The sequence below is a fragment of the Streptococcus parasuis genome, assembly GCF_021654455.1.
GTDB lineage: Bacteria > Bacillota > Bacilli > Lactobacillales > Streptococcaceae > Streptococcus > Streptococcus parasuis.
The window spans coordinates 1,787,818-1,845,488 of the sequence record NZ_AP024276.1; the positions used below are offsets into that span (position 1 = coordinate 1,787,818).

General features: G+C 39.2%; 48 protein-coding genes and 2 pseudogenes (1 of these 50 running past the window's edge). 8 read left to right on the forward strand and 42 right to left on the reverse strand.

What is annotated here, in order from left to right; translation table 11 throughout:
• The 20 genes and pseudogenes from tet(M) to L6410_RS09090 form a co-directional block, all read right to left on the reverse strand.
• Window positions 1–1,045 carry the 5' portion of a tetracycline resistance ribosomal protection protein Tet(M) gene (gene tet(M) / locus L6410_RS08990; RefSeq protein WP_105208278.1) on the reverse strand. Its footprint begins 875 nt before the window's first position, so only the first 1,045 of its 1,920 coding nucleotides appear in the window; its start codon is at window positions 1,043–1,045; its stop codon lies off the left edge, out of view.
• Window positions 1,046–1,060: 15 nt separating this feature from the next.
• Window positions 1,061–1,108, reverse strand: a pseudogene (locus L6410_RS11110) (hypothetical protein); the annotation flags it as partial.
• A 313-nt stretch (window positions 1,109–1,421) separates the two neighbouring features.
• Complete coding sequence (locus tag L6410_RS09000) at window positions 1,422–2,354, reverse strand: conjugal transfer protein (RefSeq protein WP_001224318.1); 933 nt, start codon at window positions 2,352–2,354, stop codon at window positions 1,422–1,424.
• On the reverse strand, window positions 2,351–3,352 hold the full coding sequence (locus tag L6410_RS09005) for a bifunctional lytic transglycosylase/C40 family peptidase (RefSeq protein ID WP_237395362.1): 1,002 nt from the start codon (window positions 3,350–3,352) through the stop codon (window positions 2,351–2,353). Before L6410_RS09005 ends, L6410_RS09000 begins: the two co-directional genes overlap by 4 nt.
• Window positions 3,349–5,526, reverse strand: a complete 2,178-nt coding sequence (locus L6410_RS09010; RefSeq protein ID WP_000804748.1) for a CD3337/EF1877 family mobilome membrane protein — start codon at window positions 5,524–5,526, stop codon at window positions 3,349–3,351. The genes L6410_RS09005 and L6410_RS09010 overlap by 4 nt, the downstream gene beginning before the upstream one ends.
• A gap of 2 nt (window positions 5,527–5,528) precedes the next feature.
• Entirely contained in the window at window positions 5,529–7,976 is a 2,448-nt protein-coding gene (gene tcpF, locus L6410_RS09015) for a conjugal transfer ATPase TcpF (protein WP_237395363.1), read from the reverse strand.
• On the reverse strand, window positions 7,960–8,352 hold the full coding sequence (locus L6410_RS09020) for a conjugal transfer protein (RefSeq protein ID WP_000723888.1): 393 nt from the start codon (window positions 8,350–8,352) through the stop codon (window positions 7,960–7,962). The genes tcpF and L6410_RS09020 overlap by 17 nt, the downstream gene beginning before the upstream one ends.
• 88 nt (window positions 8,353–8,440) lie before the next feature.
• On the reverse strand, window positions 8,441–8,938 hold the full coding sequence (locus L6410_RS09025; protein WP_000342539.1) for an antirestriction protein ArdA: 498 nt from the start codon (window positions 8,936–8,938) through the stop codon (window positions 8,441–8,443).
• Window positions 8,939–9,054: 116 nt separating this feature from the next.
• The gene (locus tag L6410_RS09030; protein WP_001009056.1) at window positions 9,055–9,276 is read right to left on the reverse strand and encodes a hypothetical protein; all 222 of its coding nucleotides are present in this window, start codon (window positions 9,274–9,276) and stop codon (window positions 9,055–9,057) included.
• 42 nt (window positions 9,277–9,318) lie between these two features.
• The gene (locus tag L6410_RS09035) at window positions 9,319–10,434 is read right to left on the reverse strand and encodes a replication initiation factor domain-containing protein (RefSeq protein WP_237395364.1); all 1,116 of its coding nucleotides are present in this window, start codon (window positions 10,432–10,434) and stop codon (window positions 9,319–9,321) included.
• A gap of 177 nt (window positions 10,435–10,611) precedes the next feature.
• The gene (locus L6410_RS09045; RefSeq protein ID WP_237395365.1) at window positions 10,612–11,997 is read right to left on the reverse strand and encodes an FtsK/SpoIIIE domain-containing protein; all 1,386 of its coding nucleotides are present in this window, start codon (window positions 11,995–11,997) and stop codon (window positions 10,612–10,614) included.
• A 28-nt stretch (window positions 11,998–12,025) separates the two neighbouring features.
• A complete protein-coding gene (locus tag L6410_RS09050) occupies window positions 12,026–12,412 on the reverse strand; it encodes a YdcP family protein (RefSeq protein WP_000985015.1) in 387 nt (128 codons plus the stop codon).
• Between the two features lie 15 nt (window positions 12,413–12,427).
• Window positions 12,428–12,742, reverse strand: a complete 315-nt coding sequence (locus L6410_RS09055; protein ID WP_000420682.1) for a YdcP family protein — start codon at window positions 12,740–12,742, stop codon at window positions 12,428–12,430.
• Between the two features lie 928 nt (window positions 12,743–13,670).
• A complete protein-coding gene (locus L6410_RS09060; protein ID WP_237395366.1) occupies window positions 13,671–14,939 on the reverse strand; it encodes an MATE family efflux transporter in 1,269 nt (422 codons plus the stop codon).
• A gap of 103 nt (window positions 14,940–15,042) precedes the next feature.
• Window positions 15,043–16,535, reverse strand: a pseudogene (gene thrC, locus L6410_RS09065) (threonine synthase).
• Between the two features lie 154 nt (window positions 16,536–16,689).
• The gene (locus L6410_RS09070; RefSeq protein WP_024391409.1) at window positions 16,690–17,592 is read right to left on the reverse strand and encodes an ABC transporter permease; all 903 of its coding nucleotides are present in this window, start codon (window positions 17,590–17,592) and stop codon (window positions 16,690–16,692) included.
• Window positions 17,593–17,605: 13 nt separating this feature from the next.
• The gene (opp4B, locus tag L6410_RS09075) at window positions 17,606–18,562 is read right to left on the reverse strand and encodes an oligopeptide ABC transporter permease (RefSeq protein ID WP_024391408.1); all 957 of its coding nucleotides are present in this window, start codon (window positions 18,560–18,562) and stop codon (window positions 17,606–17,608) included.
• A 1-nt stretch (window position 18,563) separates the two neighbouring features.
• Window positions 18,564–19,505: an ATP-binding cassette domain-containing protein gene (locus L6410_RS09080; protein WP_029749427.1), complete on the reverse strand. Its 942-nt coding sequence runs from the start codon at window positions 19,503–19,505 to the stop codon at window positions 18,564–18,566.
• 2 nt (window positions 19,506–19,507) lie between these two features.
• The gene (locus tag L6410_RS09085; protein ID WP_172024807.1) at window positions 19,508–20,527 is read right to left on the reverse strand and encodes an ABC transporter ATP-binding protein; all 1,020 of its coding nucleotides are present in this window, start codon (window positions 20,525–20,527) and stop codon (window positions 19,508–19,510) included.
• 258 nt (window positions 20,528–20,785) lie between these two features.
• Entirely contained in the window at window positions 20,786–22,576 is a 1,791-nt protein-coding gene (locus L6410_RS09090) for an oligopeptide ABC transporter substrate-binding protein (protein ID WP_237395367.1), read from the reverse strand.
• Window positions 22,577–22,787: 211 nt separating this feature from the next.
• Between L6410_RS09090 and pbp3 the strand changes: the two genes are divergently transcribed.
• Window positions 22,788–24,029 carry a D-alanyl-D-alanine carboxypeptidase PBP3 gene (gene pbp3 / locus L6410_RS09095; protein ID WP_237395368.1) on the forward strand — a complete coding sequence of 414 codons (1,242 nt, stop codon included), beginning with the start codon at window positions 22,788–22,790 and terminating at the stop codon, window positions 24,027–24,029.
• A gap of 367 nt (window positions 24,030–24,396) precedes the next feature.
• Here the strand turns inward: pbp3 and sufB are convergent, their stop codons facing one another.
• The 8 genes from sufB to L6410_RS09135 all read right to left on the reverse strand — a co-directional run bounded on the left by sufB (window position 24,397) and on the right by L6410_RS09135 (window position 33,011).
• Complete coding sequence (gene sufB, locus L6410_RS09100; RefSeq protein WP_237395369.1) at window positions 24,397–25,812, reverse strand: Fe-S cluster assembly protein SufB; 1,416 nt, start codon at window positions 25,810–25,812, stop codon at window positions 24,397–24,399.
• Between the two features lie 375 nt (window positions 25,813–26,187).
• Window positions 26,188–26,628, reverse strand: a complete 441-nt coding sequence (gene sufU / locus L6410_RS09105) for a Fe-S cluster assembly sulfur transfer protein SufU (protein WP_160863728.1) — start codon at window positions 26,626–26,628, stop codon at window positions 26,188–26,190.
• Entirely contained in the window at window positions 26,615–27,841 is a 1,227-nt protein-coding gene (locus tag L6410_RS09110) for a cysteine desulfurase (protein ID WP_237395370.1), read from the reverse strand. The genes sufU and L6410_RS09110 overlap by 14 nt, the downstream gene beginning before the upstream one ends.
• Before the next feature lie 4 nt (window positions 27,842–27,845).
• Complete coding sequence (gene sufD / locus L6410_RS09115; RefSeq protein ID WP_172055597.1) at window positions 27,846–29,108, reverse strand: Fe-S cluster assembly protein SufD; 1,263 nt, start codon at window positions 29,106–29,108, stop codon at window positions 27,846–27,848.
• A 16-nt stretch (window positions 29,109–29,124) separates the two neighbouring features.
• A complete protein-coding gene (gene sufC / locus L6410_RS09120) occupies window positions 29,125–29,898 on the reverse strand; it encodes a Fe-S cluster assembly ATPase SufC (RefSeq protein ID WP_002938165.1) in 774 nt (257 codons plus the stop codon).
• Between the two features lie 171 nt (window positions 29,899–30,069).
• Window positions 30,070–31,254: a glycosyltransferase family 4 protein gene (locus L6410_RS09125; protein WP_024391399.1), complete on the reverse strand. Its 1,185-nt coding sequence runs from the start codon at window positions 31,252–31,254 to the stop codon at window positions 30,070–30,072.
• A complete protein-coding gene (gene mecA, locus L6410_RS09130; RefSeq protein ID WP_024391398.1) occupies window positions 31,251–31,967 on the reverse strand; it encodes an adaptor protein MecA in 717 nt (238 codons plus the stop codon). The genes L6410_RS09125 and mecA overlap by 4 nt, the downstream gene beginning before the upstream one ends.
• A 204-nt stretch (window positions 31,968–32,171) precedes the next feature.
• Window positions 32,172–33,011 carry an undecaprenyl-diphosphate phosphatase gene (locus tag L6410_RS09135; protein WP_160863741.1) on the reverse strand — a complete coding sequence of 280 codons (840 nt, stop codon included), beginning with the start codon at window positions 33,009–33,011 and terminating at the stop codon, window positions 32,172–32,174.
• A 263-nt stretch (window positions 33,012–33,274) separates the two neighbouring features.
• On the opposite strand from L6410_RS09135, the gene L6410_RS09140 reads away from it, so the two are divergent.
• Both L6410_RS09140 and L6410_RS09145 read left to right on the forward strand, forming a co-directional pair.
• Window positions 33,275–34,837, forward strand: coding sequence for an ABC transporter substrate-binding protein/permease (locus L6410_RS09140; protein WP_237395371.1), 1,563 nt, complete (start codon window positions 33,275–33,277; stop codon window positions 34,835–34,837).
• A complete protein-coding gene (locus tag L6410_RS09145) occupies window positions 34,830–35,573 on the forward strand; it encodes an amino acid ABC transporter ATP-binding protein (protein WP_237395372.1) in 744 nt (247 codons plus the stop codon). The genes L6410_RS09140 and L6410_RS09145 overlap by 8 nt, the downstream gene beginning before the upstream one ends.
• A 213-nt stretch (window positions 35,574–35,786) precedes the next feature.
• Here L6410_RS09145 and L6410_RS09150 read toward each other — a convergent pair whose 3' ends face one another.
• From L6410_RS09150 to L6410_RS09175, 6 genes are all read right to left on the reverse strand, one after another.
• On the reverse strand, window positions 35,787–35,996 hold the full coding sequence (locus L6410_RS09150; RefSeq protein WP_024391394.1) for a capsule biosynthesis transcriptional regulator: 210 nt from the start codon (window positions 35,994–35,996) through the stop codon (window positions 35,787–35,789).
• Window positions 35,997–36,085: 89 nt separating this feature from the next.
• The gene (locus L6410_RS09155; RefSeq protein WP_172075184.1) at window positions 36,086–36,988 is read right to left on the reverse strand and encodes an SPFH domain-containing protein; all 903 of its coding nucleotides are present in this window, start codon (window positions 36,986–36,988) and stop codon (window positions 36,086–36,088) included.
• Window positions 36,989–36,997: 9 nt separating this feature from the next.
• On the reverse strand, window positions 36,998–38,248 hold the full coding sequence (gene ilvA, locus L6410_RS09160; protein ID WP_237395373.1) for a threonine ammonia-lyase IlvA: 1,251 nt from the start codon (window positions 38,246–38,248) through the stop codon (window positions 36,998–37,000).
• An 879-nt stretch (window positions 38,249–39,127) separates the two neighbouring features.
• The gene (ilvC, locus tag L6410_RS09165; protein WP_024391391.1) at window positions 39,128–40,150 is read right to left on the reverse strand and encodes a ketol-acid reductoisomerase; all 1,023 of its coding nucleotides are present in this window, start codon (window positions 40,148–40,150) and stop codon (window positions 39,128–39,130) included.
• A gap of 141 nt (window positions 40,151–40,291) precedes the next feature.
• Complete coding sequence (gene ilvN / locus L6410_RS09170; RefSeq protein WP_024391390.1) at window positions 40,292–40,768, reverse strand: acetolactate synthase small subunit; 477 nt, start codon at window positions 40,766–40,768, stop codon at window positions 40,292–40,294.
• On the reverse strand, window positions 40,761–42,464 hold the full coding sequence (locus tag L6410_RS09175; protein ID WP_024391389.1) for an acetolactate synthase large subunit: 1,704 nt from the start codon (window positions 42,462–42,464) through the stop codon (window positions 40,761–40,763). The genes ilvN and L6410_RS09175 overlap by 8 nt, the downstream gene beginning before the upstream one ends.
• 239 nt (window positions 42,465–42,703) lie before the next feature.
• Between L6410_RS09175 and L6410_RS09180 the strand changes: the two genes are divergently transcribed.
• From L6410_RS09180 to L6410_RS09200, 5 genes are all read left to right on the forward strand, one after another.
• Window positions 42,704–43,756: a bifunctional glycosyltransferase family 2/GtrA family protein gene (locus L6410_RS09180; protein ID WP_237396773.1), complete on the forward strand. Its 1,053-nt coding sequence runs from the start codon at window positions 42,704–42,706 to the stop codon at window positions 43,754–43,756.
• Entirely contained in the window at window positions 43,743–44,678 is a 936-nt protein-coding gene (locus tag L6410_RS09185; protein WP_024397003.1) for a phosphodiester glycosidase family protein, read from the forward strand. Before L6410_RS09180 ends, L6410_RS09185 begins: the two co-directional genes overlap by 14 nt.
• A complete protein-coding gene (locus tag L6410_RS09190) occupies window positions 44,659–45,069 on the forward strand; it encodes a hypothetical protein (RefSeq protein ID WP_237395374.1) in 411 nt (136 codons plus the stop codon). Before L6410_RS09185 ends, L6410_RS09190 begins: the two co-directional genes overlap by 20 nt.
• Window positions 45,070–45,237: 168 nt before the next feature.
• Entirely contained in the window at window positions 45,238–46,953 is a 1,716-nt protein-coding gene (gene ilvD / locus L6410_RS09195; protein WP_237395375.1) for a dihydroxy-acid dehydratase, read from the forward strand.
• Window positions 46,954–47,008: 55 nt separating this feature from the next.
• Window positions 47,009–47,404 carry a DUF6176 family protein gene (locus L6410_RS09200; RefSeq protein WP_172006953.1) on the forward strand — a complete coding sequence of 132 codons (396 nt, stop codon included), beginning with the start codon at window positions 47,009–47,011 and terminating at the stop codon, window positions 47,402–47,404.
• Window positions 47,405–47,422: 18 nt separating this feature from the next.
• On the opposite strand, the gene L6410_RS09205 is transcribed toward L6410_RS09200, so the two are convergent.
• The 8 genes from L6410_RS09205 to L6410_RS09240 all read right to left on the reverse strand — a co-directional run bounded on the left by L6410_RS09205 (window position 47,423) and on the right by L6410_RS09240 (window position 57,500).
• Entirely contained in the window at window positions 47,423–47,764 is a 342-nt protein-coding gene (locus L6410_RS09205; RefSeq protein ID WP_024381060.1) for a metal-sulfur cluster assembly factor, read from the reverse strand.
• Between the two features lie 90 nt (window positions 47,765–47,854).
• A complete protein-coding gene (locus L6410_RS09210) occupies window positions 47,855–48,304 on the reverse strand; it encodes a pyridoxamine 5'-phosphate oxidase family protein (RefSeq protein ID WP_172006942.1) in 450 nt (149 codons plus the stop codon).
• Window positions 48,305–48,568: 264 nt separating this feature from the next.
• A complete protein-coding gene (locus tag L6410_RS09215; RefSeq protein ID WP_237395376.1) occupies window positions 48,569–51,016 on the reverse strand; it encodes a GH39 family glycosyl hydrolase in 2,448 nt (815 codons plus the stop codon).
• Window positions 51,017–51,100: 84 nt separating this feature from the next.
• On the reverse strand, window positions 51,101–52,417 hold the full coding sequence (locus L6410_RS09220) for an MFS transporter (protein WP_237395377.1): 1,317 nt from the start codon (window positions 52,415–52,417) through the stop codon (window positions 51,101–51,103).
• Between the two features lie 25 nt (window positions 52,418–52,442).
• The gene (locus tag L6410_RS09225; protein WP_237395378.1) at window positions 52,443–53,516 is read right to left on the reverse strand and encodes a Gfo/Idh/MocA family protein; all 1,074 of its coding nucleotides are present in this window, start codon (window positions 53,514–53,516) and stop codon (window positions 52,443–52,445) included.
• Between the two features lie 58 nt (window positions 53,517–53,574).
• On the reverse strand, window positions 53,575–54,681 hold the full coding sequence (locus tag L6410_RS09230) for a Gfo/Idh/MocA family protein (protein ID WP_237395379.1): 1,107 nt from the start codon (window positions 54,679–54,681) through the stop codon (window positions 53,575–53,577).
• 19 nt (window positions 54,682–54,700) lie between these two features.
• Window positions 54,701–55,897 (reverse strand): lactonase family protein, encoded by a 1,197-nt coding sequence (locus tag L6410_RS09235; RefSeq protein ID WP_237395380.1) that lies wholly within the window; start codon window positions 55,895–55,897, stop codon window positions 54,701–54,703.
• A gap of 4 nt (window positions 55,898–55,901) precedes the next feature.
• A complete protein-coding gene (locus tag L6410_RS09240; RefSeq protein ID WP_237395381.1) occupies window positions 55,902–57,500 on the reverse strand; it encodes a C-glycoside deglycosidase beta subunit domain-containing protein in 1,599 nt (532 codons plus the stop codon).
• Window positions 57,501–57,671 lie beyond the last annotated feature (171 nt).

The following is a 57,671-nucleotide window of genomic DNA, read 5'->3' on the forward strand; positions in this document are numbered from 1 at the left end:
TTGTTTGCAGCAGAGGGAGCGGATTTTCAATTCTCTCTCTCTGTGGCAATAGCTTTGTATCTCCAAGAACACTATTTAGCTTCAAAAACTCATTTTGCAAAATAACAATTTCCCCGGAATAAGCCTTATCAATTTTACATAATTCACCATTTATTGAAGTATACATTTCTGTAATTTTTATTTTTTCCTTTTCCGATATTCTAACCGAATCCCGCAAATGCAGGATTCCGCCATAAAGGCGTACATATGCAAGACGTTGTCTTTCTTCCGAATATTCAATTTTGAAGACATTTCCGCAAAGTTCAGACTTCTTTCTGTATGTTGATGAATAAAATTTATTCGTTATCACTTCTATAAGCTGCTCAATCCCTATGTTGCTTTTTGCGCTTCCATGATAAACAGGGTACAAGGAGCAATTCTGAAATCTTATGCTTTCCTCTTGTTCGAGTTCCAATGCTTCTAATGATTTACCGGACATATATTTCTCTAAAAGGTCATCGTTTCCCTCTATTACCGTATCCCATTGTTCAGATTCGGTAAAGTTCGTCACACACATATTAGGATACAGTTCTACCTTCTGTTTGATTACAATTTCGGCAGAAAGTTTCTCTTTAATATCCTGATAAACCGTTGATAAATCAATTCCATTTTGGTCAATCTTATTGATAAAAAAGATTGTGGGAATCCCCATTTTCCTAAGTGCATGAAATAATATACGAGTTTGTGCTTGTACGCCATCTTTTGCAGAAATCAGTAGAATTGCCCCATCTAAAACTGATAATGAACGATATACTTCTGCTAAGAAATCCATATGTCCTGGCGTGTCTATGATGTTCACCTTCGTATTTTCCCACTGAAAAGAGGTTATTCCTGTCTGAATTGTAATTCCTCTCTGACGTTCTAAAAGCGTATTATCCGTCCTCGTTGTACCTTTGTCCACGCTTCCTAATTCTGTAATCGCTCCACTGTTATATAATAAGCTTTCTGTTAAGGTAGTTTTTCCCGCATCAACATGAGCTAAAACTCCAATATTAATAATTTTCATGTGATTTTCCTCCATTCAAAAGCCCAAAAGGGCATAAAAATCCCAGTGATAAATACTCTTATCACTGGGATTTTTATGCATAACCATAGGCATACAAAGCATACAGATATTCTCCGGATACTTTAGAATCACATGATAAAGGTATTCTTAAACTGGGTACAAAAAACTAAGCCCTCCTAAAAAAGGACATCCAATTATTTGTTCCCACTATCAAATTGACAGTTTATTTAAGAATACCTTGCCGCATATTTATTAACTCCTTTTAAATAGATACTTAAATAATAGCACGTAAGAGCATATTTGTAAAGGAATCTCCAATTTTTTATCAAAGAGAGTACGTGATTACAAAATAGCTGTAATAATGTACCAATATTTGTTATTCTATAATCTTCCAATTACTCCCGTTCTTTTCAAGTACCAAATCAAATTGAGATACCTGCGTTGCTTTGGTCTGCTGGTCGATATACTCCACTGTCAGCGATACCGTGACTTGATTATCCTTACGATTGTGAATAGGATTTACCAGTTCTTGAAAGATGTACTCTTTTCCGATTGGTTTTAATATCCCGTCATTCACATAGTAGGAAAGTTCACTGGCTGTCGCTGTAGGATAGAGCTTGAAGAACGTCGTTAAAAACTCATTGATTTCATTGGTTGTAATGGAATCAACCGTCCCCTCACTTTCAATGGCTTTTGGTTTATAACTTGATTTCTTAGGTATGTTGGTAATGGTCGGATTCTTAACCAGTACCATATTTCCAGAACCATCTACATAGACACTCACTATATAAGCAGAGTGGACGGTCTTTGTATTTTCTCCCTCTGTAATGAGCTGGTCTACACTGTAGGTTACATTAAACTCATTGTCGCCAGTTGGCTCTACCGTCCATATCTGAAATCCTCTTACAGAAGACGATACAGGAATATCTTTGCGTACTGTATCAACATTGAGAGCTTGAAGTTCATCTGTCAGATAGCCTTTTAGACTTTCCATTCGATTATCAATGGACTTATCGGATTGCTCCCATGAATAGTAGACTTTCGCAAAGTTCTCTACAAAATTTTCTACATGATGAGTATCAACGTATTCCTTTTCTATGATAGTTGTTTCGTGAATAGTATGAGTATCTATAGCTGTAAAGTGCTTGAATATCGCAAAGCTGAAACTAAGCCCTAAAAGTACCCACAAGGCAATCACAACCTTTTTATGAGGATTGACCTTATAGACACGAGGTTTCTTTTCCTTTGGTATCTGTTTTTCTTTATTCTGATTTTTTCTAAATTTCATCATTAAATCTTCCTTTCTCATTGTTTGATTCGTCCTGCTCCCACTAAATGCTGTTGCCAGTAGGGGCTTGTTAAGTCGGCATAACCGATTGGGTCGCCTGCATGAAACATACGGTTATTGCCAAGGTATATCCCAACATGAGTAATATAAGAGCCAGCGTTATAGGTAGAATGAAAGAAAACCAAATCGCCAGCTTGTGCTTCCGATAGTGGGATATGCTGGGTCACATCATATTGCTGTTGTGCGGTTCGTGGTAAGTTAATTCCAGCTTTTCCATACGTCCATTGTGTCAGTCCGCTACAATCAAAAGAAGTAGTCGGGGAAGCTCCACCGTAAACGTATCGCCAGCCCTCATATTTCAGTGCTTCGTCCATGATGGCTTGTACCGTATCATCATCAAACTCTGTTGTGACAAGATACTGCGTTACCAGTTGCACATAAAACATATTGCCATAGTTGTATCGCCAGCCCCCATTGATAGGTATGGCTATGGGATTGGGGTAAGACACTTTTTCGCCACCTGAATACTCTTTTGAGAAACTTTGAGCCAGTTCAAAGGTATATTTATTTCCACGATTAGCCACATACCCTAAGAAACCACCACCATAATTGTAGGACTGGATAACCGATTCTAAATCTACACTGAGCCTTTCGCTACTGGCTAATAATTCACTGAAATACTTCACACCTTGCTTAATGGATTCTTCTGTACTCAATGAATTAGGTGGAAGACCGAGGGATTCCGAGGACTGCATAACATCTTCCGCAGTACCGCCCGATTCCACCTGTATAATCGCAAGAAGTATGTTGACATATTCTTCAACGCCATATTCTTTGACATATTTTTCTACCATAGGCTTATGAGCCAGCACTTCTGCGGAAACATTCACACCTCCATAATGAATATTGGAAATTCCGCTGTCCTGTTCATCTGAAAATAAAATGGCAACAAACAGAAGCAGTGAGAAGACCATCAAGAATAATCCAGAACCACCAATCACTAAAGTTTTCAACTTCATGGTTTCTTACCGACTTTCTTAATGGTGGCGGTTTTGATTGGTGGTCTACTTCTTGTATTTTGTAGTGGTACTCTTTGAACAGTAGACGGACGTTCTTTTGTGATTGGACGTTGTGAAGTTCTATCTGCTGTAGTGGTTGAAGTTGCTGGCTTTTGAACGGTTTTTTCTTGAACGGTATTGCCTTGGCGTTCCACTTTTGGACTTGAAAAATCGGACTTAACTGCTGGACGCTCTTGTTTGGCTTGTTGAGATTCCTTATATGAAGTCTGAATATTAGACTGTTTTGAGGTCTGTTCATCATGATATTGTTCTTGTCTTGTAGTCGGTCTTTCATGAACAGAAGAAGCAGGCTGTTTTTTCTGTTTGACCTGTTCCATTTCAGAGCGACGCTTCGCAATGGTTTTTCGCCTTTGTTCCTGCTGTTCCTTGCGTCCACTGGCTCTGTCCGCTTTGGTTTGAGAAATACTACTGGTTAAATCACGGACATTCTCTTTTACTTTGGATTTTCCTTGATATACTGCATATCTTGCATTGGTCGGCAAATCTTTAACCTGTTCTTTCAAACCACTAGCAGTGTCTACCATTCTGTCTTTGGTATCAGCTACTGTACCGATGGTTTGACCGATACGTTTTCCAAGTGTTGATTTTTCCTTTCCGTCTGGTCGGGAGTGATCTGCTTGTGTCCTTGCAGAACTCCCCGAACCCGACTGTCCTTTTTTACCTGTAACAATGGCAGACCCAGCCCCTAGAGTAGTCATGGAACGTCCAAGTTTCCGCTGTAGACGGTGCATGTGAGCGTGCATAAGCATACGAGGTTTTCTCATCACACGACTTCCCACACTTTGAGAATCGTTACTCTGTAGAGAAAACATACTCATTAAATCGCCCAGCTTGAAGTAGATTCCTGCAAAGGTCACAATCTGTAGAAAAGCAATCAAAAAGAACGGATAACCAGCCGATAAGGTATAGAGCATGGTTGAAATACTAAATGCTGTCGTAATAATCAATGTGATTCCAGCTCGTGTCAAAATGGTATTAAAGAGCTTTGTTATGGCTCGTTTTGACATACCATCAAATGATGGAATCATGCTTAAAATAAAGCTCACAGGCAGAAACATAGCATAGATGATAAAAAGTACCTGCGAGAAAATCATGATTCCTGTTAATAGGAATACAAATATGGAAATCCCAATATTGAAGACAAATAGGAAGAAGACTGTACCTAAACGGTTAATGGTCTTTGTAATGGTTAGATTGGTATTGCTTCTGTCTTCAATTTCTTCCGCAACAATTTTTTCTCTGTCTTCGCCATTGTTGGAATCTGGGCTGGTGGAGAGCAGGCTTTCCACACGGTCAATACCGATACTTTCAATGTCTGAACTGTTGTATTGAAGCAGTAGCCACGGTTGCTGAACCTGTATGGAAAACAGGCTATCTCTGATTAAGTCCACGCTGTCCTTGCCTTGACTATCGGAATGGGGCATGACAATCTTCGTGCCAAGTGATAAACTGGCATTACTGATGTCTGATGAAAAGTCATTGATTTTTTTAATGTAGTCGGGAGCGTAGGCAATAAAGGAAGCCGATAGGATAAACACCAGCACAAAATTCATAATGGCATGAATTGCCTTTGTGGTTTCTCTCTTTATCAGTCCCGTATAGGCAACATAAACTCCAAGAACCAAAATCAAGAGTAAGAGGAATCCAACATAGAAACCCTCTGTTGAAAATCCGTTTGCACTCACACCAGCTAAGGTCTGCATATTCTTACCAATGGAATCTGCTGTAGCGGAAATGAAGTCTAAGGAATAGGCTTCCTGTACTAAGTAACCTGTCGCATTGGAAACATACAAACTGATTGTCCAAATAAAATTGGTAATGGCATATAGTCCATACATGACCTGTTTTCCAATCCCGTCCGACCAGTTCCACGGAAGCCAGCCCCAGCTATTATCCACATAAAAATCCAGTTGATAGTTTTCAAGTGGGTATCGGCTGTATTCATTTGCCACATTGACCGTATCATCTACCAAGCCCGCAGCTTGAACCACCGTTCCCAGCATGGCTAAAAGAAAAATGGCAATCACAAGTGTGAAAGCCACTGTCATTGCCACTTTACCTAGACGTTTCAGCGTCCAGTTTGATTTTATTCTGTTTACTATTGATGGTTTCACATTTACACCTCTTTTCGCACAGGTGGTCTGGTATCAAAGGCATGGAGCAGTTCTTCAAATACAGGGTGGAACTGTATCACACCGACACGACCATATAAATCACTGATAAGGCATTGCCCGTTTTCCAAATCACGCAATCGCTTCTGATTGTTTTCGTCCTCTGGGTCTACACCAAAAAAGGCTAAGGTCTTTTTAATCTCGTTAAGGTCAGTGGAACGAAATGCAAATTTTAAGCCGAGGTTATTTTTCAGTTTTTCATCTAAGAGGTCGTCTGTATTTTGGGTCACGAAATATACCCCAGCGTTCATAGCACGACCAGCCCGAACCAGCTTCATAGATAGTGTTTTTCCTTGTGCTACCTGTAAAAAGCTCCATGCTTCGTCTAAATCTACAATCTTGAAAATGCTTCGGTCTGTATGGATAAAGTCTAAAGCAAAGGTACTAATGACAATCAGCATAGCAACGGATAAAAGCTCCATAGTGGTATATTCCTCAAAGGAAGTTTCCTTGTCGGGAAGTACCAAGTCCGCAACCTGTATAATGTTCAGTTGTTTTTCTAAGCTGATAGACTGCTCCACATAACCATTACTGAATAATAAATGTGCAAAGTCATAGTCTGTAAAACTTTCGATATGGTCGGCTATACTGGTACTTAGTGGCGTATTCTCAACCCGTAATTCCTCAATCACTTTCATCAACCCTCGTACTTCACTATTGGTTACTGCACGAATGGCTTTTCTAAGGATTGGGAAGCGTTCCCCATCACGAGAGGAAATCCCCGTAAGGAATGTCAGAATATCAATAGCCAGTGATTCAGAATCTTTGGGATTTTTCATAATCACATAAGGGTCAAGTAAGCCTTTGTTTTTCTCATCAGAAGTCAGAGTGACGATATTGATTTCATGGGAAATCTCTGGCAAGGTTTCTTTCCATCTGCCACGTTCTGCTTTTGGGTCTACAATCACTGCTTGTGCCTCATAAAGCACCGCATAATAGACGATAAGGTTATTCGCAAAGGATTTACCACCACCCAGCGAACCAACAAAAGCCGACGCTAACGCATTGGTTACTGAACCCTTAACCCCTTGACTGGCAAGAGCAGGTTTCAGATAGACATTGCGTCCAGTATCTAAGCTGTAGCCAACATAAATCCCCTCATTTTCCCCCAGCATTTGAGTAGCACCAAAACCTAAACCAGCGAGGAAATCAGAGGTCACGTATTGAATATAATCATTCATATAACGCTTGCTGGCAGGTAAAAATTCTTCATGTAAGCCGAGCATATCCCCAAATGGTCGTACCAGTTTTACGCTTAAATCGTCATAAAAATCTTTCACTTCATTACAACGACGTTTGAGTTCGTCAAGATCATTTGCTGATACCCTTACCACATAAGACAGCTTGTACATAGATTCCTTGCTTTGGTCTAAATTGGTTTCCAGCTCATTCACACTTTCCAGAGCTTCCGCCACATTGGAGCTGGTTTCATTATCACTTTGCCAAGCGTGGTTATCCAAGTCTTTCAGTTCTTTCTTTTTATTGCGGACAGTAGATAGGGCTTTACGATTCGCTACAATTTCCACATTCATTGACGTATCAATCGGGAATGTAAATTGCTGTTGCTGGTAGTAGAAGATTTCAGAGGACGGGAAGTCCAGTTCTCCGACAATGCTGTTAATGGTAAAGTAAGCTACATAGACGGTTTCATCTTCCTGCTGGATTTTCAAATATCGCTGTTTTTCTTCCACCAAACAGCGAGTAGGCTTAATCAAGTCATAGTATTTAATCAGCGTTTCATTATCCAGCTTTTTCTTTGATAGATGGTACTCATACTCTTCATAGGCAGTGCCTGTCTGTCCGTAAAGGTGTTCAATCAGATAGCCGAAGTCGTCCTTATCTAACCTGCGGATTTTGAAACGACGAGAGATTTTATTTTCTAAGAGCTTTTCCATCTTCTGAAAACGCAGGATTTCATCATTACTCATACTAACAAAATCGCCCATCAGCTTATGGTTCACATCATAGACAAAATCAGACAAAGCATTTTTTGCTTCAACGGTAAGACTTTTCATAGAAAACTCCTGATCGTTGAGAAGCAACTTAAAGCCGATAAAGAAACGGTAGTTCACTTGATTTTCGCCAATCATGGATATTAAAGCGTCTGTCTGTTGGTCGATTTTGTCATAGGCAACCGCTTTGAGCTTGCCAGTGACTTCATTTTTGGAACGCTCTTGTGCAGAACGTATGCTGGATTCTGTACTGATTTGTAAAGCATGAATTTTGCCATCACGATTTTGTGCGATAAGCTGTCTGAAAGAATCATGCACTTGTATTTTCTGTTCTGGACTTAGAAATGAGTAATTGTAAGGAACAAGCTCATAGTAAGCATAACATTCCCCGTCTTTATTCCAGACGAGATTGTTTTCAATGTATTTAATTGGATATGCCATAAAATTCACTCCTAACTGCTGTAATGGCTTCTTGTGGCTGGTTTCTGCCAAGCGTTACTTTTTTTCCTGCATAGGTCAGCTTTGGTCGCAGTGCATAAGCAATGACAGACTTCAAAAATCCATAAGGCTTTTTACCATCAAAAGTTTTTGTAGACATAAACCATGTGAAAGCCACAGGAATCCCAAAGTATTTGAGAAATGCTCCCTCTATCATGGAAAGAGGGGGCAAGTTGCCAAGTATCATCACTGCAAAGAGTGACACGACAAACCATGTCATTTGCGTAAAGGTTATGGGAAACGGAAGTCTAAAATCATTGATAGAATACAGTACCTTTTCCACAGACCAGATACTGGTATAGCTTCGTATTTTCTTCATGTAATCAATCCTTTCATAAAAAATAGGGGTAGCTGATTGAGCCACCCCGTAAAATAGAAAATCTGCCAGTAGTAATGTACCGACAGATTTAATAGACGATTTCAAAAATCCCATGATTGGTTGAGATAAACGTTCCTGAAAGGTCTAAATCCCGACCATAGGCTTGATAATCAATATAGTTTTGAAGACTAGCTGGTACTTCGCCTAAAGCACCCGTTTCTTCAATGTAGTAGCGTGCCACGTCATACATATCATCACAATCGGAATGAATGATAATATCCTCTTGATGTTCGCTTAGTTCTTCAATGCTTGAAAAATGAGTGAGCAGAGCAGATAGCTCCGATTGTAATTCTTCGGGTAATTCCGATACCATTTCCCATAGTCGATTGAGTTCGCCAATGGAAGTGTATTCGTCAACCGTAAAGGGTAACTCGTAGTCATGAATGGCGTATTCCTCATATTCATCATTCAAGCCGATTTTCTCTTTGACTTCCTCAAAGTCAATGGGAAAGGTAAACCACGCACCGACCAATTCGCCCTCATTGTATTTGCCTAAATTCGCAATATAGACTTGCATATCGTCCATATATTCACGTCCTTTCTTTGTAGAGATTCAAAAATCCCTACCGCACTTCGTTTGGTGTACCATTCCTTTGCGGAACATAAGAAAACCACTTATATTCCACAAAAGAACGGTTTTATTTAAGCACCAATAATGCGATTGAATAGCTCTAGTAAAATGTCTTTTACTCCAGCAGCGTTGAAGACTAAGCCAACCGCAATAATCGCAATAATTAAAAAGCCAATCAGTTTGCTAAACTCACGCTTGAAGCCAAGATACAAGCCAATCACAACGATTGCTAAAAGCACCAGTGATTGAGCGTTTGATAGAAACCAGTTATAAAGGTTTTGTCCAAAATTCATAAAAATGTTCTCCTCTCTATATTCAATGAATTTGTATTTGAGTTATTTTTTTGTTGTTATCACGTCCTGTTCTTTTACTGACTGTTGCTTCAAAATCTGCTTGTGTCGGTCTGTCAGTTTCGCATGGTCGAGAATGTCTTTTACAACCTGCGTCTGGTTGATTTCATCAAGTTTAATCGCAACCTTTAAGGTCGGGGCAACTTGATGAGATAGCCAGTTCAGCGTCCTTTGGAAGGAGTAAGGCTCTGGTTTTGTGGTTAGTTTTAATCGTTCACGATTGTTCCCAATAAACCAAGCCCATTCTTCATTCAGTTTCCAATCAGAACGAGGTTTGGAATCGTCTTTATCTACAAAACGGATATACCGATTGATAATTTTAAAGGCGGTATGCTCTGGATTGTCATAGACGAGTAAATCACGGACTGCATAATAGGCACGCTCATTTTTCAATCGAATCTCAAAACGTTTTTTTACTTCTGCGTCTTCAATGGGAATATCATTTTTCTTGTACTGCTCGTAGTCCTTTTCATAGATACAGAAATAAACTTCACTTTGTAATGAACCGATATAGAGGGTGTTTCCCATACATTCCTTTTCCTCTTTGCGTACCAGTTCGCCACTGCGATAGCTTTTAAAACTGCGGAAGACGGAGATACATTCTTCCTGTTGGCACTTTTCAGTGAGTACAGGGATATTTAAAATCCCTGTCTTATCGTTAATGGCAAGGTCAAGGCGTTTCATCACACCGCCAGCCACCAGAACTCCTTTGTCCAGTTCATGGGAGCAAAGGACGAATATGTCGCCTAAAGCATAATGCTCTGAATAAGAATAGAAACCATAGTCCTCATGAAGAAAATAGGACAGTTTCAGTTGTAAGATGTTTTCGACCACCTGCTGTACGTCTGTTGTCGGAAAGCGAATTCTTACATAATCAAACAGCATTTCAAGGGGAGCGTCGGGATTGAAGCGTTCCAGAGCTTCCCAAAGGGACTGCTGTAAATCCTCTGATGGCTTGACTTTTCCTGTTTCAATATCGCTTAGATACTGCCTTGTAATACCAGTCGCAACAGCTAAACGGTTTTGAGATAGTCCATAAGCCAAGCGTTTTTCTTTTAAATGCTGTAACCAAGTTTGTTCATTCAGTAAAAATCCCTCCAATCAAAAAGGCGTATGTCAACTTTTAAAGCCCATTTGACATACGCTGAAATTTTGTAAATCCCTTGTAACCAAAGGATTTTCTAATGTTTTTTTGACTGTTTCCTGTCGATTTGTACCCCCCTGTTAGATACGGGGGGTTAAGTGCTGGCGTGGCTATTGCCACACCAGCCAGCAAGATCAGTCCACACCTGCGACTTCCGCTTCGCACGTCGCCTGCGTGGACTGTCTGCTGTTGGATAACTTTTTAATTTCCTCCAAGAAATCATATCCTTTTGGTACAAGGGGAGTATAAAACTCTGATATGACACTTGTTCCTACATCAACATAGCCACGACCTTTGATTCGCTTTAAGAAGAAATCCTTTTGTACGTCACTGCCAAACATCATGCCATAGCCCATTTCAGACATACGACCTAAAGCCACTCTGAAATTAAACTGATCACGGATTCCGTCGCCTAAATATTTTGCGTCTGGACGTTGACAAGCCAGTATTAGAAAGAAGCCAGCTTGACGACCTAACATGACAATCTGTTTCAGCTTATTCATAACTGCGGTGTTTTCTTTTGTTCCCAGCATTTCCATGAAAGCGACGTATTCATCAAAGATTAAGAAGTGTGCCGGGAGACCTAAGTAAGCATAATTTTTGCCAGTCTTATAGTTCTTCATCTGCTTCATTTCCTCACTACGTTTCATCATTTCTTCATAGAATGTTTCAATGCAAGAAAGCAAGTCTTCTTTTCTATAGTAGACATTTGCCATCACAGAACCTAAGTCCGCAAGATCAGCATTTTTCGGGTCAAGAATATACAGTTTTGAATCTGTATGAAGCAAGGCTTCAATCAGTGTCAGTATAAAGTAAGTTTTACCGCCACCTGTACCACCAGCAATCAACATATGAGGGAGCTTATCATATTCCCACCATACGTTTTTCATTAAGCGAAGTTTACCATCTTTAGCTTCTACTTCATCAATAGAAATACGACTGGCTATGGTGTCATAGATCAAAGTATATTCCACATAGGAATCCTTTAACTCTTTATCCGTCAGCTCACAGTACAAGCCACTCTCTAATTTCTTTTCCAAGTGTAAGAGTTGGTCTTGATATTTTCCCAGCGTGATTTCCACCCGTATCTGTATCAAGCCATTTTTAAGTCGATAATACATTTTAGGGAAGTAGGTTATCTTTTCCTTTGTACGACCAGCACTATCTTTAAAGAAACCCTCTGTTTTGACCTGTTCAGATTCATACCACTTGTTTTCAAGTATCATCTTTGCCAGTTTTTGACGGTGGTAAAGTTGTTTAACCGTATCATAGCGAACCCGTTTGAATACAAACGCTACCAGCAAGCAGATAAGAATTGCGACACTGAAACTGATAATTAAATAGGGAATGTCAATCTTATCTGCTTGTGATAGGTTAAAATCCTGCCAGTTGATCTGCTGGATTGTCTTCACATGAAACAGTCCGACAACCAGCAGGAAAACAGGCAGGAGTGACGCTATCGTAAAATGAAAGACTAAATCTTTACCAGATGGGCGAATCCTTTTACCACGCTGTTTCATGCGAAAAAGTCTCCTTTCTACCTAGCGACTATTTGTCTTGTGTCGGTTCTTTCTTTGCTTGTGGTTGAGCTTTGAATGAACTAGAATCCTTTGTCAGCACAATATCGTCTGCCTTGATATACCAGTCAACATCTGCTCCTTGATAGGTGGCAGTAGCAACGGTGTCCGCAATGGGATTGATAAGTTCCACCCGTGCGTTATAATCAAACTCTTTCAAAGGCACGCTGGCAGGAATACTTACTTGAATCATGCGTCCTTGTCCTTTGGATTTTAAGTCATAGGTACGTTCCTTGATTTCATCTGAAACCGACCCGTCTTCATTTTGGATTCTCACTTCACGACGTAGAGCAGAGAATTTCAATTCTCCAAAAGTCGTGTCTTTATCTAATACAATGCCATTTGCTAATCTCATCATTTTTCCTCTCTTTCTTTATTCTTTTATCATGTCGTCAGCATGTAAAAGGTAATTTGTAAAACCACGAGTGCCGATTTTGTAGCCCTCTGCGGTAATACGTGGATTGACTAACTTCACACGTTCCTCAAAGCCGAAATGTTTTTCGCCAGCTTCAGCAGGAAGCACCACCACAATATCATCTGCTCTTTGAACATCAGAATAGAGATTATAGCTTCTTGATAAGACAGTTAGCCGTCCGTTGATTCTTCGCTGAACGACTTTATCCTCGCCAGCAAATTCTAAATTGCCGAATGTTTTTTCCATGTTGGGAATCACAAATTTAAGTTCCATATTTTTACCTATCCTTTCTTTTTTATTGGCTGAATGAATGTTTGATGGTCTTAAAGAGTGGGGAACGACCTTTTGATTCTTGATTTTTTGTTTTCATAAGTTCACTTCCTTTCAAAATCGGGTAAAAAAATAGACACCTCATTTTTTGAAGTGTCTACCTATTAAATATTCAAATTTTATTGGAAGTATCTTTATATCTTCACTTTTCAAGGATAAATCGTCGTATCAAAGCTCATTCATAAGTAGTAAATTAGTAGTAAATTGAGTGGTTTTGACCTTGATAAAGTGTGATAAGTCCAGTTTTTATGCGGATAACTAGATTTTTATGCTATTTTTGATATAAAAAGAAAACCTCTCTAAACCCTTGATATGCATAGGGTTAGGGAGGTTTTTGTCGTTTCAAACTGTCAAAGATGGGATTATACCATTTTTACAAAAGAATTGAAGATACGAAAACAGCCGACCATTGCCGACTGCTTTCTAGGAGATTATATGAAAAAGAAGTTGTTTGCTATTTCTAGCTTGAAGATAGTATAGCTCTCATAACTTAAATAGAACTGAAAGATTTCTTATGCAAAACTTAAAGAATGCTCTATTGTTTTCAAACAACCTAAGACACGAAAACAGCCGACCATTGCCGACTGCTTTCTAGGAGATTATATGAAAAAGAAGTTGTTTGCTATTTCTAGCTTGAAGATAGTATAGCCCCCATAACTTAAACAGAACTGAAAGATTTCTTATGCAAAACTTAAAGAATGCTCGATTATCTTCAAACAACCTAAGACACGAAAACAGCCGACCATCGTCGACTGCTTTCTAGGAGATTATATGAAAAAGAATTTGTTTGCTATTTCTAGCTTGAAGATACTATAGCTCTCAAAACTTAAACAGAACTAAAAGATTTCTTATGCAAACCTTAAAAAGCAAATCATCCTGTGGAGTATCGGAAGCGAACATATAACAAACTTGCTCGAAAGGCATTATCTACTATCGTTGCAAGCCAAATACTAGGCAAGCCCAATTGATAATTTTTTATTAGAAAATATGCTAGACCTATTCGCACCACCCACATGCCTATACCAGTCGCATAAAAAGGTAGTCGAGCATTGCCCATACCTTGCCAAAGTCCTGTAAAGACAAGAGCTGCTGCTGTAAAAGGTACCCCAAGGACAGAATAGAGCAAGACTGTCTGACTAGCTTGTGCCACTTGAACATCCATCGTGAAAAGACTAATTAGAAAAGGTCCTGCTAAGTAACTAATGCCTCCTATCACGAACATAAAAATCAGCGAGAGTCCAAGACCAATTCGATAAATCCGTTGAACAGCTAACGAATCTTGCCTACTCTTTGCAGTCATAATAAGCGTTGCTACTGAGATTCCTAAGGTGGGCATATAGTTAAATTGAGTAATGGTTTCTCCAATTGCATTTCCAGCAACAACAGCCGTTCCCAAACCAGTAATCATTCCAACAATGACTACATCACCTGCTCTCATCATCAACCGTTCGCCAATAGCAGGTAGAGCAAGCCTAACTAACTCTTTATCAACAGACCAAGTACTTGGTTTAATAGAGATCGATAGGCGTGACCAAAGTAGACCGCACCCGACTATTCTTGACAATATCGTTCCAAAAGCAACTCCGGCAACCCCTGTATGGAGTACAAAAACTGCAATGGCCGAAAATACGGCATTTAGGAGATTTGAAAATATACTAATATACATTGGATAACGAGGTTGACCAAGAGTTCTCAGAATTCCACCCAAACAGGTCATAAGTCCCAGTAACAAAATACTACCCCCGACCAAGATCAAATAGAGACCACCAAGTTGAGCTACCTCACGTTCTGCCCCCAAGCTAGTCAGCAATGTTGGACCTAGTATAACCGCTAAAATACCCAGAAATACACCTACATAAACAGTCAGCTTGACACTATCGGTGACAATGGCAGTAATCTGCATTCCTTTCTCTTTTCCTAAAACATGGGCCAATTGGGATGAAACGGCTGCAGCTAACGCAATAAAAACCGCCTGATAGACGGCTAATAGATTATTCGCAATCGATACGCCAGATAAAGCTACGATTCCAAGACTGGCGACCAAATAGGAATCCACCATCCCCATCAACATTTGAAGAAGGCTTTCGCCCATTGCAGGAAAGGCAATTGATATTAGTTCTTTGCAAATCTTTTTGTTCATATTCTCCAATTCATTTTTGTGGTATCAACATCAACTCAATTAAATATTTTTACTTTAAAAAACAAACTGTCGTTTAAACAGTTTGTATAAAAATATCCATGAATTAAACACCCAAATATCGTTCTACTTCTGCTTGCATATCCGCAGCTGCAACAACGGTATTGTGACGAACCGGTGCAGTTTCCAAACCATCTACACATCTACAGCTGGTGGCAAGGCTGTACCTGAAATCTCATGTAATTTTGCAAGAGCTTCAAAGTCAGTTAAACCTGACTGACCAGTCACAGCTTCAACCGCAACCACAGGGAACTTGTACGGACTAGCTGTTGAAGCAATTACTGTTGGGGTCTGATCACCAGTTTGCTGTACATATTTCTTATAAACTGCAGATGCTACAGCCGTATGTGGGTCTTCAATATAGCCTGACTCGTCATAAACACGTTTGATTTCTGCAGCAGTTTCTTCTTCTGTCGCAAAGGCAGCAACAAAGAAAGATAAAATATCCGCGTCAGCCCCTTGTATGTCATACTGACCAGCTGTGTTCAAGGCGTCCATCAGCTCCGCTGTTTTGACAGCGTCATTACCAAAGAGGTGGAAAATCAAACGCTCCAAGTTTGATGAGACCAAAATGTCCATAGATGGACTAGTGGTCACGCGGAAAGTACGGTTCTTGTCGTAAACGCCAGTTGAGAAGAAGTCGGTTAGGACATTGTTGTCGTTGGAAGCACAGATGAGCTTGCCAACTGGAAGACCAATCTGCTTAGCATAGTAAGCCGCTAAGATATTCCCAAAATTCCCTGTCGGAACGGTGAAATTGACCTTGTCACCCGCCACAATCTCACCAGTCTTAACCAGCTGAGCGTAGGCATAAACATAGTAAACAATCTGTGGCACTAAGCGACCGATGTTCATGGAGTTGGCTGATGAAAACTGGAGTTTCTTAGCCACCAACTTGGCACGAAGATTCTCATCATTGAACATGTGCTTCACATTAGTCTGAGCATCGTCAAAGTTACCATCAATGGCCACCACGTGGGTATTAGCCCCCGTCTGCGTAGTCATCTGCAATTCTTGGACTTTAGATACCCCGTCGCGTGGGTAGAAGACGATGATTTGTGTACCTGGTACATCCGCAAAGCCGGCCATAGCAGCCTTACCTGTATCACCTGACGTTGCAGTTAAAATGACAATCTCATTTTCCAGACCATGTTTTTTAGCCGCTGTCGTCATCAAATAAGGCAAGATAGACAGGGCCATGTCCTTAAAGGCAATAGTTGAGCCACGGAAAAGTTCCAAGTTGTACTGGCCTTTTAGTTTGACAACTGGGGCAATAGCTGGCGTGTCAAACTTGCTATCGTAGGCATTGTTGATACAGTAGTCCAGCTCATCTGCCGTAAAATCATCCAAAAAAGCCGACAAAATCAACTTGGCAATTTCTTGATAAGAAGCATCTTTGAGTACAGAAAAATCCAACTCAACCCTTGGCATGGAAATAGGGGTAAACAACCCACCATCAGTAGCCAACCCTTGTAAAATGGCTTGACTTGCTGATACGGTATTATTGGCATCACGTGTTGATTGATATACTAATGTCATGGTATCCCTCGTAAAAAATCTATTTTTTCTATTCTACCATAAATTGACAGAAAATTGGCAAGATATGAGAAATTGTTCCTTCATTTACTAGAATTTCTTAACGATGAAACAAAAAAATCCAAAATCGCATTGATTTTGAATTTTTATATCTATTTTATCCTAAACGTTGTCTAGCATCAGCTGCACGTTGGAAAGCTTGACCGACATAGTTGATACAGAGCATCATCACAAGGATGAATATAGCTGCTGGTAGCCAAATCCATGTCTTATTCTCTAAAATATCTGCATTACGAGCATTGGCAATCAAGGTCCCCAAACTTGGTACTGTCGATGGTAGACCGAAACCAAGATAAGTCAATGAAGTCTCAATACCGATATTCCCAGCAAAGTTCAAGGTCAGGTTGACGATAATCAATGAACTTAAGTTTGGCAAAATTTCACGGAACATAATCATGAAGTCGCTTGTTCCCAATGTTTTAGATGCATTTACATAATCCAAACTTGCCTCTGACAAAGTCCTTGTACGGAAGAGACGAGCCTTAGCTGTCCAGTAGAATGCACTCATTATTAAAATGAAATGATAAATAGTATAATCTTTGATTACAGTTACGAATACAATAATAAGCATTGTAACTGGTAAAATCATGATAAAGTCTACTATACGCATTAAGAAGCCATCCAAACGACCTCCATAATAACCCGAAATGAGACCGATTGAGATACCTACTATACTAGTAATGATTGTTATAGTAAAACCTATTACAATTGAATTGCGTGCTCCGATGATTAACTGACCAAAAATGTCCTTACCGCCTTCATCGGTTCCTAAAATATGTCCATCAACCCCTGGTTCCAAGTAGCGTCCTAATAGATTTACTTTCATAACTTGTTCCTGATCCAATACTAAGGCACCAATAAAGACTGCCAATAGAACTGTGACCAAGATAAAGAATGAAGCTAATGCAAGCTTATCCTTCGTAAACTCTCGGACAATGACACGGAAACCACCCGGAGGAGTTGAAGCTGATTGTTCTTGTTTTTTCTTATCTTTACTCACCATTCTCCTCCTTCTATTTCACACGGATACGTGGGTCTACAATACTCATGATAATATCTGAAATCAATGTCCCCAGCAAGGTACCCATACCAAAAATTAACAAGAGAGCCAAGATGACACTATAGTCACGGCTTGAGATAGAATTGAAGAACAATTGACCAATACCTGGATAGGTAAAAATATTTTCGATAAAGATTGAACCCCCGATTAAACCAGTCAATTCATAGCCTAAGAATGACGCAATCGGCAGAATGGAGTTACGGAAAATATGTCGGTTATAAACCACTCTCTCTGGAACCCCTTTAGCTCGCGCTGTACGTACATAATCTTGACTTTTTGCATCAATAATTCCTGTACGGAGATATTGAATTGTGACCGTCGTCGACAGAATAGCCATCGTAATTGCAGGGAGAATCATATGGTGCAGGCGACTCAATATAGCTGCGAATCCTTCTACGCCACCTCCAATAGATCCCCGGGTTGGGAACCATCCTAGACTAAAACCAAACATCCATAGCATAAGAATCGCAAATACAAAGATTGGAGTAGAGAAAGTCAAGAAGTTATATACACCAATAATTTTATCTGCCAATGAGTTTTGATAACGACCCGCTATCATCCCCAACGGGAGTGCAATAAGATAGGTCAATACCATGGTTAAAAGCGACAACCAAATTGTGTTATTCAAACGTTGCATAATCACATCAATAACAGGTTGTTTAAATAGGATACTTTGACCAAAATCACCTTGCAATAAATTACCAACCCAACGGAAATACTGAATATGGATTGGATCATAATACCCCGCTGCGATACGTTTTTGTTCAATAATTGCAGGGTCAATGTTTGGATCAATCATACCTGTAAACGGATCACCTGGCATCATCTTAGCAACAAAGAAAGCAATGACACTCAAAATAATAATTTGCGGAATCATCATGAGCAAACGACGTAATATTGTTTTCCACATCTTAGTTCTTACCTCCTTCTGGAAGGGCTACCTGATGAGTTGCCGAAAAGGCTTTTAAATCATACACACGACCGTTTTCATCATAGTAATGACCTTGCATTTCTTGATATTCTTTTTCAGCAGCCAAACGCTTTTCTTTATTCTTTAGACGATTAACTGGATCAATCGACGGAATAGCAGACAACAATCGTTTGGTGTAAATGTGTTGAGGATTCGTATAGATATCACTCTTATTTCCTGTTTCAACAAAACGACCGCGATACATAATGAATAGCTCATCACACATGTGTTGTACAACACCAAGGTCGTGGGAAATAAATAAATAGCTTAGCTTGAATTCATCTTGGATGCGCTTCATATAATTCAATACTTGCGCTTGAACAGATAGGTCCAAGGCAGAAACAGGCTCATCTGCAATTATTAATCGAGGGTTACTTGCCAAAGCACGTGCAACACCAATACGTTGGCGTTGACCACCTGAGAATTCATGAGGATATTTGATGAGTGCTTCTTCATTTAAACCAATTGTGTCCAACAATTGAAGAACTTTTCTCTTTTCTTCATCGGGTGAAAGACGATCAAAATTACGAATTGGCTCTGCAATAATGTCCAAAATACGTTTTTTAGGATTAAAACTAGAAAGTGAATCTTGGAAAATCATTTGAACATCGCGGTTAAAGTTGCCTTTCTTACCACGAGACTTATTCGTTACATCTTTTCCTTCATAGAAAATCTGACCTGAGGTCGCACGTTCCAAACCAATAATTGCCTTACCAATGGTTGATTTTCCTGATCCTGATTCACCAACTAAACCATACGTTTTACCTTCATCAAACTCAATATTAATACCATCTACAGCATAAACATAGTCTGTAACACGGTTGAAGAAGCCACTACGAATTGGATAATGGACTTTCAAATCTTTTACTTCAATAAATCCCACTATTAGGCCTCCCCTTCAAAATAGAATGTCTCATGGCAGGTGCAACGAACAAAATGATTCGGACCTACCTCATGCATGCTAGGATTTTCTTCATGTGCTTCTGCACCAATCCATGGAATGCGTGGAGCAAAGCGACAACCTGTACGAAGCATTTTTGTAATTGGTGGTACAATTCCTTCAATTACATGAAGTTCTCCACCCTCACTACCTGTTTGTGGATTTGATTTCAAGAGTGAACGAGTATATGGATGTTTTGGATTTGTAAAAAGTTCTTCTACTGAAGCTACCTCGACAAATTGACCTCCATACATAACCGCAACTCGATCTGCAGTTTCGGCTACTACACCCAAGTCATGAGTAATCAAAATAATACCTGATCCTGTCTCTGCCTGAATATCATTTAAAAGATCCAAAATTTGTGCTTGAATTGTAACATCCAATGCTGTCGTAGGTTCGTCTGCAATGATAATTGGTGGTTTACATGACAATGCCATTGCGATGATAATACGCTGACGCATACCACCCGATAATTCGTGTGGATATTGTTTAAATGTACGCTTTGGATTTGGAATACCAACTTGAGCCAATAATTCTAGCACACGTTCCGTGCGGGCATTTGCATCCAAATCAGTATGATAGAAAAGCGCTTCATCTATTTGTGCCCCAATTGTCATCAATGGATTCAAAGACGCTAACGGATCTTGGAAAATCATTCCAATATCATTACCACGAACCTTATTATACTCAGCTTCATCCATTCCAATTAATTCCATATCATTGTACTGGATGCTCCCTGTAATTTTGGTATTCAAGGGATTGTGTAACCCCATAATTGTTGTTGCTAAAGTTGATTTACCACATCCTGATTCCCCAACGATTGCCAAAATTTCACTTTTTTGCAATGAAATATCAACACCATCAACAGCATCAAAATAGTCATCTCCAATACGGAAACCGACATGCAAATCTTTAATGTCCAAAAGCTTTTTTTCAGTAGCCACGCTTTCTCCTCCTTTTTTCATCAGCTAACCAAACCTATTCAATACTAATACTTACAAAATTCAATTTCCTGAAGAATATGGTCAGCCAATTTGATAACAAGTTATACTAATCAATCAAGTGTTTCATTAAACATGTAAACGGTTACCTTTGCTCAAAAAACGAAACGTTCGTATTTAGTATACCTTATCTACTATACCATAACTATCTGAAAATTCCAATAGTTATCTGAAAAAAGCCAAACGAGTTGGCTTTTTTCAGATTATTATTAAAACTCAACCTTATTCAGCTGCTACACCTTTATCAGCTGTAAGTTCGATACCCTCATAAGCAAAACCGTTTCCTGAAGCTGAACCATAGTTAGTGTCATAGTTTTTCACACGTTTGTTAAGTGCTGTAACCTTTTCAGATTCAAATGTTGGAATAGCAAATGCTTGTTCGTAAGCATATTTTTGCCAAGCCTTATAGTTCTCAACATTTTTCTTATCATCAAATGATTCTGTTGAGCTAATTGCATTCAACAATTTAGTGTTTTCATCAGACACGAAGCGTGACATGTTAAAGGCAGCGATAGGTCCCCAAGTACCTGTTGGGTTTGGATCATAACCTGTTGACCAACCACCAGCGTACATATCAATAGCAGGATCATTTGCTTGAACAGCTTCGTAGAATGTATTGATTTCAACTGTACGGCCTGTGTAGAGTTCAACATTCAATCCAACTTCTTTCCACCAAGCAATGTACTGTTGTACAAGTGCTTCGTTAGCTTCAGTACGTTTACGAGCAGCAAAGGTAATCTTGAATTCCTTACCGTCTTTGCCTTCACGGATACCATCGCCATCTACGTCTTTGTAACCAGCTTCATCCAAGAGTTTTTTCGCTTTTTCAGGATCGTATGAATAACCTTCCAACTCTGAATCATGAATATCGCCGAAGAATGAGATAATCAATGATTTTGCAGGGTGGTAAAGACCATTATACAATGACTCTCCCGCTGTCTTGGTATCAATCGCATAGGCAATCGCTTGACGAAGTTTCACATCATTCATCTTAGCATTTTCATCCATGACGTTCTTCTCAGCAGACTCGTCATATTTACCAAGGTTGAATGAGATATATTCATAAGCTGAGTCTAACTGACCAACGATATTCAAGTTAGAAGCATCCTTGTATGAATCCAACTGGTCAACAGGCATCTCAGCGATGTCATAGTTACCAGCTTTCATCTCAGAAACGATTGTATCTGGAGATACAATATCAACCTTTAATGAGCTTGTTTTTGGTTGTCCCTTGAAGTAGTATTCGTTTGGTACGTAAGTGATAGACTCACCGTTTACGATTTCCTTGATTTTCCAAGGTCCCATACCAACAAGTTTAGCTGTACGTGAGTACTCGCTCTTTTCCCAGTCTGCAACAGGGATGTCTTTATAGATGTGTTCTGGTTGGATAAAGGCTGGGACATCACCACCTGCATACATCATTGAAGGTGACATTTCTTTTACAGTCAATTCCACTGTGTAGTCATCAATTTTCTTAAGACCAGAGATGTCAGAAGCTGTTCCAGCAACGAATTCTTTCATACCTTCAATGTTCAAGAATTTATCATCAAAACGAACACCTGTATAGTCTTTGCTTGCCATTGACTTGATAGTAAAGATGTAATCATCGATAGTAAATGGTTCACCATCTGACCACTTGTAGTCTTTACCAGTCAAGCTAACTGTGATTTTCTTACCTTCTACATCAAATTCAGCTTTAGCAAGACCAGAATCATCCAACTTACGATCTCCATCGTAACCGAACAGTGAAATATCAACAAAACCACCAAATGTTGAGTCAGTTGTATTTTCAGTCAACTCGTCAATCAAGAGACCTGATGAAGTTGTTGGTGATACCCATGCGTATTTCAACTGAGCGTCAGACACTGCTGTTCCGTCTTGTTTTACTTCAGATGGGAAAGATAACTCTGCTGTCTCAGAGCTAGAAGAAGATTTAGAACCACACGCAGCAAGTACAGATGCCGAAAGAAGCGTTACACCCGCTAGAGCAAATAATTTAGTCGTCTTTTTCATAGAACACCTCTGTTTCATATAATTCGACATTTAGTATAATGTCTTATGGAATTATTATATCATAAAATTTTCTTAAATCACGTCTTTTTGTCAGAAAATTTTTAAAAAAACAGATTTTTCAGTATTTTCTAATCTTTTTCTATATATTTTCAGATTTTTTCTCACAATTCTTGTGATATAATGGTAAAGAAATGAGGTTAAAGGATTCATAATGCGTAAATTATTTTTAACACTGCTAACTATGTTCACTCTTTTTCTTGGCATCACCCCTGTACTTGCTGAGGATTTTTCAGTTGCTGCCAAACATGCTATTGCAGTAGAAGTTTCAACAGGCAAGGTTTTATATGAACAAGATGCCCAAACACCTGCTAGCATTGCTTCCATCAGTAAGTTGCTGAGTGTTTACTTGGTTTATGAGGCTTTAGAAAAAGGGGAGATTCAATTAGATACTATGGTGGATATATCAGACTATCCATATAGCTTAACTGCCAATACAGAATTGAGCAATGTAAACCTTGATGCCCGCTCTTATTCTGTCAGCGATTTGCTGAATGCATCTCTGATTACTTCTTCTAATAGTGCGATTATTGCGTTAGCTGAGAAAATTGCTGGTAGTGAAGCTGCGTTTGTTGATAAAATGAAAGCCAAAGTTGCCGAATGGGGAATCACTGATGCAACGATAGTCAATACTTCTGGTCTTGATAATTCTGACTTAGGAGAGAATATCTACCCTAGTTCAAAACCTGATGACTCCAATCAATTTTCTGCTTTAGACGTAGCAATTATTGCAAGACATCTAATTCTGGACTATCCCCAAGTCTTAAATATCACTTCATTGAATGCCTACGATTTTGGTGGCTATACCTACTATAGTACAAATCAAATGCTTAGCGAGGGGACTCACGCTCGTGGTGGTGTTGATGGTTTGAAAACAGGTACCTCTAATTCAGCTGGATCAAGTTTTGTAGCCACGACAACTCAAGCCAATATGAGAATTATTACAGTGGTACTAAATGCTACTGATGGGTTGACAAATTCAGATAATCGCTTTGTAGAAACAAATAACCTGATGAATTATGTCTATAATAATTACTCAGCTATTACTCTTGTAAAAAAGGGTGAAGCTTTTGAGAATAGCTCTGCTAAACTATTTAATGGTACTAAAGCATCCAGTCCTGCCGTTGCAACCGCCGACTTACTTGCTATTCAAAAGAATACCTCTGAACAACCCGTTACTGCCACTTTCACCTCTAATCAGACTGAATTTGATGCACCTATCACGTCTGGAACTGTTGTGGGGCAACTAAAAATTGTTGATAACGATTTAATAGGTGTAGGCTATCTTGACAACATAGCCCAAATTGATATGGTAATACCAACTACAATCAAGACAGCTCCTTGGCCAGTCTCTTGGTGGAATCAATTTGTGAGATATGTCAATGAAAAATTATAATCATTTTAAAATGGGGATGCTCATTTTTCAACATACTTTGAAACAATTCCTATAAAAAAACGCATAAACCATCGTTCTTTCATAGGAACAGGTGATTTTATGCGTTTTTTTATTAGGAGCGTTGGCATTTTAATGTAGAGTAGCATCGCTACTCCTCATCTCCTACCTCGGTTGGATATTGAGTTGGAGAGAGTTCCTGCGGAACTCCTTACTACATATCATTTTCTTACAGAAAATGACGAGCGTGGAAGGCACAGAATTGTTATAAGGTTATAAAGAAGAGCGACTTCCGTCGCACCCTATCTCCCACCTCGGTTGGAGATTTTTTGGCTTTTAGCAAACTCATGTTTGCTAAATTGCCAAAAATCTAACCAACCGAGCCCTCCATTTCATAGGCAATCAGTCTGTTGAGTTCGACTGCGTATTCCATTGGGAGTTCTTTGGTGAATGGTTCGACAAAGCCCATGACAATCATCTCTGTGGCTTCGGATTCGGATAGGCCTCGGCTCATGAGATAGTAAAGCTGTTCTTCTGATATTTTTGATACTTTGGCTTCGTGTTCGAGGGCCACCTGCGAGTTGTGAATTTCATTGAATGGGATTGTATCTGATTTAGAAATTCCATCCATAATAATTGTATCACATTCAATGTGGCTAATCGATTTGGCTGAATTTTTAGCAAAGGTTACTTGGCCACGATAATTCACTTCCCCACCGCCACGGGCAATAGATTTGGATACGATAGAAGATGAAGTCCGTGGTGCATTGTGAATCATCTTAGCACCTGTATCTTGGACTTGTCCTTTATTGGCAAAAGCTATTGACAACATAGTTCCGCGGGCTCCTTCGCCTTCCAAGTAAACCGCAGGGTATTTCATGGTCGTCTTAGCACCAAGGTTACCGTCAATCCACTCAACTGTAGCATTTTTCTCAGCACGGGCACGCTTGGTTACCAAATTATAAACGTTGTCAGACCAGTTTTGAATGGTCGTGTACCGCATATAGGCACCTTCTTGGGCAATGATTTCCACAATGGCAGCGTGGAGGCTGGCCGTTGAGTAAGTCGGAGCGGTACAGCCTTCCACGTAGTGAACGCTTGCACCTTCATCTACGATGATGAGGGTACGTTCAAACTGACCTGTTCCTTCATTGTTAATACGGAAGTAGGTTTGGAGTGGAATATCCAATTTAACGCCTTTTGGTACATAGATGAAGGTCCCGCCTGACCAAACCGCTGAGTTGAGGGCAGCTAGTTTATTATCTGACGGTGGAACGAGTTTTCCAAAGTATTTTTTGAAGAGTTCAGGGTGTTCCTTAAGCGCTGTATCTGTATCTGTAAAGATAATGCCGTGCTTGTCGTACTCTTCCTTCATGTTGTGGTAGACCACTTCTGATTCATACTGGGCAGAAGCACCTGCCAGATAAGCACGCTCAGCTTCTGGAATACCGATGCGTTCAAAGGTTTCTTTGATTTTGTCTGGTACATCATCCCAGCTACGTGCTGGCTTATCCGACGGTTTTTGATAGTAAACAATATCATCAAAATCTAGTTCAGACAAGTCGGCTCCCCAAGTCTGCATCGGCATTTTCTTGAAGGTTTCATAGGATTTCAAACGGAAGTCCAACATCCATTCAGGCTCGCCTTTGATACGGGACATTTCACGAATAACTTCTTCGTTCAACCCCTTACCAGTCGAAGCCACCAGTTCCACGTTTTCATCATGGAATCCAAATTTGTATTCCCCAAGATCAATCGGGGTTGGTTCAATTCTTTCTTCTGACATAATATAAGATACTAAGCCCCTTAAGAAAGCAAATGAAAAATAGGAAATCAACTTCGTGTGCAAACACACGAGGAGATTTATCTTTTTTCAAAAGCTTTTAGGGCGAGTTCAATTTCAATCCCAATCAGAAACTGAACAATCCTTTCTGTATGATTTTCGTTTTTTGTTTATTTATAGTCCCTTAGTTTACTTTTAGTACTAGCTCTAACTGTCTGGGAGACAGTTAGAGGTTGGAAATGGAGTGAACTAAGTTCGCATCAAAAGCTGCAAGCAAATTCAATCGTCCAGTGGAGTGTTTGAAGTTGGAAATAAGGAAACAGAGTTTCCTCTTTCGTCGAAGTAATAAAAGAAAAACTATATGACTGATATTGGTGCTCAGTCAGCACTCTCACTACGTTCCAGTGCTTTCTTCAGGGCATTCCATGGTAAAGTAGCACATTTGATGCGTTGAGGGAATTTTGCGACACCAGCTAATAATGAGGCATCTTCCAGCTCCTTTTGGCGTTCATCTTTTTGACCTTGGACCATTTGTGAAAAGACTTCTGCTAATTCTTGCACGTGTAGCTTTTCTTTTCCAATAACGGCATCTGTCATCATTGAAGCCGATGCAGTTGAAATAGTGCACCCTTCTCCATCAAACGCAATGTCTGTTATAACACCATTTTCAACTTTGACAGATAATTCGATCACATCTCCACAGGTTGGATTGTGAAGTTCTAGCTTTTCCACTCCGTCCAAACTCCCATGGTGATGAGGCGACTTGGAGTGTTCAGACACAACTGCCATATAAAGAGAATCTAATCTAGATAGGGCCATTGAAAAACTCCTTCGTCTTTATCAAAGCCTCGACCAACTTGTCACAATCAGCCTTTGTATTGTATATGTAGAAACTTGCTCGAACTGTAGCAGGTACCTGCAAATACTTGAGTAGAGGCTGAGCACAATGGTGTCCTGCTCTCACGGCAACTCCTTCATAATCCAGAGCCGTAGCCACATCGTGAGGATGTAATTGATCTAAGTTAAAGGCAACAAGTCCAGTTCTTTTGGCTACATCTTGACTTCCATATATTGTTAAACCAGGAATAGCCTTTAGTTTCGGCCAAAGATAGGTAATGAGTTCTTCTTCATGCTCACGAACTCTATCCATACCAATTTGATTCAAATAATCAATCGCTGCTGCAAGACCAATCGCACCTGCTATATTCGGAGTTCCTGCCTCAAACTTCCATGGTAATTCTTTCCACGTAGCTGATTGCTCATAGACAAAGTCAATCATCTCACCACCAAATTCAACAGGAGACATCTGGTTCAAAATCTCTTCTTTACCATAAAGAACCCCTATTCCAGTTGGTCCTAACATCTTGTGGCCTGAAAAAGCAAAGAAATCAACATCTAACTCTTGAACATCAATAGCTATGTGTGGAGTTGATTGTGCCCCATCCACTACCAAATAAGCTCCTACTTCGTGTACCAAAGTTGCAATTTGCTTAATGGGTGCAATTGCCCCCAAAACATTGGAAATATGGGCAATGGAGACAAACTTAGTTTTAGAAGACAAAAGTGATTTCAAGTGTTCTACATCAATTTCACCATCTCGTAGATAAACATAGCGGAGCTGTGCACCGGTTTGTTGACAGGCTTGTTGCCAAGGAATGATATTTGAATGATGCTCCTGGACGGAAATGATTACTTCATCGTCTGGCTGTAGAATTTCTCTAGCAAACTGAGCAACCCAGTTTAAACTCGTTGTTGTTCCGCGAGTAAAGAGAATTTCCTTGCTTGATTTTGCATGAATAAAATCTGCAACCGTTTGACGAGCAGCTTCATACCGAGCTGTTGCCCGTTCTGAAAGGGTATGCACCCCTCGGTGAACATTGGCATTATCCTGTTGATAGTAATCAGCAAGTACGTCCAGAACCTGCTGAGGTTTTTGGGTGGTCGCAGCATTATCCAAATAAATCAAGGGCTCATCATTGACAAACTGGTCTAAAATTGGAAAATCCTTGCTAATACTATTCAATTCCTTCATAAACTTATCTCTTTGTTAATATTTCATCAATTACTGCGACTAGTTCATCACGAACTTCCTTGACCGGAATTTCTGTGATAACAGACCCAAGGAAACCACGAACAACTAAACGCTCTGCTGTTGCACGATCCAAACCGCGACTCATGAGATAATACATGTCCTCTGGATCAACCTGACCAATAGAGGCCGCGTGGCCCGCAGTTACTTCATTCTCGTCAATAAGGAGTATTGGATTAGCATCTGATCGCGCCTTATCCGACAACATCAACACTCGGCTTTCTTGTTGAGCATCAGCACCTTTGGCACCACGAATAATGTGCCCAATCCCATTAAAGGTCAAGGTTCCACTCTCTAAAATAACACCATGTTGAAGAATATGCCCCACCGAATTATGGCCATAGTTGGTTACCCGTGTATCCACACCTTGCACTTGACGACCAGATGATAAAGCTACCACTTTGAGGTTCGCATGACTTCCATTTCCTTTTAAGTCACTATCAAAATCGGCGACGACATTTCCTTGGTTCATTAAGCCGATTGCCCAATCAATACTTGCATCATTACCAAGTAAACCACGACGTGCGATATAGGTATCTAAATGCTTTCCTAAGCGATCAATCGCAGCAAATTTAATTTGACTCCCCGCTTGTGCAATGATTTCAACAACAATGTTGGCGGAACTAGCTACATTTCCATCACCCAAACTTTCAAAACGTTCTAAATAATTGAGCTTGGCATTTTTCCCAGCGATGATTAAAACCCGCTTGTTAAAGGCAACCGGACTTGAGCTGTCTTGGTAGAATAAAGCTTCAACAGGTTGCTCAATTTCAACATGGTCTGGAACATAGAGTACTGCAGTTGCATTAAAATAGGCTGTATTGTAAGCTGAAAGTTTGTGTTCATCATAGGCAACAGCTGCACCTAAGTATTTCTCAATGACATCTGGAATCACATCCATGGCAGATGCAAAATCTGTAAAGACGACGCCCTGTTCCACCAAATCCATCGGTAACTGCTCTAAAACAGTTTGACTGCCAACTTGCACCAATTTTGGATTATCGCCAAGCTCTGTAAAATCTGGAACTGAACCAATTGCATCATTGGTTTCCAAACGTCCATCTCCTAAATTCCAACGGTGAAATTTAACGCGCTCAACAACTGGCAAGTCTAGCTCAGCTACTTTTTCAAAGGCCTTGAGACGGAGATCTGTCAACCAAACTGGCTCTGCCTGTTCTAATGAAAATTCTTGAATTCTATCTTTGGTCATATATCCCTCCAAAGACTTAAATGTCATCTTCTTTGTAGTCAATGCCAAGTTCGGCAGCTACTTGTACGTAACCTTCTTTTTCCAAACGTTGTGCCAATTCTGGTCCGCCTGAAAGAACAACACGTCCTTCCATCATGACATGAACAACATCAGGTGTAATGTAGTTCAACAAACGTTGGTAGTGGGTAATAATCATTGCACCAAAGCCTTCGCCACGCATGGCATTGATTCCTTTTGAAACCACTTTAAGCGCATCAATATCCAACCCTGAGTCAATCTCATCAAGAAGTGCAAAAGTCGGTTCCAACATAAGCAATTGCAAAATTTCGTTACGTTTCTTTTCACCACCTGAGAAACCTTCATTGAGGTAACGCTCTGCCATTTCTTCTTTCATGTTTAGAAGTTCCATTTTTTCATCCAGCTTAGTGATGAAATCACGAACTGAAATCTTGTCCTCATCTTCCTTACCAGCATTCATAGCTGCACGGAGGAACTCTGCATTAGTGATACCTGGAATTTCTGATGGGTATTGCATAGCCAAGAAGAGTCCCATACGGGCACGTTCATCAACTTCTAATTCCAAAATGTTTACACCATCAAAAAGAATCTCACCTTGGGTAACTTCATAGCTTGGATTGCCCATAATCGCTGCTGAAAGGGTGGATTTTCCTGTTCCGTTAGGTCCCATGATAGCTGCAATTTCACCTGTTTTCAGGGTCAAATTCACACCCTTTAGGATTTCTTTTCCTTCAATTTCCACATGAAGGTCTTTGATTTCTAATACTGACATACTACACTCCTTATATTGTTCATCCTCGTTAAAAACCATACGTATCTTTACATTGTGTTTTTATCGGGCATGGATTTATTTTTATAGTCTTTTCTGACAATTTTAATAAATCATATCTTGTATATTATACCAAAAAAAGAGCCAAAGGGCTCTTTCTTTGTCTTCAGAAGATTAATTATTTTTCTTAGTATCCTGCGAATCTGAACGTTTTATTTTTCTCTTTGCAATCATTTCTTGTCGATATGAACTGTTTCCAATAAAACGCAATATATTTAGGACAGGTGTCCTATTTTCACCAAAAATTCCAATCAATTCACACAAGATTTCCACGCCCAAGGCAAGTGCAACCACCAACAAGACTCCACCTGCTCGACTGGAAATATTCAAAAGTAAGGACGTTAAGGAAAAAATAAATGAAATCGCATAAATGACTAACACAGTTCCACGATGCGTCAGCCCTAGTGAGAGCAATCGGTGATGCAAATGCATCCGGTCAGCTTCATAAATCTTTTGTCCAGACAATTTTCGACGAATAATTGCCACCACAGTATCAGTGATTGGAACTCCAAGTATAATAATTGGTGTTACAACCGCAACCGCTGTTGAGTTTTTTAATCCCTGCAAGGAGAAGACGCCAATCATAAATCCTATAAAAAGCGCACCTGTGTCTCCCAGATAAATAATAGCCGGATGGTAATTATAGGGAAGAAAGCCTGCAATCGCCGCAACCAAAACAAAAATCGTCAAACTTAAGAAAATATTACTATCATACAAAAAGAAATAGGATACTATCCCCATCGTTAAGAGGGAAATAATGGATACCCCTGCAACCAAACCATCCAGCCCATCTATCAGATTAATTGCATTTGTAATCGCAACAATCCATAAAACAGTTAAACAAAATGCTAGCCAAGTTGGGAACACGAGTAACGGTCCCCCAAATGGAATTTTAAAACTATCAAAATGAAAATCTGTAAAAAACCAAATGATAAGAGCAGCAAATACGATACCTAGAAGTTTAGGTAGCGGCGCTAGTTCCCTGACATCATCAATTAATCCCGTCAGGATAATCACGGCACCCGCAGCCACGATAGGGAATACATATTCAAAATAGTTGCTAGAAATGTGAACACGTGTAACAATAAGGGGCAAGAACACCAAACTGGCTATTGCAAAAGAAATAAATATTGCTAGACCACCAGCCGATGGCATTGGAACTTTGTTGATTCGTCTTGCATTCGGGTTATCGACAGCTCCAATTCGTAATGCCAAGAAACGAACCAAGGGAGTCAGCACAACAGCCATAACGATTGTCGCTATTAAGACCATAACATACTTAAGCGCAAATGGAATCATGCCGTTTGCACCTTTTTCAACTCATCTATGGCCCCATTCCCCAACATCAAGATTCCATGCTCTTGAAGAAATGGTCGTGTCAATTTGGTATCGTTTGTAAATTCAAGCATGCGAGATAGAATATATTCCGGATACTGCTTTGAACGCTCTGCAACATTAATCAATACTGTCATATAATAGGTTTGTTCCACCTTGTAGAGCTCAGATTCTTCAACTGGATAATCCACTGTTTGAACAAAATTTACCGCATCAATCAAAGCAGGAAATTCTAAGATATAATAAATATACGGTTCTTGGTATTCATCACTATCTTCTTTTTCAGCATCTTCTAATTGGCGAACTGCTTTTGAGTCATGCGCGCTTCGTTCACGAACTGTACGTTCCAAACTTTTCAGCAATTCATCTGGAGTCATTCTTGATACATCGCCTAATTCCGATAAATCTGTAAATTCATCAAAATTTAAACTTTGATCCATTTCAGATTTTGTGACAAAAATATCCACTTTATCCGGTTTTGGAGTAACTCTAAAACTAAGCATTCCACTTTCTCGGAAAGTCATTGGCAAATCCAATTCATCCAATACTGTATAAAAAAACTCTTCTGTCTTTTCTTGAGGGATAAGAAAATCCGCAATTTCCATCCCGCGCTCCTCTAAATCTTCTAATTGGATAGTGATTTTTAAAGTCGAATCACTTATTTGTTTTACTTTCATAACTACCTCATTCATCTAGTACGGTATTTCTAGCCTAGATATTATTAATTCTCATACAAATCTCTTCCCATTATACTAAAATGCCTCTCGAAAAACAAAAAAAAAGCAAGTTTCTAAACTTTCTGCCTCAACTATAGAAAAACGGCACAAGAAAAGCCTAGAACTACAATCTAGACTTTTTTCCGATTTAACAACTAAATTATCTTATAAAATAAATGTGAAAAATGAATAAATCAGTAAGATAGCACCCAAAACAATCCGGTAGTAACCAAAGACTGTAAAATCATGTTTTTTCACGAAATCTGTCAACATTCGAATGACAACTACTGAAACTATGTAAGCAGTAACACTTGCTACCAATAATATCACAACTTGTTCAAGCGACAAACTATTACCATCTAAAAAGTATTTTACAGCTTTTAATCCACTGTAGCCAAACATCGTTGGAATTCCCAAAAAGAAAGTAAAGTCCGCAGCAACAGAACGACTTGTCCCAAGAATAATTGCACCCAGAATAGTTGCACCAGACCTACTTGTACCCGGTACAATACTTAAGACTTGAAAACATCCAATCAGTAAAGCTGTTTTATAGGACATTTTTGCCAAATCCGTCACTTGTGGCTCAACATCTTTGTTACGTTTCTCAATCCAAATAAAGGCAATACCATAAACAATCAGAGCAATTGCAATCGGCACCATAAAATTGAAATGCGCTTCAAACCAATTATCTAAAGGAACTGCAATGATAATGGACGGAATACAAGCAAGTACTACCTTTGCCCACAATTGCCAAGTTAAACGAATTTCTTTCTGTGTTTTTCCAGGTTGAAATGGATTAAGTCTTTGGAAGTAAATTGTAATAACCGCTAGTATTGCTCCCAATTGGATCACAATATTAAACATCTCAATAAAACCAGCACTTTGTTTTAATTGAATAAATTCTTGCACTAATATCAAATGACCGGTAGATGAAACTGGCAGCCACTCAGTTATCCCCTCAATAATACCCAAAAAGATGGCTTTCAAAATCTCTATTATCATGATAACTCCTTAAGATAAATTCTACCTATTATACCACAAAAATAAATATTCCCAATTAAAAATTGTCATGCACTCAGTAAAAATTCTGTAAAAAACTATCTCTCATAGCCAGCTGACTCAGTATCAGATAAGTATTCAAATTTGCTATTTTCATACATTTTCACATGATTATTTCATACAATTTAAGTGAATAAATAAAATAAGCATGTTGAAATTTTTCAGAATTTTTTATACAATAGTATAATACATTTTACTAAGGAGATTTTATGAAACATAAAATTAGTATACTCCTGCTAAGCTTATTAGCTGTTTTTTCGATAACAACTGGAGTAAAAGCAGATGAATACCTTCGTGTCGGAATGGAAGCTGCCTATGCTCCTTTTAACTGGACACAGGAAGATGATAGCAACGGTGCAGTTCCAATCGAAGGAACCAATCAATTTGCCAACGGATACGATGTTCAAGTAGCAAAAAAGATTGCTGAATCGATGAATAAAGAATTGCTTGTTGTCAAAACCAAATGGGAAGGCTTGGTTCCTGCCTTAACATCTGGAAAAATTGACATGATTATCGCTGGTATGAGTCCAACTGAAGAGCGAAAAAAAGAAATTGCCTTCTCAGATAGCTATTATACTTCTATACCAACCCTTGTTGTCCGTTCAGATAGTCAATATGCAGATGCAACTAGCTTATCAGATTTTGCTGGTGCCAAAATCACAGCTCAGCAGGGTGTCTATCTTTATGATTTGATTGATCAAATTGAAGGGGCTGATAAACAAACTGCGATGGGTGATTTCTCCCAAATTCGCCAAGCACTTGAAGCTGATGTGATTGATGCCTATGTTTCTGAGCGACCAGAAGGACGTACCGCTGAGGCTGCTAACAAAGCTTTCAAAATGGTTGAATTGACAGATGGCTTTGAAACAAATACCGAAGATGTTACGATTGCAGTTGGTATGAGAAAAGATGATACTCGTATCACACAAGTAAACGAAGTGTTAGCAGCTTTTTCTGAATCAGATCAAATCGCACTCATGGATAACATGATTGAAAACCAACCTGTTGAAGAAGCTACAGCTGAAAATCCAAATTTCTTTTCTCAAGTTTGGAAAATTATCGTTAACAACTGGCAACAGTTATTACGCGGAACAGGAATGACCCTATTAATCTCAATACTTGGTACAATTATTGGTACAATTATTGGTCTTCTCATTGGTGTATTCCGTACCGCACCAAAAGCAACTAATAAAGTTTTAGCAATCGGACAGAAACTCTTAGGTTGGATTATCAATGTCTATATTGAAGTGTTCCGTGGCACCCCTATGATTGTACAATCAATGGTTATCTACTATGGTACTGCCCAGGCTTTTGGTCTCAACCTTGACCGTACCTTAGCAGCTATCTTTATCGTTTCTATCAATACCGGTGCTTACATGAGTGAAATTGTACGTGGTGGTATCTTTGCTGTTGATAAGGGGCAATTTGAAGCGGCAACAGCTCTTGGATTTACCCATAATCAAACCATGCGTAAAATCGTACTCCCTCAAGTTGTTCGTAACATTTTACCGGCTACTGGTAATGAGTTTGTTATCAATATCAAAGATACTTCTGTTTTGAATGTAATCTCTGTGGTAGAACTATACTTCTCTGGAAACACGGTTGCAACCCAAACCTATCAATATTTCCAAACATTTACTGTTATTGCTATCATCTACTTTATTCTAACCTTTACTGTAACACGTATTCTACGCATAGTTGAAAAACGCTTTGACATGGATACGTATACAACAGGCGCAAATCAAATGCAAACGGGGGTCCTCAATGACTAATAATACTATCTTGGAAATTAAAAATCTTAAAAAGTCATACGGACAAAATCAAGTACTTAAAGATATTTCTATTACAGTTGAAAAGGGCGAGGTTATCTCTGTCATTGGCTCTTCTGGTTCTGGAAAGTCCACCTTCTTACGTTCTATCAATCTCTTAGAAACACCAACTGATGGACAAATCCTTTACCACGGACAAGATGTTTTGGCAAAGGGGTATAACCTACCTCATTACCGAGAAAAACTTGGGATGGTGTTTCAATCCTTTAACCTCTTTAACAATTTGAATGTTTTAGAAAATGCGATTGTAGCTCAAACAACCGTCCTAAAACGCGAACGGTCAGAAGCTGAGCGCATTGCTAAGGAAAACCTTAACAAGGTAGGGATGACTGAGCAGTACTGGACAGCTAAGCCAAGTCAATTGTCTGGCGGTCAAAAACAGCGTGTTGCTATTGCCCGTGCTCTTTCTATTGATCCCGAATTGATTCTATTTGACGAACCAACCTCTGCTCTCGATCCTGAAATGGTTGGTGAAGTTCTCAAAACGATGAAAGACCTAGCAAAATCTGGTCTAACCATGATTATCGTAACTCATGAAATGGAATTTGCGCGTGACGTTTCCGATCGTGTCATTTTCATGGATAAAGGGATTATTGCTGAAGAAGGTAGTCCAAAACAAATTTTTGAGAATCCACAAGAAGAACGTACCAAAGAATTCCTCAAACGTTTCTTAGGATAATTGATACTCAATGAAAATCAAAAGTAGCCTAGGAAACGAAGTCGAAGATAGAACTGGAGTTCATCAAGGCAAGTTGACAACGGATAATTTTGATTTTCGAAGAGTATGAGATTTTTGAATAGGAACACATTCACAATACCAGGTCACTCTGGTATCTTTTTTATGGAAAAAAAGAGGCTCCTCATCGGAACCTCTATTTTAAAACTACATAGATTAGTTTTCAAATTTTTTGTGGTTTTTATCGTAAAAGTCAATCAAACCCAATGCAGTTGCAAATGAGATGTTATCAATCTTAGCACGGCCTTGTGCAAGAGCGATGACTGACATTTCACGAGCATTAGTTTCTTTACTAATACGGTAGCCAGTGATTTTCTTTTCACGTACCCAGTTAACAACTGCAGCAACTTTTTCGTAACTTGTCATGAGAAACCCCTTTCCATTTTATTCGTGCAATTTAGTATAATACAGCTTTGCACTTTTTGTCAAGCAAAACATTCGGTTTTTGCTAAAATTTACTTAACCTTTAGAGCGGATAGTATTTGAGTCCGAATGTCCTCAACTCCTTCTGGATTCCCAGGAAGGAAAATTGTATTATTACCTCCTTGTGCAAAATTATTTAAAGTGTCCAAATATTGGTTTGTCAACAGAATCGACATGATTTGTTCTTCCGTCAAACTGACATTGGATTCCTTCAATTCACGAATCGAATCTGCTAATCCATCCACTATGGCTTTACGTTGATGAGCAATCCCCACACCATGTAGGCGATCTTTTTCAGCTTCTGCCTCTGCGGCAGTAACAATTTTAATTTTATCTGCTTCCGCCAATTCCTGAGCTGCAACCCGTTTGCGCTGAGCCGCGTTGATTTCATTCATTGATTGTTTCACCTCTGCATCCGGTTCAACCTTTGTAATCAGGGTTTTTACAATAACATAACCATAGGTTGACATCTCTTCAGCTACTTGCTTTTGAACTTCTAGGGCAATTTCATCTTTCTTTTCAAACAATTCATCCAAAGTCAATTTAGGAACTGATGAGCGTAAGGCATCTTCAATATACGATTTGATTTGTGCCTCTGGATGCATGAGTTTATAGTAAGCATCTGTCACATTATTCTCATTAACTCGGTACTGTGTTGCTACATTCATTGTCACAAAAACATTGTCCTGTGTTTTTGTTTCAACAATAATTTCACTTTGTAGCATCCGTAACTGAATGCGGGCCGCAATGACATCTACACCAAATGGAATTTTAAAGTTAATACCAGACGTTGATGTTTTTTGATACTTACCGAATCGTTCAATGATAGCGACAGTCTGTTGCTTGACCACATACAAACCTGAAAAGAGTAAAATCAAAGCGATAAATAATACAAATATCACTACAACAATAAAAATAATTGAACCAGTAGACATAATAGCCTCCTAAACTAGCATTTTATAAAGCGAATCATTCTCATGCAAATTGATATATTGAGAATCAAATTGTTCTAGTCGTGCAATAAACTCAGCGTAATCCCTCTTATCACCCAATGCAATCCCAATTAAAACCGGACCCGTTCCTTTATTCGCACGTTTTATGTATTCAAACCGTGTAATATCATCATTCGGACCTAAAATGTGGTTAACAAATTCACGAAGAGCTCCCGGTCTTTGAGGAAAATTGACCACAAAATAATGTTTAACCCCCTCATAAATTAAAGCACGCTCTTCCATTTCTGGCATACGGTTAATATCATTATTTCCTCCAGAAATGATACAGCAAATCGTTTGGCCCTTTATTTGATCCTTGATTACTTCAAGTGCCGCAATGGTTGCTGCGCCAGCAGGTTCCGCAACAATTCCCAATTTTGAATATAGATCCAGAATGGTTTCCGAAATCCGACCCTCGTCAACGCCAATCAGTTGATCAACATTTTTGCGCGCCACCTCATAAGTTGTTTTCCCAACTTTTTGAACAGCAATACCATCTGCGAATTTATCAATATGCTCCAACTTAACAGGACGACCTTTATCAAAAGCAGCCTTCATTGACCTTGCACCACTCGCCTCAACGCCAACAATTTTAATCTCAGGTGCTTGGTCTTTCAGATAAGTAGAGACCCCAGCAATTAGACCTCCTCCACCAACTGGGACGAGTAGCTGATCAAAACTCACAGACTGCTCTTCGGCTTCCTCAAGAATTTCATAAGCAACAGTACCTTGGCCAGCTTGTACATTTGGATCATCAAAGGGGTCAATAAATGTTTTTCCCGTTTCCTCAGTATACTTCATCGCCGCTGTAGCCGACTCATCAAAGGTATCCCCAACCAAACGAATCTCGACAAACTCTCCACCAAAAAACTTAACTTGTCCAATTTTTTGTTGAGGTGTCGTTATTGGCATAAAAATTGTTGCCGGAATCTGCATTTCTTTACATGTATACGCTACCCCTTGGGCATGGTTCCCAGCAGATGCGCAAACAACGCCGTTCGCTTTATCTGCATCTGTCAGTTGTGAAATGGCATAATAAGCACCGCGAATTTTAAACGAGCGAACTCGCTGTTCATTTTCTCTCTTAATATAGATGCTTGCTCCATATCTTTCAGATAAATAGCGGTTAAAATCCAATGGAGTTCGGACGACAACGTCTTTCAGAACTGAATACGCTTGTTCAATATCTCTTGCTGAAATCATAATGCACTTTTTTCTTTCTATTTATATCTATTGTACCAATAATGCAAAAATAAATATAGTATTTATACTTAAATATTCTATTTTTTATTATACCAGTTTTTTAATCACTTCAAAAATAAATTTCCAAATCAATGAGCCGCCATAGAGAGAATGCTATTGCATCCAATAAATGACCAAGTTACTTGAATTAGCTTTGAAGCATCTTCACTTTCAGCTTGCCACACTCTAGTATTGCCTGCACCTCAGTTCCTTGTCTGGAAACTAATTCATTCGACTATACAAACTGCTTTTCGATTATTTGTCCTCATTACAATGTTAAGTTGATTCTCGGAAATATACTGAAAACATTCTTTTAATTTTCTAAATAAATTTCCAACAATGACCAAAAGAGCCGGGCAAGCCAGCTCTTGTAGTTCTATCAATTAAACAGAGGATTGGAATCTGGCAGTTTGGGAAACTGTCAGAGGGGATATATATAGGGCTTGATAATAGGCAAGCCTCTCTTTTGCCTAGCCTTAGGCTTCCTCGCTCTCTCATTTTCAGGCGAGGGCTAGAATAGCCTATCCGTAGGCTATGCCTCGCTTTTCAGTTTCTGGGCGAGGGTTAAAATAGTCTCCCGGACTTCCTCGCTCTCTCGTTTTCAGGCGAGGGCTAGAATAGCCTATCCGTAGGCTATGCCTCGCTTTTCAGTTTTTAGGCGAGGGTTAAAATAGTCCCCCGGACTTCCTCGCTCTCTCGTTTTCAGGCGAGGGCTAGAATAGCCTATCCGTAGGCTATTCCTCACTTTTCAGTTTTTAGGCGAGGGTTAAAATAGTCCCCCGGACTTCCTCGCTCTCTCGTTTTCAGGCGAGGGCTAGAATAGCCTATCCGTAGGCTATTCTAGTTATAAATCTTGAAGGCGTCGTCGTCGTTACGTCCGACAAATGGCATTGCTTTGCGGAGTTCTGCACCAACTTTTTCAATTTCAAGATTTTCTGCTTCTTTACGATATGCTTCCATACGTGGGCGTCCTGCTTTATAGTCATTTACAAAGTCATTTGCAAATTTACCTGACTGGATATCCGCAAGAACTGCTTTCATGTTTTCTTTCACTTGATCAGTAATCACACGTGGACCTGATACATAGTCACCAAACTCAGCAGTGTTGGAAATAGATTGACGCATTTTCTTGAAACCACCTTCGTAAACAAGGTCAACAATCAGTTTCATTTCATGCAATACTTCAAAGTAAGCTAATTCTGGTGCATAACCAGCTTCTGTCAATACTTCAAAACCTGCTTCCATCAATGCAGTTAAACCACCACAGAGAACTGCCTGTTCACCAAACAAATCTTCTTCTGTTTCCTCTTTGAAAGTAGTTTCCAAAAGTCCTACGCGGGCTGAACCCACACCTTTGGCCCAATCCATCGCAATATGTTTCGCATTACCAGTAGCATCTTGATATACCGCATAAAGAGCAGGCACACCAAAGCCTTCCTCAAATGTACGACGAACCAAGTGACCTGGACCTTTCGGAGCACACATAAACACATCCACATCAGCCGGTACTTTGATAAATTCAAAATGAATATTGAAGCCATGAGCAAAACCAAGCGCATTTCCAGCTTCCAAGTTTGGAGCAACTTCGTTCTCATATAAATCTGCTTGAATTTCGTCTGGAGCCAAAATCATAATGACATCAGCTTGTTTTGTTGCTTCTGCAACTTCAAATGTTTCAAAACCATCTTCTTTTGCTTTGTCAAATGACTTACCTGCACGCACACCGATGATGACATCATGGCCTGTATCACGCAAATTTTGTGCATGTGCATGACCTTGCGAACCATAACCGATAACGGCGATACGTTTGCCATCAAGTGCTGCTACTGTTACATCTTTTTCATATTGCATTTCTACTGTCATATTTTTTTCTCTTTTCTATATTTTATTTGAAGTTTTGGATGCTCAACGCAAATGAACGCTGGATTAAGCGACGGAGGCGAAGGTAGAACTAAAGTTCATCAAACCAAACCAAGGCAGTCTAGTGTTTATTATCGAAGAGCATCAGTCTCTACTAAAGCCAGTCGCGCCAGTTCTTGCGATATTCTTGATTCCATAAGGTTGAATTACGCGTAAGAGTGCTTCTATCTTATCTCCATCACCGGTCATTTGGATGGTAATTGAGTGCGGTGCTACATCCACAACATTTGCTCTAAATGGCTGAATAATTGCTAAAATTTCTGCTCGTTTCGTAGGTGGAGCTGAAATCTTAACAAGAATTACTTCTCGCTCTAGGTGAGGTATTTCGGTCAAGTCGCGGACACGGACCACATCAATCAAACGATTAAGTTGTTTTATAATCTGTTCTACTTCATCATGACTTGCAACATCAACAATCACCGTCACTCGTGAGATATCGCTTACTTCAGTCGGTCCAACAGATATGGACTCAATATTGATTTGTCGGCGTGAAAGAACACCTGTAAAACGGTTCAGAACACCAGATGAATTTCGCAATTTAGCTGTTAACATTCTACGCATTGAACTTCACCCCCAACATTTCCGCATTACTCTTACCTGCTGGCACCATCGGTTGAACATGCTCCCGATTGGAAATATGTATTTCAATCAACATTGGCTTATCTTCTAGGATAACTTTCATATCTTCGCTCAGTGTCGCTGGATTGTCAAAACTATAATGACTGATGCCATAAGCTTCTGCCAACAATTGGAAATTTGGTTCATCATCAAAGACGGATTGACTGCGACGTTTTTCATAGAATGATTCCTGCCATTGCCGAACCATTCCAAGAGAATGGTTATTGATCAATACAACCTTTATCGGTACGCCATAGCCATTCAAAATAGCCAATTCTTGGTTGGTCATTTGGAATCCTCCATCACCGACAAAGACAATTACTTCCTTATCTGGATTAGCTAATTTGGCACCGATAGCTGCTGGAATACCAAATCCCATAGTACCCATGCCACCTGATGTTATCAGCTGTCGAGCATGTTTGTAAGGATAAAATTGGGCAGCCCACATTTGATGCTGACCAACGTCTGTCACGACAATGGCATCCCCTTGCGTCAACTGACCAATTAATTCAATGGCTGCCTGTGGCTTAATAACCTTTTCATCTTCATCATACCAAAATGGCGCCAGACGTTTGTTTTCCAATACTTGTGCCGTCCAATCAGCATAGCCTGTTTCAACTGTTTCTAAAGCAAGCAGAGCTTTCAAGGTTGCCTTAGCATCGCCCACTACTGGAATAGCCGTTTTGACAACTTTACCAATTTCAGCAGGATCAATATCAATATGTGCTACCGTTGCATTTGGCGCATAGGTTGTTGGATTACCAGTTAGGCGGTCATCGAATCGCGCTCCAATATTGATGATGTAATCAGCCTGATCCATAGCCATATTGGCAGCATATGAACCGTGCATACCACCCATGGCTAAAGATAGTTCGTGCTCAATTGGCATAGCCCCCAACCCTAGAAGGGTTGAAACAACTGGAATACGGTAACGTTCTGCAAAGGCAACTAATTCGTTATTGGCATCTGCATAGTTGACACCACCACCAGCCAATATAACTGGTTTCTGAGCTTGGCTAAGCTGTTTCAAAATTTTCTTAACCTGCAAACCATTTGGTTCAACTGTCGGTTGGTAACTTGGTAAATGCAGAGCAGGATCATGGTAAGATTCTACGATCTTCTCTTGAATATCTTTCGGAACATCAATCACAACTGGTCCAGGACGACCTGTAGTCGCAATATGTAGCGCTTCTGTAATCACTCGAGGAATATCTGCCGTGTCACGGATCTGATAATTATACTTGGTAATCGGCATGGTCATACCTAATACATCCGCTTCCTGAAAGGCATCTTTACCAATCCCTCTTGTTGCTACTTGTCCACTAAATACCAAAAGTGGCACGCTATCGCCCATGGCATCAGCAATCCCTGTAATGGCATTTGTAGCCCCCGGTCCTGAAGTGACAATCGCTACGCCCACCTTTCCTGATGATTTAGCGTAACCTTCTGCTTCGTGAACGGCACCTTGCTCATGACGAGCCAAAATATGCTGAATGCCCTCATACTGATGGATAGCATCATACAGTGGCAATACTGCTCCCCCTGGATAACCAAAAACAAGGTCCACTCCAAGTTGATGCAAGGTATCTAAGATTAGAAACGATCCCGAACACGGTTGATCCAATTGAATTTCTTGCACAAATATTCCTCCTCCCTACAAACGTGGTATCTACTATAATAACACACAGTGTTAGAATGTCAAGGAATATTCTGAAAATTCCTACATTTGTTCGACCTTTTTGCCTGAATTCTTAACGATTTCCTAATATTTTCTTAAGGAAAACTTAAGTAAAACCCAGTACCAGCTTGCTTTCAGCTTGGTTTTAGAAAACTCCCGTATAGTATAACCATCAAGAAAAATAAATGAGGTTTATGGATATGTATTACGTTACGATACCGGCTTATCAGCCAGATGAAAAATTAATCCAATTACTAAAAGGGATGAAAAACAGGCTAAATTGTCAAGTGATTGTTGTCGATGATGGGAGTAGCGGTGAATCTGTAGAAATCCTAGAAGCAGCTAAACAATACGCAACAGTCCTTCATCATGAGGTCAATAAAGGAAAAGGTCAGGCCTTACGTACTGCCTTCCAATACATTTATGAATTAAATAAACCAGGAGCGGTTGTCACTGCGGACGCTGATGGCCAGCATGCCATTAATGATATTGATCGAGTTGCACACGCCGCAATGAATCTCCCAAGCCGATTAATACTAGGTGTTCGCCAATTTACAAATGATATTCCCTTACGCAGTCGATTCGGAAACAAGTTGACCCGGGTCTTATTCAAACTCCAAACCGGTGTTACTGTTAGCGATACACAAACTGGTTTACGTGGTTTTCATTCCGGCCTAATTCCTTTTATGTTAGAAATAGAAGGTGATCGCTATGAATATGAAATGAACATGCTTACGAAAGGGAGTCAGCGTTATCAGATTACAGAAGTTCCTATTCAAACAATTTACATTGATGATAATGCTAGCTCACATTTTCGACCAATCAAAGATGGTTTATTAATTTATAAAAACTTATTTAAATTCGCCCTCGCATCCTTTGGCGGATTTCTAGTTGACTACGGTGTATATGCCTTAGCCTTACTGGTTTTTACAACTTTTCCGACCACCCTACGGTTACTTTTAGCGAATACCATCGCTCGAATTTGTAGCGCCATTTGTAACTTTACTTTGAATAAAAAATTGGTTTTTAATAATAAGGACAGTGTTACAAGAACGGGAGCAGGCTATTTCACACTCGCATTCATTTTCTTCTTTTGCGACACTACTCTCCTTTACTTATTCAATCAACTGTTAGGTCTAAATCTTTATCTGGTTAAATTAGCAGTTGGACTCCTTCTATTCCTAGTATCTTGGTTTATTCAAAAGAATATTATTTTTAAAGAAAGGAAATCATTATCACATGAAATTGCTTAAAAAGCCCTTTGCCTACGCCACTATCTTCGGAATGCTTTTAACAGGAGGATTTACTTATTCCATGTTAAAAACCTTCGTGATTTCCGAAGCCATCTCAACTGTCTCTGCAAGCAATACTACTACGAGTAGTCAAAATACTACCACCGTATCATCATCTACTGCTGCAACAACTGCAACCAATGTATCTACAACTGATACGAGCTACTCAGATGACAATATCCAGATTAATCTTGAGACAATCACTACAAATAACACAACCGTTTACGTCGCAGATATTCAAGTTAGTTCTGCTGAATATTTGAAAACAGCTCTTGCTCAAAATACATATGGAACCAACATAACGGCTAAAACCTCTGAAACAGCCGTAGCAAACAATGCCATTTTGGCGATAAACGGGGACTATTACGGGGCCAATTCAACAGGTTACGTTATCAAAAATGGTATCCTTTACCGCGATACAGTTCGCGACAATGCCTCTTATGGCGACCTCGCAATCTATGCAGACGGCTCATTTGAAATCGTCTACGAGGACGAGGTTACTGCACAAGAATTAATTGACCAAGGGGTTGTCAACTTACTTGCCTTCGGTCCTGCCTTAGTCGAAAATGGTGAAATTGTCGTCGATACTTCTACTGAAGTCGGACGTGCCATGGCTTCAAACCCGCGTACAGCTATCGGGATCATTGACGAAAACCACTATATCATCGTTGTCGCTGATGGACGAACTACCGAAAGCGAAGGTTTATCACTTTATCAAATGGCTGAAATTATGAAAGAGTACGGTGCAACTACTGCCTATAACCTTGATGGTGGTGGCTCATCAACTCTTTACTTCAATGGTCAAGTTATTAACAATCCAACTACAAACGGAAACACTATTTCAGAAAGGGCGGTGAGCGATATTGTCTACATCGGTTACTAATTCAACAACGAGATTCTCAAGAACATTTATCTCCTACTTAGCTATGACAGCCTTCCTATTCATCTTCAGTCGTATTTACGAGAGCCTTAGTTATGGAGAAGTTTCAGTCTTTATGCACTATATGTTCTGCGCAACTTTAGTGGGGGGTATTCTGCTATTGAGCCTTCTGCAAGTCAAGCCCAACTTATCACGAATAACTTATAACTTGTGGAACTCAAGCATTGCTACCATTACAGCCGGATGTCTCCTACGAGGTATCATAAATCTATCCGGTCGCTCAACCACCTTAGATCAACCTTACTGGTATGTTGGCGCTAGTTTCCTGGCACTTTCACTCATTACACTATTCATCAGTGACACAAGAAGAACTCGTCAAAAATCGACAACTTAACTGACACACCGACTTTTAAGACATTTGGTATAAACCATCTGTCTTTTTTGTATTTCATTTCGAGTTCATTTTGCAGAATATTCAGAAATTTACATTTCTTTATCCATTCTCTTATCGATTCCGCTATTTCTGTGATATAATGGGTAAAATAAGATAGGGAGAAGAGAAATGACCGAAAAAGACACACTAAAAAATCTCCGTCACCGTAGTTCTGTCTACGATTCGATGGTCAAATCACCTAACCGAGCTATGCTTCGTGCAACTGGAATGACTGATGATAGTTTTGAAAAACCTATCATAGGGGTTATTTCAACTTGGGCTGAAAATACACCCTGTAATATCCATCTACATGACTTTGGAAAATTAGCTAAAGAAGGTGTGAAAGATGCTGGCGCTTGGCCTGTCCAATATGGAACCATTACCGTTGCTGACGGGATCGCTATGGGAACACCCGGCATGCGCTACTCCCTCACGTCACGTGATATCATTGCTGACTCTATTGAAGCTGCAATGGGCGGACATAACGTAGATGCCTTTGTAGCAATCGGTGGATGCGATAAGAATATGCCTGGCTCTATGATTGCAATTGCCAATATGGATATTCCTGCAATATTCGCCTATGGTGGAACTATTGCTCCAGGTAAACTAAATGGCAAAGATATTGATCTCGTTTCAGTCTTTGAGGGAATTGGTAAGTGGAACCACGGAGATCTAACAGCAGAGGAAGTCCGCGAAATTGAATGCAATGCATGTCCTGGACCTGGTGGTTGTGGCGGTATGTACACTGCCAATACAATGGCAACAGCCATCGAAGTTTTAGGTATGTCTATCCCAGGATCCTCATCTCATCCAGCAGAATCTCCTGAGAAAAAGGCTGACATCGAAGAAGCTGGTCGTGCTGTTGTTCGTATGTTAGAACTCGGACTCAAACCATCTGACATTCTGACACGTGAAGCTTTTGAAGATGCGATAACTGTTACGATGGCTCTTGGGGGCTCAACCAACGCTACCCTCCATCTCCTTGCAATTGCTCATGCCGCAAATGTCGATCTAACTCTTGAAGATTTCAACGATTTCCAAGAACGAGTACCTCATTTGGCAGACTTAAAACCATCTGGTAAATATGTCTTCCAAGATTTATATAACGTTGGTGGCGTACCTGCCGTTATGAAATACTTGTTGAAAAACGGTCTCCTTCATGGTGACCGCATCACATGTACTGGTAAAACAGTGGCTGAAAACTTGGAAAACTTTGCCGATTTGACACCCGGTCAAGATGTCATCATGCCGCTTGAAAATCCAAAACGTGCTGATGGACCACTGATTATCCTCAAAGGTAACCTAGCTCCTGAAGGTGCTGTCGCTAAAGTATCTGGTGTAAAAGTACGTAATCACACTGGACCTGCGAAAGTATTTAATTCCGAAGAAGAAGCAATTGAGGCTGTATTGACCGATGAAATTGTCGACGGAGATGTTGTCGTTGTCCGTTATGTTGGTCCAAAAGGTGGACCTGGTATGCCTGAAATGCTGTCCCTTTCTTCTATGATTGTCGGAAAAGGCCAAGGTGACAAGGTAGCCCTACTAACAGACGGTCGTTTCTCTGGTGGCACTTATGGACTGGTTGTTGGTCATATCGCTCCTGAAGCTCAGGATGGTGGCCCAATCGCCTTCCTCCGCACTGGCGATTTTGTAACAGTTGATCAGGATACCAAAGAAATCACCATGCATGTTTCTGACCAAGAAATCGAAGAACGCAAGAAAACAACTGTTATCCCACCACTCTACTCTCGTGGTGTTCTCGGTAAATATGCCCATACCGTATCCTCTGCCTCTAAAGGAGCTGTTACAGACTTCTGGAGACCTGAACGTACTGGTAAACAATAAATCATATCACAAAGCCTTGTCTAACCGACTGGGCTTTTATATGGAGGAAATGAAGTTGAAATTAAATGTTGAATTATCTCGTTTTCGTGTAAAAGAGGGTAAGACTGCAAAAGTAGACGAATGGATGGCCTTCCTCAACAATCACATAAAAGACACACTGTTGACACTCGAAAATGAAAAAATGTATGTCGAAACAATTTTCCGTGACATACTAGATGGACGTGAATACCTCTACTGGTATTCTGTTCAAGCTGAAGGAGGGATCGAAGTCGAAGATTCAGAATCCTACATCGACAAAAAACATTTAGAATACTGGGAAGAATGTATTGACCCAAGCTATGGCATGGTCGATCTGGATCCTCAAGTCCTTATGATTCCCAAACCCATTTATGAAACGATGGAAGAATTAGACAGACAATACGATGACACGTTTAAAAAAGAGCTGCAGTAAAACAAAACTGCAACTCTTTTATTTAGGGCTTATCCCCAGAGTAATTCGACCTAAGCGACTAATTCTTGTCATTTTCCAAGCAGGAGACCAAACAATCTCGACCTGAGCATCTTCTATTCCGTCAATAGTCTTCAAAGCTGCTACTAACTCTCCAGGCATCGTATCTGCACATGAGCAACCTGCATCAGTAAAGGTCATAACTACTTTACAAAACCCGGTTTCATCTAGATGAATTTCATAGACAAGTCCTAAATTGTATATATCCAACTCAATCTCGGGGTCGTAAATAGATTCCAATACCTCCACCAATTGATCTGACAAAACAAGGGCTCGCTCATTGATCTGAATATCTTCTCTCATTTATCCAAACACTCCTAAAACATTTATAAAAAGTATTGTATCATAATTATTTGAAATATACTTGTCTTACCAAATGTTTTCAACTAGTTTTCAAAGTGCACGAACCTCTGAATTCTCACCTTGACCAATAGAAAAGATATACTTATGACCTTGAGTCAAGCTTTGATAGAAGCCATGACCAGCATAAATCTGAAATACTTGCATTGTATCACTAGACTCATCTTTATAGATATGTTGATAATAAGGATTATCCGCAAAAACTGTCTTTAGATAGTCGTTCTCCACAGGTCTGGCAGTCCCTTCTACACGCACTACCTGGATAAGGTACCCTTCCTCAGAAATAGCCGTCATCGCAACTCTTTGATCCCCCATCAATTGATCATAGAAATGCGTTTCTGGGCTTGTCATAAAGAAAATCCCTTCTTCGTTTGCTGCAGTGATATGAGCATGACGAGCATGTGGATTTCCATACTCATCCAGAGTTGCAAAAACTCCAACCTTCATATCTTCCAAAATATGCATAATATCTTTTAGTTCCATGGTATCACCCCTTGAAAACACCTATTTTCTAAAGTATATCAAAAACAAGCGAAAATGTTAAGTGGGATATTGATAGAAATGGTGAAAGTGTTGCATGAACAACTCCCTACTAACAGAACCATTTAAGAAGGTAGCTATCTATGCGTATAAAGCAAAAAGGGAGGGCTGAAGTAGGACGGTTATTTTTAGCATAGCCTCAAAGGTCAGTATTTTCTAAAAAAGAGATTGCTACATTTTCCAAGAGTTTGAGTAGTCGCCAGAATATTAAATCTTAATTATCTCAATAAGTCGTATTTCATTAGGCTTTAACAATATATTAAAATCTAACTGTCCATCATTTACTATTACCTTTGTATAATCTAATCTAGGTGTACTGATTCGATTAAAATAGTCCAATTCATCCAGTTTAAAATCAGAAACGCTGTAATAATTACGCCACTCATTTTGAATACTGCCGTAATCTTCATTTACAAATTTAGATTTTATAATATATGAACCATTAGAAATATCCGAAAATGTAAAATGAAAGTCTTTATTATCGTTATTTTCAAAAAGATAGGGTAAATTGTCTAGAGTAATTTGATCTTCATCCATCAAATAGTAACTAGCACTTAAATCTTTTAAATTGTGACACAATAATCGATATTCATTAGTTCTATTGCGAGTAATCATACAATCATTATTGTGATATATAATATCGCTGAATAATTGATTCAAAAACTCTAAAGCAAAATATGATGGTTTCCGTATACCAGTCTTAGAAAAAACTCCACTAGAACCGAATAGTAAGGAGGAAGAATCCGTAAATTCGTTATATAAGTCTGTTCCAACATAGTAACCAAATAAATCAGCTCGGTTACTTGCTTCAAACGCTGATTGAACTAAAAAGGCTCCCTTTAATACATGATCATTTATCGGGTTTCTAGCAGATAATGTCAAACCATATTCAGATACATAGATTGGTACTTTTAGAAATTTAACTTCCGCAATCGCACGATGTACATCATTTAAAAAATTATTTATAAAATGCTGATTAGAGATACGTCTCTCATAATAGGTATTCTGATCCTGCTCAATCTGGTATGGATAAGTTGTAAAACTTAAAAAACTTGGCTGCGATTGTTCATCTCTCCATTTCAACAACAGTTCTCGCAACCCATTTTTTCCGTAGTGTTGAACAGGAAAACCTCCTCCACCAACTTTGGCTTCCGGCAATATTGACTTAATAGCACAGCTTATGGTAGCAAATTCCTGAAAATAGTCTTCCAACTTATCCGAATGAAAGTCTCTTACGTACTCCCCATTTTCAACTTTTACATTTAATTTTCGCCAATATTCAAAACACCATTTTTCAACCTCATCATATCCATATCTTTTCACATAGTGTTTTATAAAGGCCTCAAAAAATTGTGACATTTCTTTCAATGAAGCAAATTGGTTTTCTCTCTCTTCCTCTAAGAGCGAAAGGTTAGCTGTTTTCATAAGTCGATGTGGTTTAAAACCAAGTTCAATAAAAGGGATTAGATCATTTTTTACTAAAAAATCAATCGCATTATCCAACCTACTAAAATTTATCCCCTCTTCAACCGAGTGAATATTAATATGTAGTCTCGGGGAATAAATATCCCAAAACCTAATATATTTAACTCCTAATTCTCTCTTCATGATGAGAATTTGCTCTTGAATATCTGCTCTGGTTAAGTCAAATGCTCCTCCAATATTCATCAAATCTGTAAAAGAATGTGACCATTTCCCATGAGGTAAAGCATCTGGATGAATAACAACATTACTGCTAGTTGCTTCAGCTTCATCAAGCTTATCATCAATATCTAGTAAAAAGTTACCTACTTTTTTAATTAATTCTGATTGATTAGAATCTTCTTTTCGATTGTTTACTACATCACTTCTCTTTTCCTTACGAAATTTTGATGGAGTAGTATTATGTATTTCTTTAAACACCTTATTAAAAGCAGCTACACTTGCAAAACCATTATCTAAGGCAATCTTTAATATCGAACTATCACTATGTAATAAATCCACGAGAGCATGTGACAAACGGACATTATTCAAAATTTCAACAAAACCAACCTGACATTCCTGCTTAATATACTTAGAAAGATAAGTTGTCGAAAGAAAAAAATGATCTGCCAAATCCTGAAGCGTAATAGTTTGACGATAATTTGAACGAATATACTGAAATATTTCTTGCATTCTATCCGTTTCAGAATCATTCTTGACACGATATCGAACATCATCTGCTGTTAATAGAAAATTTTTTATTAAGGAATCCAAAAGTTGGTAGTAGAGACTCGTTCTACTTAAACTTTCATGCATACCGTCAATAATGATGTAATTAAGAATTTTATTCAATATTTGTCTAACTTCATCATAACGTTTACTGTCTTCAACTGTAGAATTGCACCAAAAAAGAATTGTATCATTATTGATAAACTGCTTCATTTTACTATAAGAAATCAAGATTCTCACGACAAGACCTCTATCAGAAAGAGAATATGCATGCTGTCGATTATAATTAATGATAATAAAATCTTTAGCTGATAATTTATAGTGCTCCTCTCCAACTGATACTTCTGCAACTCCCTGAAGTACATATAGTAATTCAAAGTTTTCATGCTGATGAAGCTTATCTTCTGAGTTTTGACTAAATTCAATAGTCAACAATTCTTCACTTGCTAAGTAGTCTCTTTCCATTAGTAAATGTCCTTTTTCATCGCTTTCTCTTATTGTATCACACCTACTTTTCACAAAGCAAATAGCGGGGGGACCCCGCTATTTTTATGCTTTTTTGCTATGTAAATTAATAATGATAAAGCTTAATCCTGCGACTAACCCCATTCCTGCAAAAACCATAAACCAGCCTAAAACCGATACATTATTTGCCATTAGGAGTCCTCCAAGAGTTGGGCCAAGAAGACCTCCAATACGCCCAAGACTATTTGGTAAGCCAACTGCAGTGGTACGCAAGCTATCTGAATAATGTTGCGCAATAAATGCATTTACTAAAGAATGAGCGGCAAATAGGAAAAATCCAACCAAGGTTACAAAAATATATAGAATAATAATATTAGATTTAATTCCCATTAACATCAGTGAAAGAGAGCCTAAAATATAGATAGTTGGTAGCAGAATAGTAAATCCTTTTTTATCTGCAACACGTGCCCAGAACATTGCCCCAGCAACTGTACCACCACATAAGAAGATAGTGAAAGCCAAACTAGACCCTAGCTCATATCCTGCTTCAACCATCAAACTTGGGAGCCAGATAATCACACCATTAATAAATAGTAAGCCCATTATCGCAATGACAGAAGATAAAATAGTAACAACTGCATATTCCTTAGTAAACAATTGCTTATAGGACACTTTATGTACATCTTCTGACAAGTCTGCTTCAGCCAATTCTGCCTCAACATCAATTTCAGAAGCAAAGCTCGGATCAATTTTTGATAGAACAGCTTTCAGTCCTGCCAAATCGTTAGTTTTCATCATGTATAAACTGCTCTCTGGAAGATTTTTTATGATATAAGGTAAGAAGAATATAGGAATCAGTGCCATCCAGAATACAGGGCGCCATTGTAATTGTGCAGTGACATAAATGGCTACAAACGAAGCAATAATCGCTCCATATTGATTTCCACAAAGAGCAGAGGCTACAGCTTGAGCTTTATTTGTTTTTGGTGAATACTCAGATAAGAGAGAGATAACTAGGGGAATAACTCCCCCAAAACCAAAGCCTGCAATAGTTCTTAAAACAGCCAATACTGTAATAGATGGTGCTAGGGCTTGTCCGAAGGTCGCCAAACAGAAAACCATTGTTGCTGTAATTAGGACACGTTTAATACCATATTTTTTAGTGAATGAACTAAAGAATAGGGCTCCAAAGAGAGAGCCAAACTCCGACAAACTACCAATATAACCTAAAACGTCAGAATTAAGGTTCTTCCATTCTCCAAAAAGCATTGGAATGATGGAACCATATGCTGTCGCTCCATAACCTGTAAAAGTAATCAAGAAGATACCCAGGAAAACAAGTTGAGTGTGAAATTTCCCATGTTTTCTTGTATCGATAAACTCCGTAATTTTATTTGTCATTGTTTTTTCCTTTCAAGTAATGCGATTAACCAATAACTACACTCTGGAAGGTTTCAGCTGATTTCCAGCACGCTTCCATAACCTCTAAGACTTTACGGACTTGAGCAGGTGTGACGAGTAACTCTGCCTTGCCATCTAAAAAGTCAAAATAGTTTTCAAAGTATTGAATATGATCGGCAGCTACTAATGGAATATCTTCGGTGATAATGAGACCTTCTTCTGGAACTCCAAATGAACGAGTTGGTCCATAAGATTTTGCTGATTTATCCTGATCTTCAGCAACGTTTTCTAAGAGACGAGTAGTCCGAACAATCTTACCTTCTGGATCAAATTTGTTTGCATACATGCTTCCTTTATTACCTCCAACATACCAATGACGTTCAAACCAATCTTTGGCATCAGATAAATAATAAGTTCCCAATTCAATTTCGGCTGTCACGCCGTTTTCAAAGCGCATTAGAATATTGAAGTAATCATCTACCTCTTTATTAATAACATTACGAACGTCAGTAAATACAACTTTAAGTGGACTATCAACCATAAAGAGAATTTGGTCAATTAAATGAACACCCCAGTCATAGAGCATCCCGCCACCTTCAGATTTGTAAACATGCCAGTCGTGCATATTACCATTATATCCATAAAGAGAGCTCTTGATGGTGTAGACATCACCAACCAATTTGTCATCATACGTTTTCTTGACGCTGCGGAAATCTTTATCAAAACGACGTTGTTGATGAACAGTAAGACTAACACCTGCTTTTTCAACTTCAGCCATCATCTCATCAAATTCTGCGACGGTCATGGCTACAGGCTTCTCACAGATAATATTAAGTCCAGCCTGAGCTGCTTTAATAACCAGTTCTTTGTGTTGATTATTATTGGCTGCGATGATGACACCATCCAGTTTTTCAGCAGCTAATAACTTGTCAACATGATCATATACTGGTGTATCTGGATAAAGCTCTTTTGCTTCTTCTAATCGTTTTGGATTAATGTCACAGATAGCGACACAATCACTTCGATCAAAATTTTTCAGAGTTGCAACGTGGCGACGACCAATAAAGCCATAACCGATTACTGCATAATTGTAAACCATATTCTTACATCCTTTCAAAAAATTTGGGGCAGGGCAAGGCCCACCCCATCAATTCATTTTAGTCAAATTTGATTGTTGTATTTGTTTCCGCTGCTTTGTAGATTGCATCAAGAATTTGAGTGACACGAAATGCTTCCTCAGGTTTCACAACAGGGTCGATGTCATTGATAATAGCATCTACCCAATGTTTAGCTTCCAAAACACCTGCTGGCTCATTCACCCCTTCGAAGTAATCGACCAACGCTTCACCAGAGAGTTTTTCTTCACTCATCTTGCCATGTCGTGTTTTATTGAAAACCAACTCATCATCAACATACATACCACCATATTTAATTTCTCCCCCCTCTTTAGTGCCACAAAGAGTTGTTGAAGCTTCGCGAGCGTCAAGATAGTTGAGAGCCCATGATGAACGTAAATTTACAAGAGCACCATTTTTGAATTTGATGAAGCCCATTGCTGAGTCTTCTACTTCAAAGTTATCTGTGTCCCACGCCCCGTAAGTATTGCCTTGTGCTGCTTCGGGTAAGCTACCCAATTTATAGAAAACAGAACCTGAAACACTGTCGACATCATAATTATTCATACACCAAAGCGTGATATCAAGTGCATGTGTACCAATATCAATAAGTGGACCGCCACCTTGTTGTGATTTGTCCGGGAAAACACCCCAAGTTGGTACTTGTTTACGACGAATCGCATTTGCCTCAGCATAGTAGATATCCCCAAGCTCCCCAGCATCACAAGATTTTTTCAGAACTTGTACAGTATGACGGAAGCGGTTTTGGTAGCCAACTGTAAATTTCTTGCCAGATGATTTCCAAGCATCAATCATACGTTGTGCATCTTCTGTTGTTGCGGCCATTGGTTTTTCACATAGAACATGTTTACCAGCTGCAAATGCATCAACTGTGATATCTGCGTGAGAAACATTGGGTGTACAAACATGGACAACATCGATAGACTCATCTTTGAGCATTTCTTTGTAGTCTGTGTAGATTTTTACATTTGGCAAATTGTGACGTTCTGCTGTTGCAACTGCTTTTTCTTTAATCAAGTCACAAAGTGCAACTACTTCAACTTTATCTGCAACTTTTGCAAGAGAAGGGAGATGTTTATTATTTGCGATACCTCCAGTACCGATAATGGCTAATTTGAGTTTTGTCATGAGAGTTCCTCTTTCTTTTTTAATTTGTAAATTGAATATTTACTGGACTATTTACAGTCATTGTTTGACCAGTGGGGATTAGATGACCTGTTAATTCGTCTACTTTGAATGGAACAACAAGATTTGATCGTTGGTTAACGACGTAAAGCAAGTCACCAGATTTATCAAAGTTTATGGCACGTGGAATCGCTCCACCTGATGGGACAATTTCTATGAGTTGAATCATACCAGTATCAGCATCAATTTTGAAACTAGCGATTGAATCATCACCTCGGTTGGAAACGTAGAGATATTTACCAGACTTATGTACTCTAAGATCAGCTGTTTGATTGTGTGAAAAGATATCTGTTGGATCATCCCTGTCTTCGTAGTCAGGTCCGACAGTTGTCTGACCGCCAATATAGGTAATATTACCCGTTTGGTCATCAAATCCAAATGCATGAACCGTATGATCTTGCTCACCGTTACAGTAAAAGACTGGAAGACTTGGGTGGAACGCGATATGGCGCGGACATAAACCCTCGAGTGTCTTAAAGTTATTGACTGAAATTAATTTTCCATTCTCATAATCAACTTCAAATACTCGTATTAAGTCAGTCCCCTTGTCTCCAACTAAAAGATATTTCTCTGTCGGATCAAGCCAGACACTATGTGGATGTGATGTCCACTGAAAAAGTGGCATAATACTAGATCCTGTCAAAGTTTGCACATCACATGCTTTCCCAACTGAACCATCTGCTTGAATCGGAAACATTACGACGCTCCCCTCATCAAAATAACGTTTTGCTGAAAAGGTGCCGTCTGCTTCTTTGACAGCAACTGTAACCACCTCTTCGTGATTGCCGTGATTTGCTGTAAAGACATACTTTCTTTGGCTGTCCCCAGTGATATAGCATGGGTAGGCACCCGCTGAAGATACTTCATTGAGGAAGATAACTTCTCCTGTTTCCTTATTTAATTTGTAGGCTGCGATACCACCACCATTTCCATGGATGCCACCTAAATCTTTCCGCTCATCAGTAGCGTAAATATAATCACCATTTCCAGGTACTGTCAAACTACCAATGTTTATTTCCGGAGTGGATTTGCCGACCAATTCCATCCTTCCATCATTTTGGATACGATAGACTTTAAGTCCACCATCTCCAGCTTCAGGATTATTGACTCCTTGAATATCGGCACCCCAAGCTCCTACTAAAGCTAACTCTTGTGCCATATGATTACTCTCCAATCAAGCGTTTAAGCATTTCTTGATGTTTACGAACTTGATCAATCTCGCTAATCAGATCTTCTACACCACGGTCTTGGAAGCGACGTTGTCCCTCATATTCTGAATTAATATAACCTTCCCAACCATGTTCTTTCAAATAGTTGATTGGTCCTTCGTAATCAATTGCAATATCTTGATATTGACCAGGTTTGCCAGGAATTTCTGACATGTTATAGAATTTACCATGAATACTTACAATATACGGTAGAATGCGTCCAAGATCTTCTGGCTTAGTTCGAGAAAGAAGGAGCGCTTGACCCATTACTTCGAAATCAATTTCTGAGTAATCTGGTACATTATCGCGTACCAATTTTTCCATTTTATCAAAGGCTGGAATCAAATCAGCTGGAGCTTCTCCATGTTTGATATAACGATGGAAGAGTGACTCGACGTTTCCTGCAGAGTATAGTGATAAATCAATATCATTGAGTTCATTTGATCGTCCCTCATAGTTATCCATACAGAGTTGCACAACCAAATCACAAGTTTCACGTTTTGCACCTTGTCGAACATACCAATCAAGTGTGACTTCGGATGGACGGAAGGCAAAGATACCCCAGTCTGGAACAAGACCTAAATGTTTTGTTCCTGTTTTTTCACAATAGTCAACAATTTCATTGACATATTGTCCATTGATCGGAATTGGTGCATGAATCTCTTTTGCCAATCGAATATCTAATTCTTCTGCGACCGGTAATGCCTCAATCAGGATTTCAAATGGTGTTGTGGCAAGGGTACGAACATTCTTGAATCCAAGCTTCTTAGCCAATCGAATATCATTTTTCAGACGTTCTGCTGATTCTGAATAGCTCATAACATGATCCCTAAATTGAAGAACATCATGGAAAACATCCATCGTAACTGGCTTTGTATCGTATTTCTTCATCCAAGCAAACCAATTATCAAAGAACTCTTGTGGTGGATTTGGATATTGACGAATCGCCATTTCATCCAATAACTCAATACCATCAGCACCAAAAAGGTTTTCACCAACTTCACGAATTTGACCTTCAAGATCCAATTCTTTAAAGAATTGTGTTTGTTGATAGCTATAAAGCGATACCCCACGTTTGATTTTACCTTGTGGTTTTCTATCCTGTAATTCTAAATCATAAGATACGATATTTTTTGTCTTGTCAGATCCTGCACCCGTTCCTGGGACTGGAGGATTTTTTACCCACTCTTCATCAGTTGGCAGATATCCATATGCTGCAAGGACTGATTGTTGAAATTCAATGGTATGAATTCCAGGTTCAAGTCCACCTGGTTTTGCGATATGAATAACACCTTCATCATCATAGTCCCAATGTTCCCAAACACAAGTTTTTATTTCTTCGAAAGTTCGTGGTTCTTTCCCATTTACTTCAAAAGTTTGTACATCACGAGGATATTCAATACCATCTACCTTAATATAATAACCATTATGAAGTGAAAGAAATACTCCACGGTAATTAGCATTGCGAGCAGCAAATTGAAAACCAATTACGTTACCGTCTTTATCGTAATCATTTTTCAAACTATTTTTTCTGATGAGGAAATTATCAAACATTTCCTTACCTCCTTTTGTGTTGTTCTTTTTTACACACTTATTATCCCGTATTATAGGGAGCTTATCCTTCCTATTCTTAAGGAAAAAATAGAGTATTATTTGGCAAAAAAATCTTTATTTTATTTTTTATTCATTTTTGTGCAAGATTTAATAGCGAAATCTTGTCATTGG

Bases quoted from the DNA above. Each gene is read 5' to 3' on its own strand.
- L6410_RS09000 (WP_001224318.1), bottom strand. From the start codon at position 2,354: ATGAGAAAGGAAGATTTAATGATGAAATTTAGAAAAAATCAGAATAAA.
- L6410_RS09005 (WP_237395362.1), bottom strand. From the start codon at position 3,352: ATGAAGTTGAAAACTTTAGTGATTGGTGGTTCTGGATTATTCTTGATG.
- tcpF (WP_237395363.1), bottom strand. From the start codon at position 7,976: ATGGCATATCCAATTAAATACATTGAAAACAATCTCGTCTGGAATAAA.
- L6410_RS09020 (WP_000723888.1), bottom strand. From the start codon at position 8,352: ATGAAGAAAATACGAAGCTATACCAGTATCTGGTCTGTGGAAAAGGTA.
- L6410_RS09025 (WP_000342539.1), bottom strand. From the start codon at position 8,938: ATGGACGATATGCAAGTCTATATTGCGAATTTAGGCAAATACAATGAG.
- L6410_RS09030 (WP_001009056.1), bottom strand. From the start codon at position 9,276: ATGAATTTTGGACAAAACCTTTATAACTGGTTTCTATCAAACGCTCAA.
- L6410_RS09045 (WP_237395365.1), bottom strand. From the start codon at position 11,997: ATGAAACAGCGTGGTAAAAGGATTCGCCCATCTGGTAAAGATTTAGTC.
- L6410_RS09050 (WP_000985015.1), bottom strand. From the start codon at position 12,412: ATGATGAGATTAGCAAATGGCATTGTATTAGATAAAGACACGACTTTT.
- L6410_RS09055 (WP_000420682.1), bottom strand. From the start codon at position 12,742: ATGGAACTTAAATTTGTGATTCCCAACATGGAAAAAACATTCGGCAAT.
- L6410_RS09060 (WP_237395366.1), bottom strand. From the start codon at position 14,939: ATGAACAAAAAGATTTGCAAAGAACTAATATCAATTGCCTTTCCTGCA.
- opp4B (WP_024391408.1), bottom strand. From the start codon at position 18,562: ATGTGGAAAACAATATTACGTCGTTTGCTCATGATGATTCCGCAAATT.
- L6410_RS09085 (WP_172024807.1), bottom strand. From the start codon at position 20,527: ATGAAAAAAGGAGGAGAAAGCGTGGCTACTGAAAAAAAGCTTTTGGAC.
- L6410_RS09090 (WP_237395367.1), bottom strand. From the start codon at position 22,576: ATGAAAAAGACGACTAAATTATTTGCTCTAGCGGGTGTAACGCTTCTT.
- pbp3 (WP_237395368.1), top strand. From the start codon at position 22,788: ATGCGTAAATTATTTTTAACACTGCTAACTATGTTCACTCTTTTTCTT.
- sufB (WP_237395369.1), bottom strand. From the start codon at position 25,812: ATGTCAGAAGAAAGAATTGAACCAACCCCGATTGATCTTGGGGAATAC.
- sufU (WP_160863728.1), bottom strand. From the start codon at position 26,628: ATGGCCCTATCTAGATTAGATTCTCTTTATATGGCAGTTGTGTCTGAA.
- L6410_RS09110 (WP_237395370.1), bottom strand. From the start codon at position 27,841: ATGAAGGAATTGAATAGTATTAGCAAGGATTTTCCAATTTTAGACCAG.
- sufD (WP_172055597.1), bottom strand. From the start codon at position 29,108: ATGACCAAAGATAGAATTCAAGAATTTTCATTAGAACAGGCAGAGCCA.
- sufC (WP_002938165.1), bottom strand. From the start codon at position 29,898: ATGTCAGTATTAGAAATCAAAGACCTTCATGTGGAAATTGAAGGAAAA.
- L6410_RS09125 (WP_024391399.1), bottom strand. From the start codon at position 31,254: ATGATTCCATTTGCGCTTAAGTATGTTATGGTCTTAATAGCGACAATC.
- mecA (WP_024391398.1), bottom strand. From the start codon at position 31,967: ATGAAAGTAAAACAAATAAGTGATTCGACTTTAAAAATCACTATCCAA.
- L6410_RS09140 (WP_237395371.1), top strand. From the start codon at position 33,275: ATGAAACATAAAATTAGTATACTCCTGCTAAGCTTATTAGCTGTTTTT.
- L6410_RS09145 (WP_237395372.1), top strand. From the start codon at position 34,830: ATGACTAATAATACTATCTTGGAAATTAAAAATCTTAAAAAGTCATAC.
- L6410_RS09150 (WP_024391394.1), bottom strand. From the start codon at position 35,996: ATGACAAGTTACGAAAAAGTTGCTGCAGTTGTTAACTGGGTACGTGAA.
- L6410_RS09155 (WP_172075184.1), bottom strand. From the start codon at position 36,988: ATGTCTACTGGTTCAATTATTTTTATTGTTGTAGTGATATTTGTATTA.
- ilvA (WP_237395373.1), bottom strand. From the start codon at position 38,248: ATGATTTCAGCAAGAGATATTGAACAAGCGTATTCAGTTCTGAAAGAC.
- ilvC (WP_024391391.1), bottom strand. From the start codon at position 40,150: ATGACAGTAGAAATGCAATATGAAAAAGATGTAACAGTAGCAGCACTT.
- ilvN (WP_024391390.1), bottom strand. From the start codon at position 40,768: ATGCGTAGAATGTTAACAGCTAAATTGCGAAATTCATCTGGTGTTCTG.
- L6410_RS09180 (WP_237396773.1), top strand. From the start codon at position 42,704: ATGTATTACGTTACGATACCGGCTTATCAGCCAGATGAAAAATTAATC.
- L6410_RS09185 (WP_024397003.1), top strand. From the start codon at position 43,743: ATGAAATTGCTTAAAAAGCCCTTTGCCTACGCCACTATCTTCGGAATG.
- ilvD (WP_237395375.1), top strand. From the start codon at position 45,238: ATGACCGAAAAAGACACACTAAAAAATCTCCGTCACCGTAGTTCTGTC.
- L6410_RS09205 (WP_024381060.1), bottom strand. From the start codon at position 47,764: ATGAGAGAAGATATTCAGATCAATGAGCGAGCCCTTGTTTTGTCAGAT.
- L6410_RS09210 (WP_172006942.1), bottom strand. From the start codon at position 48,304: ATGGAACTAAAAGATATTATGCATATTTTGGAAGATATGAAGGTTGGA.
- L6410_RS09215 (WP_237395376.1), bottom strand. From the start codon at position 51,016: ATGGAAAGAGACTACTTAGCAAGTGAAGAATTGTTGACTATTGAATTT.
- L6410_RS09220 (WP_237395377.1), bottom strand. From the start codon at position 52,417: ATGACAAATAAAATTACGGAGTTTATCGATACAAGAAAACATGGGAAA.
- L6410_RS09225 (WP_237395378.1), bottom strand. From the start codon at position 53,516: ATGGTTTACAATTATGCAGTAATCGGTTATGGCTTTATTGGTCGTCGC.
- L6410_RS09230 (WP_237395379.1), bottom strand. From the start codon at position 54,681: ATGACAAAACTCAAATTAGCCATTATCGGTACTGGAGGTATCGCAAAT.
- L6410_RS09235 (WP_237395380.1), bottom strand. From the start codon at position 55,897: ATGGCACAAGAGTTAGCTTTAGTAGGAGCTTGGGGTGCCGATATTCAA.
- L6410_RS09240 (WP_237395381.1), bottom strand. From the start codon at position 57,500: ATGTTTGATAATTTCCTCATCAGAAAAAATAGTTTGAAAAATGATTAC.